We start from the raw sequence: 57,101 nt of genomic DNA on the forward strand, positions 1-57,101 counted from the left end.
GGAGGGGGGCCTGGAGCGTTCCCGCTACACGGACGGGTGGCGGGCGGGCAAGCCGGCGGAGGATCCGGACAAGGTGAAGGGCTGGGGGCTCATCACCGCGCGGCCCAGCGAGTTCCTCATCCACATGCGCCGGGGGCGCGTGCGCGAGGTGAGTGGCCAGGGCGCCAGTTGCTTCAAGCTGCCTGGGGACTCGGTGGCCATCGTGCCCACCAGCATCCAGCGGCTGCAGTTCACCGCGGATCAGGTGACGAGCGAGAAGGTGGGCGTGGCGGTGACGGGGCTCGCGGTGTACCGCATCGCGGATCCGCTGGTGGCCTTCCGGATGCTCAACTTCAGCTACCCGGAGCGGGCGCAGGAGAAGCTGGCGGAGCTGCTGCGGGAGATGTTCGTGGGCGCGGCGCGGCGGCTCGTCGCGAACCTCACCGTGGAGGAGTGCCTCACGCGGCGCAAGGAGGGCATCGCGGAGGAGCTGATGCGGGAGATCGCCCCCGTGCTCTCCGGGCAGGGCCGGCTGCAGGACCGCACCGACACGGGCTGGGGCGTGCTCCTGGACACGATTGAGATCCAGGACGTGCGCGTGCTGTCCGCGTCCGTCTTCGAGCACATGCAGGCCCGCTTCCGCCGCGAACAGGAGCGGCAGGCGCGCGAGGCGGAGCTCGCGAAGGAGCGCTTCGTGCGGCGCGAGGAGACGGAGGGCGAGCGCGTGCTCAACCTCCAGAAGCTCGCCGCGCGGGAGGAGGTGCGCCAGCGCACGCAGGCCACCGAGGAGCAGGCGCGGCTGGAGCAGCTTGCGGTGGAGGCACGCGTCGCCGGCACCCGGCTCGCGCAGGAGCGGCAGGCGCAGCAGGAGCAGACGGCGGTGGAGCGCGAGGTGGCGCTCGCGAAGCTGGCCGCGCAGGAGGAGGTGCGCATGCAGACGCAGGCCGCGGAGGAACAGGCCCGGCTGGAGGCCCTGGCCGCGGAGGCCCGGCTTGCCGAAGCGCAGCTCAACAGTGAGCGGCAGCTCGCGTTCAACCGCGCGCAGGGCGAGCTGGAGCAGCTGCGGCTGGCGCAGGAGGCGGAGGTCGCGAAGGCCCAGGTGGAGCTGGAGCGCCTGACGCGCCAGCAGGAGGCGGAGGCCGCGCGCCATGAAATCCAGTTGGCGGAGGCCCGGCAGGAGGCCGAGCACCTGTCCGCCCGGCTTCAGGTGCTGCTGACGAAGCAGTCCGTCGCGGAGGCGGAGGTCGGCATCGCGGAGCTGGAGCTGCGGCGCACCCGGGCGCAGCAGGGCCTGGAGCTGGAGCGGGCGAGGGCGCTGCGCGACATCGAGAACACGGTGAGCCCGGAGGTCATCCAGATGACGCTGGCGCGGCAGCTCCCCCAGGTGGCGGCGGCCTTCCAGCAGAAGATGGGCGAGGTGCACGTGACGGCGGTGGATGGCGCGAACCCCTTTGGCTACATCGCCGCCGCGGTGGAGGGGGTGATGGGGCTGGCGCGCTCGGCGGGGCTGAAGGTGCCGGTGCCCCCTCATGCGATGCCGGTGGAGTAGCCGCCCCGCCGGGCTCCGCATATAGAAGGGAGCCTCCCGGATCCGGGACGAGCGGGGAGCCAGGCACGCATGAATGGAATGAAGCTGACGGCGGCGGCGGTCGCGGTGGTGGCGGGCCTCGCGGTGGCCGTGGTGCCGTGGGTGCTGCCCACGGGCCCGAGCGCCGGGCTGGACGCGGCCCGGTTCCTGGAGTCCGGCAGTCTCCTCTGGGGCGCCGGGGTGGTGTTCGCGGGAGGGCTGCTCACCGCGCTGACGCCGTGCGTGTACCCGCTCATCCCCATCACCGTGTCGGTGTTCGGCGCGCGGAAGGCGGAAGGGCGGGGCCGTTCGCTGGCGCTGACCTCGTCGTACATCGTGGGCATGGGCGTGGTGTTCAGCGCGCTGGGCATCCTGGCGGCGAAGACGGGGCAGGCGTTCGGCTCCATGCTGGGCAGCCCGGTGGTGGTGACGGTGCTGGCGCTGTTCCTGCTGCTGTTGGCGTCGTCCATGTTCGGCGCGTTCGAACTGGCGCTGCCGTCGTCGCTGCAGACGAAGCTGAGCCACGTGGGCGGCGCGGGCGTGGCGGGCGCGTTCCTGATGGGCAGCGTGTCCGGGTTCCTGGCGGCGCCGTGCACGGGGCCGGTGCTGACGGGCCTGCTGGCGTTCGTGGCGAAGTCCGCGAACACGACGCTGGGCGCGACGCTGCTGTTCATCTACGCGCTGGGCATCGGCGTGCCGTTCTTCCTCATCGGCGTGTTCACGGTGCGGCTGCCGCGCGGCGGTGTGTGGATGGAGTGGGTGAAGAGCGTGCTGGGCATCATGCTGGTGGCGCTCGCGTTCTCGTACCTGAAGGACGCCTTCCCCTGGGCGCGCGACACGGTGAAGACGCTGGGCAACCAGGTGGGGCAGGTGCCCGGGGCGCTCATCGCCGCGGTGCTGACGGCCCTGGGCGTGCTGGCGGGCGCGGTGCACCGCTCCTTCAAGGAAGGCGCGCGCGACTTCGGCTTCAAGGCGCTGGGCGTGGTGCTGGTGGTGGGCGCGCTGGTGGTGCGCGGCGGCGCGCTGGACGCGCGGCCCACGGGGGAGCTGTGGGTGCGCATGGGCCTGGCGCAGCCCCCGAAGGCGCCGTCCTGGCAGTGGCACCACGTGATGCCGCCCAAGCAGACGCCGTTTGATCCGCGCCAGTTCGAACAGGTGCTCGCGACCGCGAAGGCGGAGGGGCGACCGGTGCTCATCGACTTCTTCGCGGACTGGTGCGCGGCCTGCAAGGAGCTGGACCGGGAGACCTACCCGTCGAGCATGGTCATCACCCAGGCGGAGTCCGGGCGCTTCCTCACCATCAAGATCGACGCGACGAACACCGAGGATCACCTGGACGCGCTGATGGAGAAGCTGGGCGTGGAGGGCCTGCCCACGGTGGCCTTCGTGCATCCGGACGGCACGGTGATGAAGAGCCCGCGCGTGACGGGGTTCCTGCCGCCGGAGCCCTTCACGGTGGAGATGCGCAAGGTCGTCGTGCAGTAGGGCTTCCTGCAGGCGCGCGGAAGGAGAACGTCCTTCCGCGCCCTGGGAGAGACGTCAGCCCTGCCAGCGCTGGAGTGAGCCTTCCAGGTACTTCTCACGGCACGCCCGGCGCTGCACCTTGCCGCTGGAGGTCTTGAGGATCTCATCCGCCTGCAACAGCACGAAGTCGTGCAGCTCCACGGAGTGGGCGGCGGCGACGGCCTGCTGGAGCTTGCGTGTGAGCTGCTTCAGCTCCAGGGCGGACTCGCCTCCGGCGGCCGGGGTGTAGCGGCGGTCCACCTCCATCAACACCACCAGCTTCTCCTCGTTGTCGCGCTCGACGGAGAACGCCGCGCAGCTTCCCACGCGGAAGGCCGGGTGCTGCGACTCGACGGTCTGCTCGATGTCGTGGGGATAGTGGTTGCGACCGTCGATGATGATCATGTCCTTGAGCCGCCCGGTGACGAACAGCTCCCCGTCCAGCACGAAGCCCAGGTCGCCCGTGCGCAGGAAGGGGCCTTCGTCGCTGCCGGCGATGCGGGCGCCGAAGGTCTGCGTGTCCGTCTCCGCGCGGCCCCAGTAGCCCTGGGTGACGTGGGGACCCGCGACCCAGATTTCGCCCACCTCGCCGTCCGCTCGGGCCTTGAACGTCTCCGGCTCCACGATGCGCACGCGTGAGTCGCCCCAGCTCCTTCCGCTGCTGACCACCTGCCGTGCGTTCGCCGTGCCCGGCTCGACCGTGACGACGCGGTGCTTCTCCAGCGCGCCCGCGTCCACCGTGCGCGCGGTGAACCCCTTGTCGGGCGTCACGCCCGTGACGAAGAGGGTGGCCTCGGCCAGGCCGTAGCAGGGGTAGAAGGCCTGACGCTGGAAGCCCACCGGGGCGAAGGCCTCCGCGAAGCGGTGCAGCGTGTCCGCGCGCACGGGCTCCGCGCCGTTGAAGGCGACCCGCCAGCCACTGAGGTCCAGCCCCTCCTGCTGTTCGGGCTTCACCTTCCGGGTGCAGAGCGCGTAGGCGAAGTTGGGCGCACCGCTGAGATCCGCACGGTAATGGCTGATGGCGCGCAGCCAGCGCGACGGCCGCTGGAGGAAGGACCACGGCGACATCAGCACCGCGCGCGAGCCGTTGTAGAGCGCCTGCATCACGGTCCCGATGAGACCCATGTCGTGGTAGAGCGGCAGCCAGCTGACGATGGTGGACTGCTCGTCCAGCGCCATGCCGCGCTGGATCATCGCCTGGTTCGACATCAGGTTGCGGTGCAGCACCATGACGCCCTTGGGCGTCGACGTGGATCCGGACGTGTACTGGAGGAACGCCAGATCATCCCCCTTCACGGCGGGCGCCTTCCACGTCTCCTCGATTCCCGCCGGCAGCGCGTCCGTGGCGATCCACTGGATGTCGCCGAGCTGCGGGTAGTCACCCTGGAGGGCCCGCACCGTCTCCAGGATGGCGGCGGTCGTGAGCGCGAAGCGCGGCCGGGCATCCTGGAGGATGGAGAGGATGCGGGAGATGGATTGGAAGTACTGCGGCGGATAGGCCGGCACCGCGATGACGTTCGCGTAGAGGCAGCCGTAGAACGCGCCCAGGTACTCCAGGCCCGGCGGGTAGAGCAGCAGCGCCCGCTCGCCGTTGGCCTTGTACGCCTGGAACTGCGCCGCGACCGCGCGCGATTGCCGGTCCAGCTCCGCGTAGGTCCAGTTCTGCTCCGCGCCGTCACCGTCCGGCAGGAAGGTATAGGCGTAGGACTCCGGATGGCGCTGGGTGCGCCAGCGCAGCAGGTCGGTCAGGGTCTCAACGGGTGCATTGACGGGAGGCATGGTGTGCGGGCTCCGGTGATTCGAAGGTCTTGAAAGAGATCAGGGGCTGCCGGCGACGTCGCTGGCGGCGGAGGCGTCGGGTCCATCGAGTCCACGCAGGGGCCGCGAGAGCGCCGCGAGCACGGTGACGAGCATCGTCAGGAGGCCCGCGAGGACGAACATCACCGCGATGCCCCGTCCTGCGCCCTCGCCGATGAAGCCCCCCACGAGCGCGGCGAGCGCGCCGCCCGGACGCAGGGCCGGTTCGAACACCCGGTCCGCCAGCGGTCCGGAGAGGGTGTAGGCCAGCGGAAGCATCGCGCCGGTGAGCGTTCCGGTGAACGCGAACACGCGCCCGCGCAGCTCCAGGGGGACCTTGCGCTGGAGCAGCGTCTGGCTGGCGCCGTTGACCAGCGGGATGCTGAAGAAGAAGCAGAACGCGATGCCCGTCAGCAGCGGGATGGAAGTGACACAGCCCACCAGGATGAACAGCACCCCGCTGGTGAACTGGACCGCGAGGATGCCGTGGACCATGCGCTTGGGGCTGCCCCAGGCGCTCATCGCCAGACTGCCCACGAGCAGACCGACCCCGCCCGCGGTGGTGAGCGCGGCCAACGCGCTCACGTTGGACAGGGAGAGCACCAGCGGGGTGACCAGCACCTCGACGACGCCCACGAAGAAGTTGCTCGTAGCCAGCAGCGCGATGAGCACCAGCAGGCCCGGCGACGTGCCCAGGTAACGCGCGCCCGCACGCACGGAATCCCCCAGCGACGGGCGTTCCTCTTGGGCCGGCGTCGTCAGGAACCGCTTCGGGATGCGCAACAGCAACAGCGGCAGCGTGCCCAGGACGAACGTCACCGCGTCGATGACCAGGATGCCCTGGAGGTGGATGGTCGCCATCAGCGAGGCGCTCGCCATGGGCGCGATGAGCTGCGAGGCGGCCAGTCCCAACTGGACCATTCCGTTGGCGCGGCCCAGGTGCTGCGGCGGGATGACCGTGGAGACGAGGACGCCGAAGGCCGGTTGCTGGAACGCGCTGGCCGCCGACACGACGGCGGTGGTGACGTACGCATGCCACGGCTGGAGGTGGCCGCTGAACAGCAGCGTCGCGAGCGCCAGTGACATCAGGCCCGCGACGGAGTCACTGAGGATCAACACCCAGCGGCGGTTCCAGCGATCCACCAACGCGCCCGCCACCGGTCCCAACAGGATGGCCGGGAGCGTGGCGGACAGCATGACGAGCGCGAAGCGCGTCACCCCGCCGGTGGTCTCGTACATCCAGACACCCAGCGCGAAGCTGGTCAGTCCGGAGCCTAGCAGCGACACGCACTGGCCGAGCCAGATGAGGACGGCGAACGCGAGGGGGAACGACGGGTGTTCCGTCTCGGTGGCGGTGGTCGTCATCCGGAGACCTCTGCCCGGGCGCGGTCCAGGTGTTCGCGCAGCTTCTCCGCCAGCGGCTCCACATGCGGGGCGACCATCATCGTCATGTGATCGCCCGGGACCTGTTCGACGTGAACGGGACGGTCCGCGTAGCGCTTCCAGCCCCAGGTCGCATCGCCCGCGAAGTCGGTCGGGACGATGCCGTCATCCTCGTGGCGCTCGTGGGCCTGGAAGAGGGTGATGGGCACCGGGACGGTGTCCCGGGGGAGGTAGTCGATCCGATACGCGGTCTTGTAGACCTCGATGAGACCGTGGACGTGCTGGCTGCTCGTGCCGGGCGGCAGGAGGCCCGTCGCCACCAGCCGTCGGGTCAGCTCCGCGCGTCGCTCCTCGGGAGAGAGGGGGCGCAGCTCCTCGGCGGTGAGGATGAGGTCCGCGCCATAGAGGCGGCCCGCGGTGCTGGCCACGCTGGCCATCCAGTCCGCGTCGTCGAACGCGGGGGCTTCCGTGTGCGCGGCGGGCTCCAGCGGAATGGTGGTGTTGAGGACGCCGAGGAAGGCGACGGTCTCTCCCTGCTTGCGCAGCCGCTGCGCCATCTCGAAGGCAATCCAGCTCCCGAAGGAATGGCCCAGCAGGAAGTAGGGCCCGTGTGCCTGCACCTGTCGCAGGGCCTCCACGTAGCACTCGGCCATCTCCTCCACGGACTGGTGCGCGGGCGTGAGCCCATCCAACCCCCGGGCCTGGAGGCCATACACGGTGCGCGTGGAGCCCAGCCGCTTCGCGAGGTCCCGCAGGTAGAGCGTGTTTCCTCCCGCGCCCGGCACGAAGAACAGCGGAGGCTGTCCATGGCCGGAGTGGAGCTCCACCAGCGGCGACCAGGGCCGCGCGGGCGCATCGTCCCGGAGGGCCCGTGCGAGCTGTTCGATGGTGGGTCCCTGGAACAGCGTGGCCAGGGGCAGGGTGCGTCCCAGTTGCTCGCGGATCCGCACCGTCAGCCGCACGGCGAGCAGCGAGTGTCCGCCCAGGTCGAAGAAGCTGTCGTGCACGCCGATGGGCCGCATCGAGAGCAGCTCTTCCCAGACGGCCGTGAGCTGGCGCTCCACCTCGTCGCGCGGGGCGACGAAGTCCTCCTGCTGCGCGCGCTGGAGTCCCTTGGGCGCGGGAAGGGCCTTGCGGTCCACCTTGCCGTTGGGCGTGAGCGGGAACGCCTCCAGGAGGATGAAGGCCGAAGGGATCATGTACGGTGGCAGGTGCTGTTTGAGGTGCTGCCGCAGCTCCTCCGGCCCCACCGCGCCAGGAACGGTCAGGGTGAGGTACGCGACGAGCTGCCGGTTGCCGTCCTCTTCGTGCACGAGCAATTCGATGGCCTGGACCGAGGCGTGCTCCAGCAGCTTCGCCTTGATTTCATCCAGCTCGATGCGGTGGCCACGGATCTTCACCTGCGAGTCGTTGCGGCCGATGAACCCGATGGTCCCGTCCGCCGCGTAGCGCGCCATGTCGCCGGTGCGGTACAGGCGCGCGCCGGGCGTGGTGTCGAAGGGGCTGGGGACGAAACGCTCGGCGGTGAGGCCCGCCTGACCCCAATAGCCCTGCGCCAGTCCGTCGCCTCCCACGTACAGCTCGCCGGGGACGCCGATGGGCAGCGGCTGCATCTGGGCGTCCAGCAGGTACATCCGGCTGTTGGCGAAGGGGCGGCCAATGGGGACGATCTGCTCGCTGGGCGTGGGCGTGGCGTTCTCGAAGAACGTGCTGTCGATGGTCGCCTCGCTGAGCCCGTAGGAGCTCACCAACCGCGTCTGCGGGCCGCACAGGGCGCGGAGCTGGTGGTACTCGCGCATGTCCCAGGTGTCGGAGCCGACGATGACCAGCCGCATGAAGTCCAGGCGCTGGCGCTGCTCCTCCAGGTGGCCCATCAGCAGGCGGACCACCGCGGGCACGAACTCACCGCAGTCTACCTGTTCGCGCAGCATCAGGGTGTGCAGCCGCTCCGGTTCGAGCAGCCACTCGCGGGGACAGAGGACCAGCGTCGCGCCGGAGCCCAGGGCGCGCGTGAAGTCGCCGGAGAAGACGTCGAAGGAGAAGCTCGCCATCTGGAGATGGGCGCGCAGCGTGGGCAGCCGGTAGGCGTCCTCCCAGGCGAAGTACGCATTGGCGAGGCTCCGGTGCGTCACCATGACGCCCTTGGGTCGCCCCGTGGAACCCGACGTGTAGACGACGTAGGCCAGTTGCTCCGGCTCCACGGCCTGCGCGGGGGACGTGACGGGGTGGCTGGCGATGGCGGGCGCGTCGGTATCCAGACACACCGTCGCTGGCAGTGACGCGGGCAGGACGGCGCGCAGCGTGTCGCGCGTGACGAGGACCTGGGGCCGACTGTCCGCGAGCATCAGCGCCGTGCGGTCCTGCGGGTACGACGGATCCAGCGGGACGTATGCGCCACCGGCCTTGAGCACGGCGAGCACCGCGACCACCACCTCCACGGATTTCTCCAGGAAGATGCCCGTGAGTCGCCCCGGTCCGACGCCCAGCGTGCGCAGGTGGTGTGCGAGCTGGTTCGCCTGACGGTCGAGTTCCGCGTAGGTGAGGCGCCGCGTCGGATCCACCACGGCGATGGCGTCGGGCGTGCGCGCCGCGTGCCCTTCGATGAGGTGGTGCAGGCAGACGTGCGCGGGGAACGCGCGCTCCGTCTGGTTCCACTCGCGCAGCAGCCGGTTCCGCTCCGTTTCCGGGAGGAGGGGCAGCTTGCGCAGCCGCTGTTCAGGATGCGCGGCGATGCCGGCGAGCAGCGTCTGGAAGTGGGCGACCATGCGCTCGATGGTCGAGGCGTCGAAGAGGTCGCGGTTGTACTCCCAGATGCCTTCCAGGCCTTCGGCCTCCTCCACGAGCCAGAGGGTCAGGTCGAACTGGGCATGGGGCTCGCCCGCGACGGAGAAGGGCTCCAGGCGCAGGCGGCTGGGCCCGGTCGAGGCTTCGGGGGTGTTCTGCAGGACGAGCATCGTCTGGAAGAAGGGGGAGAAGCTGGTGTCGCGCGTGGGCGTCAGCTCCTCCAGCAGCTTCTCGAACGGCACGTCCTGGTGTGCGTAGGCCCCCAGCGTCACGTCCACCACGCGCCGCAGCAGCTCGCGGAAGGTCGGGTCGCCGGACAGGTCCGTGCGCATGACCAGCGTGTTGAGGAAGAAGCCGATGAGCGGCTCCACCTCCGTCCGGTTCCGGTTGGCGATGTACGTGCCCACGCTGATCCGCGGCTCGCGCGTGTAGCGGAACAGCAGGGCCTGGAGTGACGCCAGCATCACCATGAAGATCGACGCCTTCTCCTGGCCCGCGATTCCCCGGAGCTGTCGCGTCACCGCCGCGTCCACGCGGAAGGACTGCTTGCCACCGGCATGGGTCCGGACCCGGGGACGCGGCCGATCCGTGGGCAGCATCAGCGCGCTGTCACTGCCCTCCAACTGCTTGCGCCAGTAGTCGAGCTGCGAGGTGAGCACGTCCCCGCGCAGGTGTTCCCGCTGCCACACCGCGAAGTCGGCGTACTGCAGCGGAAGTTCGGGGAGCGGTGAGGGTTGCTGCCGACTGAAGGCGTCGTAGAGGGCGGCCAGCTCCCGGACGAGGATGCCCGTGGACCAGCCGTCGGACACGATGTGGTGCACCACGAGCAGCAGGACGTGCTCTTCCGGTGCCAGCCGAACCAGCGTGGTCTGGAGCAGCGGCCCCCGGGCCAGGTCGAAGGACGCTCCGGCCACCTGGAGCGCCAGCGCCTGACAGCGCCCGCCGCGCTCGGCTTCGGGCAGGTGCGACAGGTCCACCACAGGCAGCGGGACGGTCAGGCGGGGGAGGACGGACTGGCGCGGTTCGCCGCCCTCGGAGACGAAGACGGTGCGCAGGCCCTCGTGGCGCCGGATGACTTCGTTGAGGCTTCGCTCCAGCACGTCGGGCTGGAGGGGTCCGAGCAGCCGCGCGAACTCCGGGATGTTGTAGGCAGGCGTGCCGGGTTCGAATTGGTCCAGAAACCACAGGCGGCGCTGCGGGAAGGAGAGCGGCAGAGGCTGATCCCGGGACGCCCGGGGGATGGCGGTGGGACGTGCCACCGACTCGGGCGTCGCGAGCGCGTTCTGCTGGCGCAGCTTGCGCAGGATGAGCTCGCGCTTCTCAGGGGAGAGCCCCGCCAGCTTTTTGGACAGCTCACTCATTGGCGCCCTCCAGCAGCTTCTCCAGCTCCTCTTCCGACAAACCGTCCACCTCGTCCATCGCCTGCGCGAGCGCGACCGAGTCCGCCTGTTCGAGCTGCGCGAGGACGACCTGCTCCGCCAGCTCCGCGATGGTGGGGTACTCGAAGAGGGCGCGCAGGGGCAGCGTCACCTGGAACGCGGTGTTCGCACGGGAGATGATCTGCGTGGCCAGCAGCGAGTGCCCGCCGATGTCGAAGAAGGTGTCCAGCACGCTGATGGACTCCAGCCCCAACACCTCGCGCCAGATGGCGAGCAGGTCCGTCTCCGTGGGCGAACGAGGCGGTACGAACTGGGCTTCCGCGGCGCGCGCGGTGGCATCCGGCGCGGGCAGGGCCCTGCGGTCCACCTTCCCGTTGGGCGTCAGCGGGAGCGCGTCCATCCGGACCATGAGCGCCGGGATCATGTAGTCGGGAAGCCGCTCGCGCAGGAAGTCACGGAGCACGGTGGTGTCCAGCGCCTCCGAGGCGCCGACCACGTAGGCGACGAGGCGCCGGGGGCTCTTGGGGTCTTCCCGCAGGACGACGACCGCGCTCTGGACGGAAGGGTGCCGTCCCAGCGTGGACTCAATCTCTCCCAGCTCCACGCGGAAGCCGCGCAGCTTCACCTGGGTGTCCGCGCGGCCCATGAACTCGATGTTGCCGTCCGGCAGGTAGCGCGCCCGGTCTCCCGTCCGGTACAGCCGTGCGCCGGGGGGGCCGAACGGGTCCGGCACGAAGCGTTCGGCCGTCAGCTCCGGGCGGAGGCGGTAGCCCCGGGCCACGCCCTCACCGCCGATGAACAGCTCTCCCGCGAGGCCCGCGGGCACCGGCTGCTGGTGCGTGTCCAGGACGTAGAGCCGGTTGTTCGCGAAGGGCTTCCCGATGGGCACGAGCTGGTTGCCCTCCGTGCCCAGGCCGTCGCCGTCGAACCACGTGCTGTCGATGGTGGCCTCGGTGACGCCGTAGGAGTTGATCAGCCGCGTGGTGCCGCCGATGACGCCGCGCAGCCGGTGGTACTCGCTGACGAACCACGCATCCGAACCCGCGATGAGCGCGCGCATGAAGTCCAGCCGCTGCCGCGTGTCCTCCAGGTGCTGGAGCAGGCCCCGGAGCACGGCCGGGACGAACTCCGCGCAGTCCACCTGTTCGTCCTTCATGAGGGCATGGAGCTTCGTCGGTTCCAGCAGCCATTCGCGGGGGCAGAGCACCAGCTTGCCGCCAGAGCCCATCGCCCGGGCGAAGTCGCCCGCGAAGACGTCGAAGGAGAAGCTCGCCATCTGCAGGTGGCTGCGGCAGCCCTCCGTCAGCTCATAGCTTCGCTCCCAGCCCAGGTACGCGTTGGCCCAGTTGCGGTGGGAGACCATGACGCCCTTGGGCGTGCCCGTGGAGCCGGACGTGAAGACGACGTAGGCCAGCTCCTCCGGCGAGGAGCGCCAGGGCGGTGCATTCGCGGGGAGCGGGGCCCGCGCGGGGGCTTCCTCCTCCAGCAGGTACAGCTCCACGGCGGGGTTCGACAGCGTCTCCGCGATGTCCCGCTGCGTGAGCAGCAGGGACAGGCGGGCCTCGGAGATCATCCGCGTGAGCCGCTCGGAGGGGTAGGAGGGATCCAGCGGCACGTACGCGCCGCCCGCCTTGAGGATGCCCAGCAGCGCGATGATCAGCTCGGGCGACTTCTCCAGGCAGACGCCCACGAGGTGCTCCGGTCCGACGCCGCGAGCACGCAGATGGTGCGCGAGCCGGTTGGCGCGCTCCTCCAACTGGCCGTAGGTGAGCGGCGCGCTTCCCGGTGAGGCGACGGCGATGGCATCGGGTGTCCGCCGCGCGTGGGCTTCGATGAGCTCGGGGAGGCAGGCCATCTGGCCGGGCTCCACGAGGGTGTCGTTCCACTCCACCAGCACGCGGTGACGTTCGGCCCCCGTGAGCAGGGACAACTGCCACAGGCGCTTGTCCTCCGCTTCGGTCATGCCCTCCAGCACCGTGCCCATCTGTTCGAGCATCCGCTCCACGGCCGCGGCTTCGAGCCTGGGGGATTCAAAGTCGATGTGGAGCAGCAGCTCGCGGTCGGCGTGGGCGGTGAGGGTCAGCGGGTAGTTCGTGCGCTCCTGGGCGACCACGTCCCGGATCTCGAACTGGCTGGCGCCCTGCCGCACCGCCTCCTCGACGGGGTAGTTCTCGAAGACGAAGATGCTCTCGAAGAGCGGCGTGCCACGCGGCACCGGGCTCCATCCCTGGACCTGGACCAGCGGCGCGTATTCGTACGGTGCGCGCTCCACCTGCCAGTCCTGGAAGGCCTTCAGCCAGTCCACCACCTTCTGCTCGGGCGGCAGCTTCACGCGCGTCGGCAGGGTGTTGATGAAGAGGCCCACCATCTGCTCCACGCCCGGCAACTCAGGCGGACGGCCAGCCACGGTGGCGCCGAAGACGACGTCCTCCGCGCCGGCATGTCGCCCGAGCACCAACGCCCAGGCTGCCTGCACCAACGTGTTGAGCGTCACCTGATGGCGGCGCGACAGTGCGCGCAGCCGCTCCGTCACTTCGGCGGACAGGTGCCGCCTGCGCTCGCCCATCACTTGCGGCGCGCTCCGGGCCTGTCCTCCGGACTCACCTGGGAGCGGCGTCGGCTCACCGAAGCCCTTCAGCGCTTCACGCCACCAGCCCTCGGCCTGGGCCGTTCCCTGCTTCACGAGCCACGCGACGTAGTCCCGGTAGAGCGGAGGCTCTTCCATCCGCAGCGGCTGCTGGCGGGTCGCGGCGTCGTAGAACGCCAGCATCTCGTTGAGCACCCGGCCGACGCTCCAGCCGTCCAGGAGCAGGTGGTGGAAGCTCCACACCACGCGCCAACTGCGCTCCGCCAACCGCAGCACGGCCACGCGCATCAACGGGGCCTGCTTCGGGTTGAAGCCGCGCGCCTGATCCGTGGCCATCCAATCGGACTGCCAGCGCTGCTGCACTTCGGGCGGCTTGTCGCGCAGGTCGTGCTCCTCCCACGGGAGGTGGACCTCGCGCTGGACGACCTGGAGCGGCTGGGCCAGTCCCTCCCAAGCGAAGCGGGTGCGCAGGATGGGGTAGCGCGCGATGATCTGCTGCCATGCGCGGCGCAGCGCCGCCACGTCCAGGTCCGCCTCCAGCGTCCAGGCGGCCCGTTCGAAGTACACGCTCTCCCGGGGATCCAGCAGGGCGTGGAAGAGCATGCCCTGCTGCATGGGAGACAGCGGGTACAGGTCCACGATGCCGGGGCTGGTGCGCACCAGCTCGTCCAGCGCGGGCTGCGACAGCGGGGCCAGGGGGAAGTCCCCAGGCGACACGCGCGCCGCGTCCTCGGAGGCCCGCTGCGCCACCAGCGTCCGCAGGGCCTGGAGGTACTCCGCCGCCACCCGCTCCAGCGTGGCCTGCTGGTGCAGTGCCTGGCTGTAGGTGAACGACACTTCCAACCTGCCGCCGAGCACATGGGCGTTCACGTCCAGCACCTGCCGGCGCCGGCCGAGGCTCCCATGCGGCGAGCCGGAGGGCTCATCCGAGGCAGTGAACAGGGACGCGGGCGACAAGGCCGAGTCGAGCTGGCCCAGATAGTTGAAGGACACCTGGGGCTCGGGCTGCGCCTGGATCCGCTGGCCCACGTCGTCCTTGCGCAGGTAGCGCAGCAGGCCGTAGCCAAGGCCCTTGCGCGGCACCTGCTGCAACGCGTCCCGCACCGCCCGGAGTCGGGCCCCGGGCGTGCCACCTTCGGGCAGCTCCAACGTCACCGGATAGGTGGTCGTGAACCAGCCGACCGTGCGGCTCAGGTCCACGTCCTCGAAGATCTCCTCACGGCCATGGCCTTCCAACTGCACGCGCACCCGGGACTGGTTCGTCCAGGAGGAGAGCGCCTGGGCCAGGGCGGCAATCAGCACCTCGTCGATGCGGGCACGCCAGGACTTCGGCACCTCCTGGAGCAGCAGCCGGGTCTCCTCGGTCTCCAGGGAGACCGTCACCGTGCGGGCCGACGCGTGCGTGTTCGCGCCCGTCGCGTCGTCCACGGGCAGGGCCTGCACGTCGCTGGACTGTCCCAGCCAGTACGCGGCCTCCTGCTCCAGCTCCGGTCCCTGCGCGTGGTGCTCCAGTCGCTGGGCCCACGCGAGGAAGGACGTCGTCTTCGGCGGCAGCGACGCCGGGGCATCGCGCAGGAGCTGCTGGCACGCCGACTCCAGGTCCATGAGCAGCACGCGCCAGGACACCGCGTCCATCACCAGGTGGTGGATGGCGAGGAGCAGGCGGGTGCCACGCTGGGCGCCCAGGTCGAACAGGACGGCGGCCATCAACGGGGCCTGCTCCAGACGGAAGCCCGCCTGGGCCCGCTGTGCTTCGACTTCCAGTGCCGCGCGCTGGGGGCCGTCCTCCAGGCCGGAGAGGTCCACCTGACGCAGCGTCACGGTGTTCTCCAGGCCCGTGCCCGTCTGCTTCCATCCCTCGGGCGTCGAATCGAAGCGCAGCCGCAGCACGTCGTGGTGGGCCACCAGGGCGCGCAGCGCCTCCTCCAGCAGGGCGGGTGCGAGCGGCTGACGCAAGCCCAACAGCACGGCCTGGTTGTAGTGGTGGGGCTGGGGGCGCTCCCACTCGAAGAACCAGCGCTGGATGGGCGTGAGCGGGCCGGGGCCCATCACCGCGCCCTGTTCAGCCTGGGGCCGCTGTGCCTGGCCCACCTGCGGCGCCAGCGACGCGATGGTCTTGTGTTGGAAGACCTGTTTCGGGGTGATGTAGAGCCCGGCTTCCGTGGCGCGCGCGATGACCTGGATGCTGACGATGGAGTCGCCACCCAGCTCGAAGAAGTCGTCGTGGATGCCCACGCGCTCGCGCGAAAGCACCGATGCCCAGATGTCCGCCAGCGCCTGCTCCACCGGCGTGCGCGGGGCCACGTAGGTGGACTCGCGCTGCTGCGGGTGTTGCTGCTCCAGCGAGGGCAGGGCCTTGCGGTCCACCTTCCCGTGGGCGGTCAGCGGCAGGGCCTGGAGCAGGACGAAGGCCGAGGGCACCATGTACTCGGGCAGCCGTGCGGCCAGCCCGTCGCGCAGCGCCCTGGGCTCCGGGTTCATGCCCTCTTCGGGGACGACGTAGGCGACGAGCTGCTTGCGGCCCGGCGCCTCCTCGCGCAGCGCGACCGCGACCGCGCTGACCTCCGGACGCTCCGCCAGCGCGGCTTCAATCTCTTCCAGTTCGATGCGGAAGCCGCGCAGCTTCACCTGCTGATCCAGGCGGCCCAGGAACTCCAGCGACCCATCCGCGCGCAGCCGCACGCGGTCCCCCGAGCGGTACATCCGCGCGCCCGGCACCGTGCCGAAGGGCTCCGGCACGAAGCGTTCGGCCGTCAGCTCCGGACGGTCCAGGTAGCCGCGCGCCACGCCCACGCCCGCGATGTACAGCTCGCCGGGCACGCCCACGGGCAGGGGCTGCATCCGCGCATCCAGCACGTACAGCCGCACGTTGGGCCAGGCCTTGCCGATGCCGGGTCGCTCCGGATCCACGTGGTCCTCCAGCGACGCGCAGACCGTCACCTCCGTGGGGCCGTACGCGTTGATGAAGTGGCAGGCGCCCACCCACCGGCGCGCCAGCTCCGGCGTGCACGTCTCGCCCGCGGAGATGAGCGTCTCCAGCGCCGGCAGCCCCGTGGGCTCCAGCCGCGCGAGCACCGACGGCGTCAGCGTCACGGTGGTGATGGCCTGCGAGGCCAGCAGCGCCTGCAACGGAGGCCCGGGCATGATGTCGTCGCGCGACGCCAGACACAGCCGCGCGCCCGCCAGGAGCGTGGAGAAGACCTCACACACCGATGCGTCGAAGCCGAAGGCCGCGAATTGCAGCACGCGGCTCGCGGGGTGGAGCCGGTGGCCACGACCGGCCGCCAGCGCCGTGTTGCACAGGCCCCGGTGCGACAGCAGCGTGCCCTTGGGCCGTCCCGTCGAACCGGAGGTGAAGATGATGTACGCCAGATTGTCGGGCGACAGCTCCACGCCCGGCGGCGTCACGGGCTTCCGGGCAATCTGTGGCCATTCGGAATCCAGGCACACCAGCAGCCCCAGCGAGGGCAGCTCCTCCGCCAGATGCTCCTGCGTGACGAGCACCGGGATGGACGCGTCCTGCATCATCAGGCCCAGGCGCTCCACCGGATAGGTGGGATCCAACGGCAGCCACGCGCCCCCGGCCTTGAGGATGCCGAGGATGCCCACCACCATGTCCAGCGAGCGCTCCACGCACAGGCCCACCCGCGACTCGGGCCCCACGCCGCGCTCCTTCAAGTACCAGGCGAGCTGGTTGGCGCGGGCGTCCAGCTCCCGGTAGGTGAGCTGCTTCTCCTCGAAGGAGACGGCCACCGCATCGGGCGTGCGCGCCGCCTGCGCCTCGAAGAGCTGGTGGGCGAGGAGGACTTCGGGAAGGGGCGACGCCGTGTCGTTCCACGCGCCCAGGACTTGATGGCGCTCCTGCGCGGACAGCAGCGGCAGTCGGGAGATGCGCTCCTCGGGCCGGGCCAGCGCGCCCAGCAGCACTTCGCGCAGGTGGCCCATCATCCGGTCGATGGTGGCCTGCGTGTAGAGGTCGGTGCTGTATTCGCACAGGCATTCCAGACCGCGCGCCGTGTCGGTCACCACCCACGTCATGTCGAACTTGGCGGCGCCGGTGCTGCTGCTCTCCTCGCGCAACGTCAGCCCGGGCAGCTCCAGGTCGGAGGAGGGCGCGTTCTGGAGGATGAGCTTCACCTGGAACAGCGGCGAGTACGCGAGGTCGCGCTCGGGGTTGAGTGCCTTCACCAGGTCCTCGAAGGGCAGGTCCTGGTGGGCATACGCCGCCAGCGCTTCCCGCCGCGCCTGGGCGAGCAGCGCGCGGAAGGACGGGTCTCCACCCAGGTCGCCCCGCATGACGAGCTGGTTGACGAAGAAGCCGATGAGGCCCTCCGTCCCGGAGTGATTGCGATTGGCGATGTCCGTGCCGAAGACGATGTCCGTCTCGCCGGTGGAGCGGTGCAGCAGCACCTGGAAGGCCGCCATCAGCGCCATGAAGGGCGTGACACTCTCGCGGCGGCAGAGGTCCCGCAGCTTCGCGGCCGCGTCCTCGGGCAGCAGCAACCCCTGGTGCGTGGCGCCGAGGAAGCGCTGCACGGGAGGACGCGGGAAGTCCGTGGGCAGGTCCAGGAAGGCCGGAGCCCCCGCCAGTCGCTGCTTCCAGTAGTCCCGCTGGCGCTCCAGCACCGGGCCCGACAACCACTCGCGCTGCCAGCGCGCATAGTCGCCGTATTGCACCGGCAGGCGAGGCAGCAGCGAGGGCTGATTCGCGGAGAAGGCGCGGTACAGCTCCGCCACCTCCTGCACGAGCACGGACAGGGACCAGCCGTCCGCGACGATGTGGTGCAGCGTCAGCAGGAGCAGGTGCTCGTCCTCACCCAGCCGGATGAGCGCGCCCCGGAAGAGCGGGCCGGTGGACAGCGTGAAGGGCCGCTGAGCCTCTTCCGTGGCCAGCCGCCGGGCCTCTTCCTCGCGGCGCTCGGCCGGAAGTGCTCGCAGGTCGATGAATTCCAGCGCCGGGGTCGCCTCCGGAGCGATGCGCTGCACCGGGGCCTGTCCGCTCATCTGGAACGTCGTGCGGAGGATTTCGTGGCGGCGCAGCAGCTCTTCCAGACAGCGGCGCACGGTCTCCGGCACGAGCGTGCCCGTCAGCCGGAGGACGGCGGGCATGTTGTAGAAGGCGCTGCCGGACTGCATCTGATCCAGGAACCACAGGCGCTGCTGCGCGAAGGACAGCGGCAGTGCTTCCTCGCGGGGGTAGGCCGTGAGCGGCGGCGGGGGCGCCTCGCCGGCTCCGTGGGCGCGCAGGGCCTGGAGGTGCTCGGCCAGCGTGGCCACCGTGGGCGCCTCGAAGAGCGCGGAGATGGGCAACTCCAGACCGAAGGCTTCACGCACGCGCGACACCACCTGCGTGGCCAACAGGGAGTGTCCGCCCAGGTCGAAGAAGTGGTCGTGGATGCCGAACCGGTCCGTGCGCAGCACGTCCGCCCAGATGCTGGCGACCAGCGACTCGGTGTCGTTGCGCGGGCCCACGACCGTGTCGATGGCCCGCAGCGTGGGCGAGGAGAGCCCCTTGCGGTTCACCTTGCCGTTGGAGGTGAGGGGCAGCTCCTCCATCGCCACGAAGGCGGAGGGAATCATGTAGCCGGGCAGCCGCTGCAGCAGATGGGTGCGCAGGCTGATGGCCTCCACCTGCCGCTCCGGGCTGGGCACGACGTAGGCGACCAGCTTCGGGTCGCCGGGCTCGTCCTCGCGCACCAGCACCACGGCGTCGTGCACGGAGGTGTGCATGCGCAGCGCGGCTTCAATCTCTCCCAGCTCGATGCGGTAGCCGCGCAGCTTCACCTGGCCATCGCGGCGGCCGATGAAGTCGAGCGTCCCATCCGGCAGGAAGCGCGCGAGGTCGCCCGTGCGGTAGAGGCGCTGACCGGGCCGGCCGCTGAAGGGGTCCGGCACGAAGCGCTCCGCGGTGAGCGAGGGACGCATCAGGTAGCCGCGCGCCACGCCCGCGCCGCCGATGTACAGCTCGCCCGCCACGGCGACCGGCACGGGCTGCATCCGCTCATCGAGGATGTACAGCTCCGTGTTGGAGATGGGCCGGCCAATGGGCACGATGCCCTCGCGCAGGCCGTCTCTGGTGACGTCATGGATGGAGCAGCCGACGACGGTCTCCGTGGGACCGTACTCGTTGATCAACCGGACGCCCGGCGCGTGCTCCCGCCAGAACTCCGCCGTGGCCGGGGCCAGGGCCTCACCGCCCACGACGAAGGTGCTGTCCAGCCGGGCCAGCGCGGCCGGCGGTATCAGATGGGAGAGCGCCTGGAGGTGCGCGGGCGTGAGCTTGACCAGCTCGTGCCCCCGCTCCTCCTGCAACACCCGCGCGAGTGTCTCCAGCTCGTTGCCGGCGGGCAGCATGCGCACCGTCGCGCCGCGCAGCAGCGGCGTGAGGAGGCTGGTGACGGTGGCATCGAAGGCGATGGAGGTGTGCACCAGGGCGCTCTGCCCGGCTTCCACCTGATACGTCCTGGCGGCCCAGGTGAGGTACTGGACCAGACCGCCCTGGGTGATCATCGCGCCCTTGGGCAGGCCCGTGGAGCCGGACGTGTAGATGACATACGCCAGGGATTCGCTGCCCGCGCTGGAGGGCAGGGCCAGCGGGGACGCCGGGCCAATGAACTCCAAGGCATCCAGGAAGACGCGCTTGACGTACGACGACGCGAACGTCGCATCGAGCGCCTTCGTGGTCAGCAGGATCGCCGCGCGGGAGTCGGTCAGCATGTACGCCAGCCGCTCGGCGGGGTACGTGGCGTCCAGCGGCAGGTACGCGGCGCCCGCCTTGAGCGCGCCCAGCAGACCCACGAGCAGTTCAATGGAGCGCTCCAGCCCGAGCGCCACCACGTGCTCCGGGCCGACGCCCCGCGAGCGCAGGTGGTGCGCGAGCTTGTTGGCGCGCGCATCCAGGGCGCGGTAGCTGAGCGAGCGCGAGCCGTCCACGACCGCCACCGCGTCCGGCGTCATCCTGGCCTGGGCTTCGAAGAGCTCCTGGAACGTCGTCGTCCGGGGGAACGGGACGGAGGTGGCGTTCCACTCCACCAGCATCCGCTGCTGCTCGTCAGGCGGCAGCGCGGAGGACAGGTGGTGCGCCTCCTCCGCGTGGAAGGCCAGGGCGTTCAGCACGCGTGCGTAGGAGGCGCCAATGCGCTCCACCTGCTCGTGCTCCAGCTCGACGGCGTTGTAGTCCAGCTCGAGCGTCAACTCCTGGGTGTGCGGCTCGGTCTGGAAGTGCACCGCCAGCGTGACGTTGGTGCCCTCGGAGCGGATGACGCCCAGCGTCTCCACCGAGGCCAGCGTGCCGGACAGGTCGTGCAGCACGTGGAAGTGCATGTAGTTGAACATGACTTCGTAGAGCGCTTCACGGCCCCACTGCCGCTGGATCTCCGCCATGGGGTAGCGGCGGAAGGGATAGAGCGTGCGCTCGCTCTCGAAGGCGGCGTGGACCAGCGAAGTCCAGCTTCCAGGCGCGAGCTTCAGGCGGAAGGGTAGGGTGTTGAGGAAGATGCCCCGGAGCTTGGAGCCGTCGCCTTCCTCCGGCCGGCTGTTGACGCCCATGCCGGTGATGACGTCCTCGCGGCCGCTGAGCAGGCTCATGACCTTGAGGTGCGCGGCCACCAGGATGCTCTTGAAGGGCACCGACGCGGTCCGGGTCAGCGCCTTCAGCCCTGCGTGGATCTCCTGGGAGATGGGCACCTTGACGGTGGCGATCCTCGGCTCGCCCTCCGGCAGCGCACGCCGCCAGCGCGGCAGCCGCATGACGGAGCCGCCCGCGAGCTGGTCGCGCCAGTAGCGCTGATGCTCCTCCGACGCCAGCGCGCGCTGCTCCAGCGCCACGAAGTCGCGGTAGGTGAGGCCCGTCTGCTCCGCCGGGGGCGGCGTCTGTCCGCCCTGCAGCGCGTGGTAGTGGTTGAACATCTCCACCAGCGTGGAGTGCAGGCTCCAGCCGTCGATGATGGCGTGGCACTCGGTGAGCGTGAACTGGAAGGACCCCTCCGCCCGCTGGTGGATGAAGAAGCGCAGCAGCGGCGGCCGTGACAGTTCGAAGTGCCGCTGCTTCTCCAGCTCCAGCAGCTTGTGGATCTCCGCGTCCTGCTCCGCGTCCGACAGGTGGCGCAGGTCCACGAATTCGATGGAGAGGTGCGCGCTACGGTGCACCAACTGCAACGGCTGGCTGTACGTCGTCATGTCGAACGCCGTGCGCAGCACGGGTTGACGCGCGACGATGGCCTGCACCGCTTCCTCGAAGCGCACCGGATCCAACGGGACGCGCAGCCGCAAATGGAAGCTGTCGGTGTTGTGGTAGATGTTGGAGTTTGGCGCCAACGCCATGTGGTACAGCATTCCCGCCTGGATGCGGGCCAGCGGGTAGGCGTCCTCGACGTCGGCGGGCAGCCGGGCGCGGTCCTCCGGCGTGATGAGGCTGAACGGCTCGGTGCGCGGCAGCTCCTCCGTCGTGGCCGCGCGGACCTCCGCGGCCTGGAGCAGGGTCGCCACCGTCTGGTGTTGGAAGAGCTGCTGGAGCGAGAAGCGGATGCCCTCGCGCTGCGCCAGCGTCAGCACCTGGATGCTGAGGATGGAGTCGCCGCCCAGCGCGAAGAAGTTGTCGTGGATGCCCACGCGCTCCACGTCCAGCACCTCGGCCCAGATGGCGCAGAGGACCTCCTCCGGACGCGTGCGGGGGGCGACGTACTGCGTGCCCAGGTCGGGACGGGACTGATCCGGCGTGGGCAGGGCCTTGCGGTCCACCTTGCCGTTCGCGGTCAGCGGGAACTGCTCCAGCATCACGAAGGCGCCCGGCACCATGTAGTCCGGGAGCTTCCCGAGCAGGTACTGCCGCAAGTCATTGATGCTGGGCGTGCTCTCCTTCGGCGCGGCCACGTAGGCCACCAGCGACTTGTTGCCGGGCACGTCCTCGCGCACCAGCACCAGGGCTTCGCGCACCGCCGGGTGCAGGCTGAGGACGATTTGGATTTCGCTCAGCTCGATGCGGAACCCGCGGATCTTCACCTGATGGTCGATGCGCCCCAGGTACTCCAGCTGTCCGTCCTTCGTGAAGCGCGCCAGGTCGCCGGTGCGGTAGAGCGCGGCACCGGGCGTGCGGCTGTACGGGTGGGGGATGAAGCGCTCCGCGGTGAGCGCGGGCCGGCCCAGGTAGCCGCGCGCGAGCCCCGCGCCGCCCACGAAGATCTCCCCCGCGACGCCCACGGGCACGGGCTCCAGGCGCGCATCCAGCACGTAGAGCTGGAGGTCCGGGATGGCCACGCCGATGGGGCTCTGCTGCGTGCGCTCCGCCTCCGTCATGCTCATCGGACGGTAGGTGACGTGCACCGTCGTCTCGGTGATGCCGTACATGTTGATGAGCCGGGGCTGCGTGTCGCCGTGCCTGCGGAACCAGGGCACGAGGCTCGCGGGCTCCAGCGCTTCGCCGCCGAAGATGACGTAGCGCAGGGCGAGCGGACGCGGGCCGGACTCGCTGCGCTCCTCGGCCTGGATGAGCTGGCGGAAGGCCGCGGGCGTCTGGTTCAGCACCGTGACGCGCTCCTGGCTCAGCAGCTCGTAGAAGGCATCCGGCGAGCGCGAGACGAGGTACGGGACGATGACCAGCCGGCCGCCGTGCAGCAGCGCGCCCCACAATTCCCAGACGGAGAAGTCGAACGCGTAGGAGTGGAACAGCGTCCAGACGTCCTTCTCGTCGAAGTGGAACCACTCTTCCGTCGCCTCGAAGAGCCGGGTGACGTTGCGGTGCGGCAGCAGCGAACCCTTGGGCAGGCCCGTCGAACCGGAGGTGTAGATGACGTAGGCCAGGTGGTCGCTGTCGAGCGCGAGGCCCGGCGCCCGGGTGGGTTGCCCCGCGAGCAGCTCCGAGGCCTCCTCCAGCACGAACAGCTCCGTGCCGCTCGCCGGCAGGCGTTCGACCAGGGCGCGCTGCGTGATGACCAGCGGCATCCGGCTGTCTTCGACCATGAAGGCCAGCCGGTCCGCGGGGTACGTCGGGTCGAGCGGCACGTAGGCGCCGCCTGCCTTCAGGATGCCCAGGATGCCCACCACCGTGGCCAGCGAGCGCTCCACGCACAGGCCCACCAGGGTTTCAGGTGCGAGTCCACGCGCCAGCAGCGCATGGGCAAGCTGGTTGGCGCGGGCGTCCAGCTCCGCGTAGGTCAGGCGCTCGCCGTCGCCCACCACGGCGATGGCGTCAGGGCGTCTGCGGACCTGGGCCTCGAAGCGCTGGTGCAGACAGTCCCGGCCGGAGAAGTCCTTGAGGACGGGCCAGACGTCGAGCAGTTGGTGGCGCTCGGGCTGCGTCAGCAGGGGCAGGGACTCCAGCCGCGCATCCGGCTGCGCGACGATGCCTTCGAGCAGCGTCTGGAAGTGCCCGCGCATCCGCTCCATCGTGGAGGGCTCGAACAGGTCGCGGTTGTATTCGAAGAAGCCGCGCAGCCCGTCCGCGCTCTCCTGGAGGTCCAGCGTCAGGTCGAACTTCGCGGTGCCTGTCTCCACCTCGATGGGGACAATCTTCGCGCCGGGGAGGACCAGCGCCTGCGGCGCCTGGGCCTGGAGGTTGAACGCGACCTGGAACAGCGGGGTGTAGGCCAGGTTTCGCTCCGGCTGCACCTCGTCCACCAGCCGCTCGAAGGGGATGTCCTGGTGAGAGTAGGCCGCCAGCGTCGTCTCGCGGGTGCGCTGGAGCAGCTCGCGGAAGGTGGGGTTGCCGGACAGGTCGCCGCGAAGGACCAGCGTGTTGACGAACAGGCCGATGAGTCCTTCGGTCTGAACGCGGCCCCGGCTGTTCTGCGGCGCGCCCACGAGGATGTCGTGCTGATGGGTGTACCGCGACAGCAGGGCCTGGAATGACGCCAGCAGCGTCATGAACAGCGTGGCCCGCTCGCGCTGGCTCAGCCGCTGCAACTCCGCCACGAGCCTGGACGGCAGGTGCAGGGGCAGCAGCGCGCCGCGCTGGGTCTGGATGGCCGGGCGCGGGTGGTCGGTGGGCAGTTGCAGCAGGGACGCGCCCGCGAGCTGCTTCTTCCAATAGGCCACGTGCTCGGTGAGCACGCCTTCGGTGCTCAGCCACTCGCGCTGCCACTGGGCATAGTCCGCGTACTGGATGGGCAGGGGCTCCAGCTCCGGCTCACGGCCCGAGGAGAAGGCCGCGTAGAGCTGCGCTACCTCCTGGATGAGGATGCCCAGCGAGCCACCATCCGAGATGATGTGGTGCATCGTCATCACGAGGACGTGGTCCGTCGTGGTGAGGCGGAACAGGTGCGCGCGCAGCAGGGGGCCGCGCATCAGGTCGAAGGGACGGCGCGTCTCCTCCGTGGTGCCCTGGCGGGCCGCCTCTTCACGCTCGGCTTCGGGGAGCGCTTGCAGGTCCACGAGCACGACGGGCGCGGTGCCCTCCGTCGCGACGACCTGGACGGGATGTCCCGCCTCCTGCGCGAACGTGGTGCGCAGCGATTCATGCCGCTCCACCATCGCGTCGAAGGTCCGCTGGAGCGCGCCGACGTCGAGCACACCCTGGAGCCGCACGGCCCCCGCGATGTTGTAGCTCGGGTTGTCCGGCTGCATCAGGTGCAGGAACCACAGCCGCTGCTGGGCGAACGAGACGGGGAAGACGAAGGTTTCAGCGTTCATGGGCGTGATCGGAAATCAGGTAGGGCCCCGTGAGGGCGCGAGGACTGGCCTTGCGCGCCACACCGGCGGGGCCCGTGAAGAAGGAAGGGCTGCCTTCAGTCCCCTTTGTTGGGGGACTCGGGCAGGTTGAGGTCGGCGCGGGAGGTGGCCTGGACGCGGCGGGCCTGTCGGGGGCGCGCGACGAGCGGAGGCGGTGTCACGGAAGGCGTGCCCTGCTGCCGCGCCTCCAGGTGCTTCGCCATGGCTTCCAGGGTGGGCCGTTCGAAGAGGACGCGCAGGGACACGTCCACGCTCCAGGCCTCCTGCACGCGGGCGAGGATCTGCACGGCCTTCATCGAATGACCGCCAAGTTCAAAGAAGTCCTCGTGCAGGCCGACGCGCTCCACGCCCAGCACCTCGCGCCAGATCTCCGCGAGGCGGATCTCCAGAGGCGTGCGCGGCGGCTCGAACGCGGCGGTCGCGCGCTGGGACGGCGTGGGCGAGGGCAGGGCCTTGCGGTCGAGCTTGCCGTTCGCCGTGCGAGGGAAGGACTCCAGCGCCACGAAGTGCGACGGAATCATGTAGGCCGGCAGATGCGAGCGCAGGTGCTCCCGGAGCGCCTGGGCCTCCGGAGCGTCGCCAGTGCCGGGCTGGAAATAGGCCACCAGCTCCGAGCTGCCCGCGAGTTCCCACACCCGCACCGCCACCTCGTGGACGCCGGGGTGCAGGCTCAGCCGCGCTTCAATCTCTCCCAGCTCGATGCGGTGGCCGCGCAGCTTGATCTGCCCGTCCTCGCGGCCCACGTAGGCCAGGGCGCCATCCGGCAGGACGCGCACGCCGTCACCCGTGCAGTACAGCCGGGCTCCGGGCTCACGGCTGAAGGGATCCGGCACGAAGCGCTCAGCGGTCAGGTCCGGACGGTGGAGGTAGCCCTGGGCCACCCCGAGTCCGCCGATGTACAGCATGCCCACCACGCCCACGGGAACGGGCTGGAGCCACGCGTCGAGCACGTACACCCGCGTGTTGTCGATGGGTCGGCCGATCGTGAGCCGGGCCTGCTCCTCCACGCGCGACACGGTGGACCAGATGGTGGTCTCCGTGGGGCCGTACATGTTCCACAGCGATGCACCCCGGGCCCGCAGCGGCGCAATCAGCTCCGGGGGAAGGGCCTCGCCACCGCACAGCATCTTGAGCCGCGAGTCCCCGGCCCAGCCCAGCGCGAGCATCATCCGCCACGTGGAGGGCGTGGCCTGCATCACGGTGGCGCCGCTGGCCGCGAGCGCGGGAAGCAGTCGCGTGCCATCCACGGCCGTCTCCCGGCTGGCGATGACCACGCGCGCGCCGACGCTCAGGGGCAGGAACAGCTCCAGCACGGAGATGTCGAAGGCGATGGTCGTCACCGCGAAGAGCGTGTCGGCGTCGGTGATGCCGGGCTCGCGCTGCATCGACGCCATGAAGTTGGTGACCGCGCGGTGGGGCACCGCCACGCCCTTGGGTTTCCCGGTGGAGCCCGACGTGTAGAGCACATAGGCCAGGTGCTCACCGGACAGCGACAGGTGCAGCGGATCCGAAGAGGCCTGTTCCGCGTCCGCCAGCAGGACCGTCCGGACCTGGTGCGTCGGGGCTTGCGCGGCCAGTGCTGGCTCGGTCACGAGCAGCGCCACGCCACTGTCCTCCAGGATGTGGGCCCGACGCTCTTCGGGGTAGAGCGGATCCAGCGGCACGTACGCCGCGCCGGCCTTGAGGATGCCGAGCAGTCCCACGAGCAGCTCCAGGGAACGCTCCATGAAGATGCCGACCCGCTGTCCCGGCTCGACGCCCAGGGAGCGCAGGTGGTGCGCCAGTCGGTTGGAGCGCGCCTCCAGCTCACCGTAGCTCAGCGCCTGCGCTTCGAAGCGGGCGGCGATGGCGTCCGGGCGTCGTGCGGCCTGGACTTCAAACAGGCCGTGCAGGCCCTGCGAAGGTGCCACCTCGCGGGACGTGGCGTTCCAGTCGCGCAGCAGGAGCGTCCGCTCGGGCTCGGTGAGCAGGGGCATCCGGGAGACGGGCTGCGCGGGGTTGTCCGCCACGGCGGTGAGCAGGGACAGGAAGTGTCCCGTCATCCGTTCGAGGGTCGCGGCGTCGAACAGGTCGGTGTCGAAGGTCAGGTCGCTGACGAGCCCGTGCGGCGTCTCGTTCATGGAGAGCGAGAGGTCGAACTGCGACGTGCCGCTTTCGATCTCCAGCTGTTCAATCGCGAGCCCGGGCAGGGTCAGCGGCTCGGTGGGCGTGTTCTGGAGTGTGAACAGCACCTGGAAGAGCGGCGAGTGGCTCAGCGCGCGGGTCGGCTGGAGCGCTTCGACCAACTGCTCGAAGGGCAGCGCTTGATGGACGGAGGCCGCGAGCGTGGTGCGGCGCACCTGTCCCAGCAGCTCCGAGAACGAGGGTTCCCCGTCCAGCTTGAGGCGAAGGGGCAGCGTGTTGACGAACAGGCCGATGAGCGGCTCCGTCTGCGGCAGCCGGTTGGCGATGGGGAAGCCCACCACCAGGTCCTTCTGCCGGCTGTGGCGCGACAGCAGCACGCCGAAGGTCGCCAGCAGCGTCATGAACAGCGTGGACTCCGCCTCACGTCCGCGTGCCTTGAGCCGCGCGACGAGTTCCGCGGGCACGGTGAAGCGCCGCGTGGCGCCCTGGAAGCGCTGCGCGGCGGGACGGGGACGGTCGGTGGGCAGCTCCAGCAGGCCCGGAGCGCCGGCCAGATGCTCCTTCCAGAACGTGAGCTGCGGCTGCATGGCGCCGCCCGTGGCGCGCTCCTGCTGCCAGTGCGCGAAGTCCGCGTAGCGGAGCGACAGCTCGGGCAGTGACGGCGCCGTGCCGGTGGTGAAGGCCCGGTAGAGCTCCGCCAGCTCGCGGACCAGCACCCCGATGGACCAACCGTCCGAAGCGATGTGGTGCAGCGTGAGCAGCAGCACGTGTTCGCGGGCATCGAGCTGGAGCAGGCACAACCGCAGCGGCAGGTCGCGCGACAGCTCGAAGGCCTTGCGCGCCTCCTCCGCCGCGAGCCGCCGGACCTCCGCGCTCCTCATGTCCGCAGGCAGTGCCTGGAGGTCCACGCGTGGCAGCGGCACGGGCGCGACAGGCTGGATGCGCTGCACGGGACGTCCCTGCGCCTGGGCGTAGGTCGTCCGGAGGATGTCGTGACGACGGACGATCTCCTCCAGGCTCCGGCGAAGCGCGTCCACATCGAGCACGCCCTCAAGGCGCAGGGCCGCGGGCATGTTGTACGCGCCGCTCGGTCCCTGGAGCTGTTCCAGGAACCACAGGCGCTGCTGTCCGGAAGACAGCGGCACGTCCCCTTCGCGCGGCCCCGTCGGGATGAGCTCCGCGGCGGCCTGGAGTGACTGTCCCGCCTGGCGCAGGAACGCGGTGATCTCCTCCTTGCGCTCCTTCATCCGCCCCGTCAGCTCCGGGGTCATCACGCCCGGAGGCGCGCTGAAGCGCAGGCGTTCGCCTTCCATCCACAGCCGCACGTCCTGCTTGCGGAGCTGCGTCAGCAGTTCATCCAGGCCGCTCACAGCTCGCCCTCCTCACGGTTCGCTTCCGAAGCGGACACGGGTGGTATGGCCTTCGCGGCCCAGGTCAGGGTGTCCAGGTACTCGGCGAGGCCCGCGATGGTGGGGGCCTGGAACATGCGCTCCAGGGAGAGATCCAACCGCAGCGACTCGCGGATGCGCGAGGCCACCTGCGTCGCGAGCAGCGAGTCGCCGCCCAGTTCGAAGAAGTCGTCGTGGACGCCCACGCGTTGCAGCCGCAGCGCCTTCATCCACACCTCCGACAGCGCCTGCTCCGTCGGGCTGCGCGGCGCGACGAACGGCTTCGTGGGCGCGCTGGTGGCCGGGTCGGGCGCGGGGAGTGAGCGCCGGTCCAGCTTGCCGCTCGCGGTGAGCGGCATGGCCGTCAGCAGGACGAAGAAGGCCGGGATCATGTAGTCCGGCAGCTTCTCCTGGAGGAACTGGCGCAGCGCGGTGGGCGTCACGGCGTCGGGCGCCGTGGGAACGACGTACGCGACCAGCCGCTTGTCGTGCCCCGCCGCGTCCACGTCCTTCTCCTCGCGCACGGTGACGATGACCTCCTGGACGGAGGGGTGCCGGCTCAGGGCCGCTTCAATCTCCCCCAGCTCGATGCGGAAGCCGCGCACCTTCACCTGGTGGTCGGTCCGCCCCAGGAAGTCGAGCGTGCCGTCGGGCAGGTAGCGCGCCAGGTCGCCCGTCTTGTAGAGCCGCGCGCCGGGCTTGTCGCTGAACGGATCCGGAATGAAGCGCTGCGCCGTCAGCTCCGGGCGGTGCAGGTAGCCCTGGGCCAGCAGCTCGCCGCCGATGTGGAGTTCTCCCGCTACGCCCAGGGGCACCGGCTCGCCGTACTTGTCCAACATGTAGAAGGTGCGGTTGGAGCGCGGACGGCCAATGGGAACGCGTGCGCTCGCCTGGGACGGAGTCGTGGCCGAGGGCACCTCGAAGGTGGTCGCGGTGATGACCGCCTCCGTGGGGCCATATGCATTGAGCAGCCGCACCGAGCCCAGGGGCCCGCGCTGCCACAGCTCCAGCACCTTGGGGAGGATGGTGTCCCCGCCAATGATGATCAGTCGCACGCGGTGGCCGCCCAGCTCCTGCGGCGACTCGCTCCAGCGCTGCGTCACCTGCTGCCAGTAGGCCGTCGGGAAGTTCAGCACCGTGAGCTGCTGCTCGACGATGCGGCGCGGCAGCTCCTCGGCGGTCCAGACCTCCGGGCCCCGCAGCACCACCGTGGCGCCGACCATGAAGAGCGGAAGGATCTGCTCCAGCGACGCATCGAAGTTGAACGACGCGAACTGCAACATCTTGTCGTTCGCGGAGTGCCGGTAGTGGTCGCGCACGTCCTGGCAGTGGACCACCAGCGCGCCATGACCCACGGACACGCCCTTGGGTTCACCCGTGGAGCCGGAGGTGTAGATGACGTAGGCGGGCGAGTCCGGTGACGCGAGGTTCTCCAGGTCCGTGACCGGCCAGGCCGCGAGCACGGGCGCATCCTGATCCAGGCAGAGGACCTTCGCGTCGTGTACGGGCAGCAGCTCCAGCAGCGCTCCTTGCGTCACCACCACCGCGACGCGCGAGTCCTCCAGCAGGTACTTCAGCCGCTCCAGGGGCAGCCCCGGATCCAGCGGCACGAAGGCGCCGCCTGCCTTGAGAATGGCCATCAGGGTGACGAGCACCTCGGGCGAGCGCTCCAGGAACGAGCCCACGAGCACACCGGGCCCGACTCCCAGCTCGCGCAGGTGGTACGCCAGCCGGTTCGCCTGCCCGTTGAGGTCGGCATACGTCAGGAGCTGACCGTCGAACTCCACCGCGACCTTGTCCGGGCGCGCGGCGGCCTTCTTCTCGATGATTTCGTGGACCAGCAGGTCCTTGCGATAGGGCGCCCGGGTCTGGTTCCACGCGGTGAGCAGGTGGTGGCGCTCGGCGGGGGAGAGCAGGGGCAGGTCCGCCAGCCGGCGTCGCGGGTCTGCGACCAGTCCCTCCAGCAGCGTGTAGAAGCCGCGCGTCCAGCGCTGGAGCGTCCCGGCATCGAACAGGTCGGTGTTGTATTCGAAGTCCAGAACGAGCCCGTCCTCGACCTCGATGGCGTTGAGGCTCAGGTCGAAGGCCGCGAAGCGGATGGGCTGGGAATGGAAGTCCGTGCGCAGTCCGCTCATCTTCGCGGCGGCCAGGGGGCGCTCCAGGTTGAACGTCACGTTGACCAGCGGGTTGTGGCTGGTGCTGCGCGGCAGGTTCAGCCGGTGGAGCAACCGGGCGAAGGGATACGACTGGTGCTCATAGGCGCTCCACAGCGTCTGCTTGAGACCCTGGAGGTACTTCGGGAAGGACTGCTCCCCCCTCGCGTGGCTGACGATGGGCAGCAGGTGCGCGCAGTAGGCGACCAGATGCTCGCTGTCCTCCAGCTCCCGACCGCCGGTGGGGATGCCCACCAGCAGCTCGTCCTGGCCCGTCAGCCGGTGCAGGAAGGTGGTGTACGCGGAGAGCAGCAGGATGAAGAGGGTGGATTGCTGCTGTTGCGCCAGCTCCCGCACGGAGCGGGTGAGGGACGACGACAGTCGCACCGTTTCGCGCGCGCCCCGGTAGCTGCGCAGGGCAGGACGGCCGTGGTCGGTGGGCAGCTCCAGGGTGGGCACCGCGTCCACGCGCTGCTCCAGCCAGTAACGCTCGTGCGCGGCCATCTCCGGCGTCTGGGCCTGCCGCCGCATCCAGCGGACATGGTCGCTGAACTGGAGAGGCCGGGGACGGATGGCGCTGCGGCCCTCGTGGATCGCTGAATAGTGCTGGGCGATCTCCTGCACGAGGATGCCCAGGGACCAGCCATCCACCACCACGTGGTGGGCCGTCAGGACGAACAGGTGATCATGCGGGCTCAGCTTGAGCAGGTGCGCGCGGACCAGCGGCCCCCGGTGCAGGTCGAACGGGGACTGGGCTTCCGTTTCGTACCAAGCCGTAAGCTGGGTGGACTGCTCGTCCGGAGACAGCGCGGACAGGTCGTGCAGTGGCAGGCCCACGGTGAGCTGCGGGAGGATGCGCTGCTGCTCTCCGGTCTCCTCCAACTGGATGCGCAGCGCCTCGTGGCGATCCACGACGTACTGGAGTGAGCGCTGGAGCAGCTCCACCTGGAGGACTCCCGACAGGCGCAGGCTGAGCGAAAGGTTGTAGGCGCTGGAGCCGCCCGCGTTCATCTGCGAGAGGATCCACAGTTGCTGCTGGGCCTCCGTGGTCGGCAGCACGTTCGCGGGAAGCGCGGGCTCCTCCGGCGTGCTCTCGGCCGGGCGGGGGGCCTCCGGGGTGTGGGTCCGGGGCCAGAAGCCGCCTTCGCGCAGCTCGGCCACGCTCTGGGCCACCACGCGCACGAGGGTGTCGAGGTCCGCGTCGGTGTGCGCGGTGGAGAGCATGCACGTGCGGCCCTCCCAGATGTAGATGCCCCGGTCGATGAGCTGGCTGAAGAACAGGTCCATCTCCAGCGGCTGGTAGAGGTAGCTGGAGTTGCCGGCCGAGGTGAAGCGGAGCACCGACCCGCCGTGCACCATCGTGATGGGGACCTGCTCGCGCTCGAAGACAGCGTTGATCCGCTCCGCGAGCTTCGCGGCCCGCTGGTTCAGGCGCTCCTGGAGGCCGGGGCCTTCGCGCTTCAGGTGCCGGAGGGTGGCGAGCGTCGCCGCCATCGTCAGTGGGTGCTTGCAGAAGGTGCCCGCAGCGAAGGTCGTTCCCTGGACGGGATGGGACGCGTCTCCATAGCGCCAGTCGCCCCCGTCGATGCGGTCCACGAAGCCGCCGCGATCCGCCACGACGCCCAGGGGCATGCCTCCGCCCAGAATCTTCCCGTACGTCGTGATGTCGGCCTCGATGCCGTACCACGCCTGCGCGCCGCCCGGATGGAGCCGGAAGCCGGTGATGATCTCATCGAAGATGAGGGGCACGTGCGCCTCGCGGGTCAGCTCCCGGAGGGTCTTCAGGAAGGCGCGGGGCTGCACCTGGGGGCGGCGGCTCTGCACCGGCTCCACGAGCACGGCGGCCAGTTCGTGCAGGTGTTCGCGGATGAGCTCCAGCGTCCGCTCCTCGCCATAGGGCAGCACGAGCACGTCGTCCGCGATGTGCTGGGCGACGCCGGAGGCCATGGGAAGCGACTGCGGCTTGCCGCCGACCATGCGGCCCACGACCAGCGTCCCGTCGGAGTGGCCATGGTAGGACGACGTGAACATCACGATCTTCGAGCGCCCGGTCGCCGCGCGGGCCACGCGCAGCGCCGTCATCACCGCCTCCGTCCCGGAGTTGCAGAAGGTGACGCGCTTCATGCCGGTCAGTTCGCAGATGAGCTCCGCCGCCTCGCCCGCGAGATCCGACTGCGTGCCCAGCTCCATGCCCTGGGCCAGCCGCTGCTGCATCGCCTCGATGATGAACGGCGGGTTGTGCCCGAACAGGTGCACGCCGAAGCCCATGGACAGGTCGATGAACTCGTTGCCGTCCACGTCCCAGACGCGCGACCCGTGCGAGCGGGTGCTGACGATGGGGTAGCAGAGCTCCTTCACCTCCGGCCGGAAGTTCATCTGCCAGCGCACGTCGCTCCACCGGCCGCGATGGCGGATCGCGTTCTGCTTCGAGCCCTGCGTGCGGCGCGTGTAGCGCGCGATGAAGGACTCCAGGAAGCGCTGCTGCTGGGGAGGCAGCTCCCGTACGGGCTCAGCGTCCGCCGTGCCCACGGAAAAGGCCGCGGGACCGGTCGGCGCTGACGCGGGCCGCACGGTCACGACGGGGGCCACGGGTGCGGTCTCGGGACGCGAGAGGGCCTCCACGCTGGGAACCGCCGCGCCCTTCGCGCCGAGCAGCGCCAGTTGCTGCTTCATCAACTGAAGCTGCACCTGGATGATCTGCTCCAGGGAGCCTTCCGGTGCCTCGGTGGAAGCGGCCTGGGGCGCGGCGGCCTGGGGCTCCACATGGGCGGTGCGCGCGGGCGCGGCGGGCTCCGCGATGGTGAAGCTGTCGGGCAGGGTCTGGTCCAGGTGGCCGGCCATGGCGTCCAGCGTGGTCAGCTCCTCGAAGACCTGGCGGATGGACAGCTTGAGGCCGAAGAGCTTCTCCACGTTGCGGATGGCGTCCATCAGCACGATGGAGTCCGCGCCCAGCTCCAGGAAGGGTGTGTCCGGGCCCATCCGCTCCGGGGGCATTTGCAGCAGGCGGGCCACCATCGAACGGAGTGCGTCCTGGATCCGCGCGCGGCGGGACAGGGCGGGAGCGGTCGACGGGAGGGTCTTCTGCGGCGGGGCCACGGGATCCACGGAACGGTTCTCCAGCCAGCACCGCTGGCGCTCGAAGGGATAGGTCGGGAGCGGCACGCGCTGGCGCGCGGAGGCGCGGTCCACCTGCTTCAGGTCGACGGAGACGCCCCGGACGAACAGCGCGCCCAGGCTCCCCAGCAGCGTCCGCCCATCGTCCTGGTGCTTCTTGAGGCTGGGCAGCCAGAGGTTCGCGCCCTCGGACAGGCAGCGCTTCGCCATGCCGAGCAGCGTGTCGTTGGGGCCCAGCTCGATGAACACCGCCGGGCCCGCGTGGGCCGCGTGTTCGATGCTCTTGAGGAACTGGACCGGTTCGCGCACGTGGCGCCGCCAGTAGCCCGCGTCCGGTGCCGTCTTCAGCACGGTGCCGGTGAGGTTGGAGATGAGCGGCAGGGACGGGGCCTGGAACGCGATGGCGCGCGCCGCCTGCTCGAACTCCGCGAGCATGGGGTCCATCCGCGCCGAGTGGAACGCATGCGAGACGGTGAGCGGACGCGAGTCGATGCTCCGGGCCTGCAGGCCCTCCACGACCCGCTGCACCGCGGGCCGCGCTCCGGAGATGACGACGTGGCGCGGGCCATTGATGGCGGCGATCTCCACGTCCCGTTCATCTGTCAGCGCGGCGCGCACCGTGGCCTCGTCGGCCAGCACCGCGGCCATGGTGCCGTCCTGGGGCAGGGCCTGGATGAGGCGGCTGCGCGTCGCGAGGAGGCGCAAGGCGTCCTCCAGCCCGAGCACTCCCGCGACATGGGCCGCGACGTACTCGCCCACGCTGTGTCCCATCACGGCGTCCGGCTTCACGCCCCAGGAGCGCCAGAGCTCCGACAGCGCGTAGCCGAGCGCGAACAGGGCCGGTTGGCAGTAGCGCGTCTGGTGGATCCGTTCGGCGTCTTCGCCAGGGGCCGGATACAGAACGGACAACAGGGGCACATCGAGGTGCGGACGCAGCAGCGCATCACACCGCTCCAGCGCTTCACGGAAGACGGGCTCGCTGTCGAAGAGCTGGCGCCCCATGCCCGCGTACTGCGCGCCCTGACCCGGGAAGAGGAAGACCACCCGTGGCTGGGCGCTCCGCTGGACCTCGCCCTGGTGCTGGCCGGGGAGGGGGCGGCTGTTCAGGAACGCATCGAGCTGCGCGGACAGCTCCGGGAGGAAGCCCGCCGTGGTGCTGAAGCGGTGGGCCCAGGCGTCGCGTCCGGTGTTGGCCGTGAAGCAGACGTCCGCCAGTGCTGGCGCGTCCGGTGCGGAGAGCCGGGACTGATAGCGCTGGACCAGCTCGCGCAGGGCCGGCGCGGTCCGGGCCGACAGCGTCAGCAGGTGGTGCGCGCGCTCGGGAGCGGCCGTGGCGGTGGAGGCCCGGCGCGGGGCCTCGCCCACGATGACGTGCGCGTTGGCGCCGCCGAAACCGAATGAGCTGAGCCCCGCGAAGCGCGCCCCTGTCTCCGACGTCCACGGCTCGCGGCGGGTCGGGATGTGGAACGCAGCCGGATCCAGCGAGACGTGCGGGTTGAGCGTGCGGAAGTGCACCTGCGGAGGGATCTCCGAGTGCTGGAGCGCGAGGACGATCTTCACCAGCCCCGCGATGCCCGCCGCCGACTCCAGGTGCCCGATGTTCGCCTTCACCGAACCGACGAGGCAGCGCTGTTCGGCGCGTCCCCCGGGCCGAAGCGCGGCCTTGAGCGCCTCCAGCTCGATGGGGTCTCCCAGCGTCGTGCCGGTGCCATGTGCCTCGACGTAGCTGATATCTCCGGCGGACAGCCCGGCCTGTCGCAGCGCCTGCTGGATGACCTCCTGCTGCGCGAAGCCGTTGGGCGCGGTGAGCCCGTTGCTGGGCCCGTCATGGTTGACCGCCGAGCCGTGGACGACCGCGAGGATGGCGTCCCCCGCGGCCTGCGCGTCCGCCAGCCGCTTGAGCACGACGACGCCGCAGCCCTCGGAGCGCACGTAGCCATCCGCCGCCGCGTCGAAGGTCTTGCAGCGCCCGTCCGGCGCCATCATCCCCGCCCGCGTAAAGGCGATGTTGAGATCCGGGTTGAGGATGAGGTTCACGCCGCCCGCGAGCGCCAGGTCGCACTCGCCGACGCGCAGGCTCTGGCAGGCGAGGTGGAGGCCCACCAGCGAGGAGGAGCACGCGGTGTCCACCGCCATGCTCGGGCCCCTCAGGCCCAACAGGTACGACAGCCGGTTGGCCGCGATGCTGTGCGCGTTGCCCGTGCCCGCGTACGCGTCCAGCAGTGACGGGTCTCCGAACTGTCGCTGCGCGTAGTCGCTGCTGCTGATGCCCACGAACACGCCCGTGCGGCTGCCCCGGAGCGCGTGCGGCGCCTGCCCTCCGCGCTCCAGCGCCTCCCAGGCCACCTCCAGCAGCAACCGCTGCTGCGGATCCATCCGCGCCGCCTCATGGGGCGAGATGCCGAAGAACAGCGGATCAAACCCGTCCACCTGCTCCAGGAACCCGCCCCAGCGCGTGTTCATCGTCCCGGGGTGCGTCGGGTCCGGGTGGTAGTAGCGCTGCGTGTCCCACCGGTCCGCGGGGACTTCGGTGATGGCATCGCCGCCGCGCTGAAGCAGGCTCCAGAACGCCTCAGGCGTGGGCGCCCCCGGGAAGCGGCACCCCAGCGACACGATGGCGATGGCGCCCTCCGAAACCGCCGCCGGAAGCACCTTCGCCGCCGGGCGCTCCGGCTCCGGAGCGCACCCCAGGTGCAGGCTCACGGCGGTGATGGTCGGGTGCTGCCAGACGAGGGTGGGGGACACGTCCCGCCCCAGCCATTCGCCCAATTCCCCGGAGAGGAAGACCGCGTCCTTCGACGTCAGCCCGTAGTCGACGAAGGGCGTGTCCGCGTCGATGGCCTCCACGGCCAGGTCCGTGCTCCGGGCCACGTAGTCCCGCAGCCACGCGACAAGTTCTTCCCGGGAGCGGACGGCGGACGGTGTCGAGGGCTTCATGTAGGTCAGGATGGACAGGTCGAAATTCCGCTACTGTTGGAATAAAAGACAAATCTAGTAATTGTCGTTTAGCATGGAGGACACTTCTAGGTGAACTGTCGGTGGAATCCTTGAGTTCCAAAAGGATTCGGGGCTGGGCGCTGCGGACCCACGGGTGGTTGCGGATGACGTTGACTGGAATCGAGTGCTGGTCGGAGTCGGCACAGCTGGAGTGCGTCGCGGTGTGCCGCCCGGCGACGCTCGAGGTCGCGACCGCGCTGGAGGCCTCCGCGGTGGGGTTCCTCGGCGCTGTCTCCCGTCAGGAGGCGGAGGACGCCTCCGGCCGGCTGTGCGAGGCGCTGACCCGCTTCGGGTGCCGGCTCTTCGACCTGGGGGACTTCCTTCCGGAGTCCGCGCGCGCGGTGAGCGACGCCTCGGTGAACCGGGTGTTCGTGCGGGACACGGCCGCGGTCGTGGGCCGTCAGTTGGTGACGGGCACCGCGGCCTTCGCCGCGCGCATCGCCGAGTTCGACGCGACGCATGCGGCGCTGGCGGAGCTGATCCACGGCGGTCCACGCGAAGCGGCTTCGGCGGAGCGAGCCGGGGCCGGCCTGGAGTTCGGGGACGTCTTCCTGCTCGACGAGGCGCGGATCCTCGTCAACCTGGGGCTGCGCAGCGACGCGCGCGCCCTCCAGGGGTTCGTGGACACGGCCTGGAGCGCGGGCTTCCAGGAGGTGGGGGCCGTCAGCATCCCCGAGCACCTGGGCATCATCCACCTGGACCTGGCCTTCAACGTGCTCGGGCCCCGGGCGGTGGTGGCCCGCTCGTTCCTGAAGCACCTGCCCGTGCGCGTGCTCACGCCAGCGCAGGCACCGCAGTGGGAGTCCTTCGAGGGCTTCTTCGCGCGGCGGGGACGCAAGGTCCTCCCGCTGCCCGCCTCCGAACCCCCGTGCTTCATCTCCAACTACATCTTCCTGGGCCCCCAGCTGCTGCTGGCCTCGCAGAGCGCCGCGCCGCGACTCAAGCCGCTGGTGAAGGAGCTGGGCATCGAGGTGGAGGGCGTGGACATCGCGGCGCTTGAACGGGGCAACGGCAGCGTCCGGTGCCTCACGCTGCCTCTCAAGCGCCGCGCGACCGCCTCCTGAGCGGGCCGCCTGGAGCGGACCTCAGAGGTAGTCCACCCAGCCCAGCCGCCCGCGGCTCGCGAGCACGCGTTCGATCATCAGCTCGTGCAGCGCGAGGAGCGGCTTCGCCACGTCCTCGCCCTCCAGCCGCGCGAGCGCGCCGGCCATGGCCTCCAGCGTGGACATCCCATCCGGGTGCGGCGGACGGCGCAGGCGGCGGGAGTCCGGAGACGGCGGGGGCAGCCGCATCCCCGGCAGGCGCCGCAGGCCGGGGACGCGCTGCACCATGCGCCGGGCCTGCGCCCAGCTTCCGTCGATGATCACGAGCCGCCGGGGCAAGGGCCCTTCGGCCTCCGGCGCGTCGGGGAACAGCAGCCACGTGTCCGAGCCGTCCCCCAGCACCGACGCATCGAAGGGCTGACCGGGCGCGCCATAGGACACGATGCTGCAGCGGGGCAGGGCCAGCGCCGCGATGCGCGCGGTGTTGGTGCTCTTCTCCGCCTCCTTGTTGTGGCGGATGACGAGCAGCTCCGTGCGCGTGGGCACGACGGGGACCTGCGCGCACAGACACCACGCCGCGGGCAGGTAGCACCGCGCACAGCGACCCGCGAGGTCCTCCGGGGTCCGGGACCTCATTTCGCCGTGCGGTAGCGCTCCATCAGTGTCCGCGCCTCCCGCAGCTTCTCCTCGACGAAGCGGTCATCCGCGTCCGGTTCGTACTCCGCGTCCGGCGGATCCAACTGGAACAGGGCGGACAGGCTCGCGGGGGCGACCTCCAGCCACTCGGAGGTGCGGTTGAGCGCGGCCTGCCGGCGTCCGGCGAAGGTCTCCGGCCCGTCCTCCGGGCCACAGCGACAGATGCGCGCCGAGTCCCCCGACACGTCCACGTAGAGGCCCAGCACCTCCGCGTCCACCTCCGCCGCCAGCGCGCAGGTGGCCTCGCTGACGTAGGCGGCCATGGCCTGCGCCGCCGAGCGCTCCGTGAGCGAGCGCACCAGGTACACCTGCCACCCGGCCTCCGTGAGCGCGCCGGCCTCGGTGAGAGGGGCCAGCTCCGCGGGGGGGGCCTGGATGCGCGACAACAGCCGACGCACCGGGACCTCCAGCCGCTCGAGCCGGGCGTTCGACGCGGGGCAGAAGAAGACCACGCGGTACTCTCGGCTGTCGGCGGCGGTTTCCATGGGCATACGGCTGTGCCCAAGAGGACCAAAGGACTCCCCACGCACGCAAGGGGGAGTTTGGGCCCGGGGCGCTTCTCTTCCTCCCCGCCGCCCTTGAAGGCCCGGCGCCCGGGCCCGCGGGCGTCCGCCCCGATGCGGCGAAACAGGAATTCCAGGGGGACCGTTCCAGCCGACCTGACAGGCCGTGCCACGGCGCGTGACGCACCAGGAGGGTCGCTCCGTGACGTGTCACGGCATCCCATCCGCGGCGGCGAAATTCGGCCGGAACCCGCGAGGGGCTGGTGCATGCTGGAGCCCGTTCCCGCTTCGGGCGGGGCGTGGAATACCCGGAGGCATGGCGCACCCATGGAGAGGAATTGATCCGGGAACTCATGGATGTCTGTCTATTTCATGCAAGGAATTGGCGTCTGGTTGAAGTGTTCCAGCCGCACTGCCACCTGCGTTGCCAGAAGAAGCGTCCTGGCGCTTGTCGCATCCGTGAGAAAAAAAGAATCCGACCCTCGGCGTTCTCTGAGGGAAGGGAGGCGGTCGCATGGTGCCAGGGAGGGAGGAGCCCCCTGTCCGGGAGGGCTCTGGAGGGGAATTCGCCGCTTTCGCGATCCGCCATCAGCCGGTGCTGGTCGCCATCGCGCGCAACGTCTGTGGGCGCAATGCCAGTGATTGTGACGACCTGGTGCAGGACGTGCTGTTGCGGGCGCTCCTGCAATGGGAGCGTCTCAAGCGCTGGCCGGAGCCGGCGCGGCGGGCGTGGCTGGTGCGCGTGCTGCACAACCGGTTCCTGGATCAGTGCCGGCGGCAGGGCGCTGAGACGGACCGGAGGGTGGATCTGCACAACGTCCACATGCTCTTCGAGGATCCGGAGGACGCGCCGGAGCCCGAACAGTGGGAGTGCGTCACGGAGGATGAGTTGCGCCAGGCGGTCGCCCGGCTCAATGAGAAGCTGCGTCAGGCGTTCGAACTGCATGCGCGCGGCCTGCGCCATGCGGAGATCGCCCGTCGGATGAACACCCCCAGCGCGGGAACGGTGGGCACGTGGCTCTTCCACGCCCGCCGCCGCCTCAAGGCCATGCTCCACGACACGGCGGAACGCCGCCGCCAGGAGAGGGAACGATGAGCACCGCGTGTGAGGACCTGCGGCCCCTTTTGGATGGGGAGCTGGCCCCGGAGGACCAACGCCGCGTTCGCGGTCACCTGGCGGGTTGCGAGGCGTGCGCCGCGCGCTTCCATGACCTGCTGCAACTGGAGGTGCTGGCGAGGCTGGCGCTGGAGGACGCCGCGGAGAGCGAGCGCTGGGTGTCCGCCCGGCGGGTGCGCGAGGACGTGCCGGGCTCCTGGGACGAGGACGTGCCGGCGAACTGGCCCGGTGACGCCCTCGCGGCCGACGCGCCCCCACCGCCCGAGCACCTGGAAGGACGCGCCTGGCACCAGGGCGCGCGCCGCTTCCGTCGCCGCTGCCCGGGCTGCGCCTCCTGCTGCCCGTGGTTCGCGGAAGGCGAGAAGGTGGAGGCCCTGAGCGCTCCCCGGTGGCCCTGCCCGCGCGCCAGCCGCGCCGGTGGGACGCTGCTGCGCCCCCGTCCGCGCCGCTGACCCGTTTCCCCCCGCACCGCCTGCGCTTCCCGGGCACCTCACGGGCAGAGCAGGCGGGCGGGCACAGCGCATTTTTCTTGTGCGAACGGCACCAAGGATTCCCCCCGCTCGCGTTTCGAGAGTGACGGGAGGCGGCAACCCGACCACGGGCTGCGACGCGCGATGGACCTCTGGTGCAAGAAGCTCTACCGGTTCCTGGATGGCGAGCTCGAGTCGGGTGACGAGGAGCGCTTCCGGCTCCATCTGGCCCTCTGCCGCGCCTGCGCCAGCGGTCTGCATGATGCGATGCAACTGGAGATGCTCAGCGTCCAGGCCCTCTGTGGCGCGGTGGCCCACAACGACGCCCCCGCGCCTCCGGAGGAGTCCCGGTCCACGGTCCGCTTCGCCAGTCTCCGGGGCTGGAAGGGTCAGGTGCTGGGGGCGTTCGTGGCCATGGGCCTGGGTGCGCTCTGTGCGTTCCTGTCCACGGCGGGCCTGTCGTGGGGGGATACGTGGCATGCCGACGCGTCCGCGCGGGGGATGGAGGCGCGCATCGCCTATCCGGCCGCGGACCGCTACCTGCCCTATGTCCCCGCCAGGACGGGCACCCCGGAGAAGGCGGCCCTGCTGACGGAGCCCCCCGTGTCCCTGCGGACACTGGCGGAGATGGAGGATCAGGGCGACCTGCACGGCATCGCGGCGGCCTACCTCGTGCGTGGCGAGCTGCGTCAGGCCGCGGACTTCCTGTCGCGCAGCGCGCCCTCGGTGGACCGGGACTGCGACTGGGCGGTGCTGGCGATGGCGGCGGGCAACCTGGAGGGCGCGCTGCACATCCTGGAGGGCGTGCTGCGTGAGGTTCCGGACCATCCCCAGGCCCAGTGGAACCGGGCGTTGGTGCTCCGGGCGCTGGGCCACCCGCTCCAGGCGGCGGAGGCCTTCGAAGCCGTGGCGCGTCAGGGGGAGCCGGGGTGGAGCGAAGAGGCCGGAATCCGGGCCCGCGCCCTGCGGGCCGGCGCGCACCCTCCGAATTGAATGGGGAGCAACCCAAGGATTTTGCCGATCGGCGTCTAATTATCGAGGCACGGTGAGCGGCGGCGACGGTGGAAATGCAACACCGCACCCAGGGGGGACGCGATGTATCGCATCGAAGCGTGGAGCCAGGGGGACGGCGCGATGTGGGCGCTCGGTACCAACGGGGGCGCGGAAGTGCGGACGGAGGGCGAGGCCCGGGGATTCCAGGGGCCTGGGGCCAACGCCGAGGGGGATGAGAACGTGTCGACCTTCGATTTCGAGGAAAGCGACCTGGAGCTGGTCGCCAGCTACTGACGTCACGGCGCGCGCGGTTTGGGTGTCCGCGCTCCACGGCGGCCTTCGGGGGAGGGCCGCCCACTTCTAGAGGATCCGCCAGCCCGTACGATCTGGGCGGATCCGGGTGTCCCGGACCGGGGGGGACGGGACCCGGAAGTGCGAGGGAGCGGGGAAGCCCGAGCGGGTGAGCAAGCAGGCTGCGCCCCAGGTCCTTCGCTCCCGGAGCCTTGAGGGTTCCGGGGGCGGAGGACTTCGGTTGAGCGCGCTACGCTCCAGGCCCTCATCCCGACCCGGAGTTCCCGACATGAAGTGCCCACGTGTGGCCCTGTGGCCCTTGCTGGGGTGTTGGATGGCCTGCGCCACCGCGCCCGTCCGAGCCCCCGTTTCCGAACCGCCGGCCCTGGTCCCGACACCGTCGCGGGCGCTGGCCCTGCGCGAGTCCTGGCTGACCGAGCGCCACGGGCTGCTGCTCGACATGATGCGCCGTCACGGCGTGGGCATGTGGGTGGTCGTCAACGAGGAGTTCCACGACGATCCCCTCACGGGCTGGGTGGCCCCGCCGCTGCCCTACGCGGGCAACCGCGACGTGTTCGTCTTCGTGGACGCGGGCGACGCGGGCCTGAAGCGGATCGCGCTGACGGGCTACGCCACGGAGGTCGTGAACCGCTTCTTCGAGCGGCCCGACGAAGCACGCAAGCCGCAGGAGGTGCTCGCGGAACTGGAGGCGAAGTACCACCCGCGCACCATCGCGCTGGGCATGGGCGGCAAGCGCGGGGTGACGCGCAGCCTGACGCATGACTCCTACCAGTGGCTGGCGGAGGCGTTGGGCCCCCAGGCGCAAGCGCGCTTCGTGAGCGCGGCGCCGCTCATCGAGGAGTACCTGGACACGCGGCTGCCCGGGGAGTTCGCGCCGTACCGCGACCTGGTGGTGCTGACGGAGTCGCTGGTGAAGCGGGCGCTCTCCAACGAGGTGGTGGTGCCCGGCAAGACGACGGTGGGCGAGGTGCGCCGCTGGCTGTACGACGCGCTGTGGCAGGCGCGCGTCACCACGTGGTTCGAGCCGGACCTGCGCGTGCAGCGGCAGGGGATGAAGGACGGCTTCTCCCGCGGGTTCCTGGCGGTGGCGGACGAGGCGGTGGTCATCCAGCGCGGGGACCTGGTGCACGTGGACTTCGGCGTCACGGCGCTGGGGCTGAACACGGACTGGCAGAAGATGGCCTACGTGCTGCGGGACGGAGAGCGGGACGTGCCGGAGGGGCTCAAGCGCGCGCTGGCGAACACGCACGCGCTCCAGGACGCGTTGATGCTGCGCGCGTCGCGGCCGGGGCGCTCGTCCGCGGACGTCTACGACGCGACGATGGCGGAGATGAAGCAGAAGGGCATCGAGGCCAAGGTGTACAGCCACCCGCTGGGAGCGCAGGGCCATGCGTTGGGCGCCTCCATCGACTTCCGCGCGGCCTCGCGCCAGGACGCGCCCCGGGTGTTGCGCAAGGGGTCATACCTGGCGGTGGAGCTCAACACCGTCACCGCCGTGCCAGAGTGGGGTGGGCAACAGGTGGCGGTGATGCAGGAAGATCCGGCGTACCTGACGGACGAAGGATGGAAGTTCTTCGTACCCCGGCAGGACGCCTTCTATCTCATCCATTGACGACACGAAGGGAGCGGACGTGATGCGCGCAGGCAGGCCATGGACGACATTCGGACGGAAGGGCCGGACGCGCTTCGCGCTGGCGCTCCTGAGCGGCGCGGTGGGGTGTGCTTCTCCCGTGGGAGACGACGCACCGCCTGAGACTTCCGCGCGACAGGAGCGCCCCCTGGTGGCGGAAGAAACGCTCCGGCCGCCGCACGCGGTGGACAGCCTGTTGAGCCTGCTCGACCAGACGGCCGCGGTGGTGGAGGGGGACGTCATGGACCTGCGCTCCGAGTACTCCCCACGCACGGGCCCGTGGACGGTGGTGACGCTGGGGGACGTGCGGACGCATCTGGGGGAGGCGCCCGGGGAGCTCCGGCTCAAGCAGGTGGGCGGGTTGCTGCCGGACGGCCGTCAGCTCGTGGTGAGCCACGTGCCCCGCTTCGTCCGGGGCGCGCGCTACGTGGTGTTCCTGCGCAACACCGGATGGAGCCTGTCGCCGGTGCTCGACGAACAGGCCTTCCGCGTGGAGTCGGTGGGCGGGCGCGAGGTGCTGGTGGGCGCCGAGGGCGGACTCGTGTCCGGCCTGGGGTCCTCGGGCGTGCGGCAGACGGCGCCGGTGTTCGAGACGGTGGACCTGACGGGCGCGCGTCCGGCCCTGCGTGCGGGCGTGGAGGCCGCGGTTCCGGAGGCGCTGGGTCGTGAGGCGTTCGTGTCCCTGCTGCAGAACCATCTGCGCGCGCGGGGACTCCGCGTGACGGGGGCGTTCCGCGAGGAGCCGGTCGCCACCGCGTCGGCGCTGTCCGTGTCGGTGACGCCCGCGTCCGGGCAGGTTCCGGCGAAGGGCTTCACTCCCTCCCAGCCCGAGCGGGACATCCCGCCCGGTCGGCCTTGAGGTCCACCATGAAGACACTTGCCTTGAAGAACATGGGACTCGCGGGCTTCGTCGCGGTGCTGGCGCTGGTGGGGCTGGAGGCGCGGGCCGCCGCCTGGGACACGTGCAATGGCTCGCCGGTGAAGTGGTACTCCGGGCCGGTCGTGTACCGGAACCGGTGCAGCATCCCGGACTCCGGCAACGTGAACACGGCGTACTGGAACGGGCTGCGGCAGTGGGACGACCTGTCGCACATCGTCAGTGGCTTCAACGTGAATCCGGCGACGGACTGCGCGTTGGACCACAGCGACGGTCAGAACGAGCTTGGCCTGTGCGACCGGGCAGCCATCGACGGGAACAACGGGGTGACGTACTCCACGGTGGGCGTGTGCTTCATCGGGAGCAACGGCATCGACGAGGCGGACGTCTGCATCGCCAGCGACCTGGACTTCACGCCGCGCACCGGGAACGCGTTCGGCACGTCGGGACGGAGCACGTTCGTGCACGAGGCGGGGCACTTCTTCGGCTTCAAGCACGAAGGAGGGCACAGCATCCTGCGCACGTCGCCGCCTCACCTGGTGACAGGGGGCTATGAGTCCTCCACGCTGTGGCCGACGAACGCGCAGGGCATGCGCGACCTGTATGGCTATTCGCTGACGAAGCCCAACCTGTTGCCCGCCGCGATGGGCGTGGTGGGGGATGTGGCGCAGACGTTGGATCCCGCGCTCACGCGTTCTGTGTGCCGCAACACGGCGACGACGGTGAAGTTCTACGTGGGCAACCTGGGCAACGCGGCGACGGGGACGTATTCGATGCGCATGCGCCTGAGCCCGACGGCGCCGCCGCTCGGGTACAGCGAGTCCTCGAACGTCGTGGCCACGTTCAGCCACTCGATGGGGGCCTTCGCGGAGGGCACCTATTCGCTGGGCTTCACGGTGCCGGCCGCTCTGCCCTTCAACACGTACTACGTCTACCTGGACCTGGATCCGGCCGGCGCGGTGGACGAGCTGCGGGAGAACGACAACACCACCGTCAGCGCGATGCTCCTGCGGGTGGAGTGCTGAGCGTGCGGACAGGGACCCTGATGGCGCTGTTGCTCGTCGGGGCCTGCGCGAAGCCGAAGGAGGAACGGGCGCGACCGGTGGAGACGCTCACCGCCGAGTCGGTGTCCCCCGCGAAGTCCGCGGCCCTGAAGGCGCCCGAGCGTCCCCAACCGCCGGGCGCCGTCTCGGTGAGGACGGACGCGGGCACCTTCGAGGCCCCCTCCGTGCGGCTCATCGCCACGTTCACGGAAGGGGCCGCGCCTCCGACGTTGGAGGTCGCGCTGAGTGCACAAGCGGGGGACGGGCGTCAGTGGGCGGTGCTGGTGCCTGTAGAGCCGACGTTCCCGGAGAAGAAGCACGCCATGGCGCGGCTGACGACGAAGCCCCTGCGGGTGGGGATGGCTTCCGCGGAGGTCCGCACGCCGTCCGGTTCTCTGCTGCTCGCGAATGATGGGACGGTTGAGCTGGCTGTCACCGGACGCGAGGCGCGCGGCACGGTGCGGACGGCGGACGCGGGTCTGTCCGCCACGTTCCAGGGGCCACTCTCCATTGAGTGCATGGTGCCCGCCGCGTGGTTGCAGCAGGCGGATGGAAAGGAAGCACCTGGGGTGCCCGTGCCGGTGGCCGCGCCGTCCGCGAAGGTTTCGGCGGTCGTGCCCGACGAAGCCCAGAGCACGGCGCGGTGTCGTGACTTGAAGGCGCACTTCCGCTGAGCGTGCGTCAATCCGCGTCCTGACCCGCCCGCCCGCTCACGTCCGCCCAGGTGAGTCCGAAGCGGGTCAGGTACTTCCGCAGCCGGTCCGCGTCATTGACGCTCTTCTTCTGCGCGCGCGACTGCGCGAACAACGCCCGGCCCGCGTCCGACAGCGAGCGCGCCGAGCGACACACGCCCACCACGTCCGCCAGTTGCACGCGGTCGAACCGATCCAACTCCGCCGCGCGCACCGGGCCCAGCACCTCCGCCAGCACATCCTCCGTGCCCGCCGTCGCGGCCCCCGCCGGCCGCCACTGCGTGCGCAGCCGCTCCAGCTCCTCCTCCACCACCTCGCGCGTCATCCGTCCCCCGTTGGCCAGGGTGGACATGCGCAGCACGGCCGCGTTGAGGTCGCGGAAGTTGCCGTTCCACCGTCCCTCTGGCGACGTGGCGAAGCGCAGGAAGTGCTCCTGGGCCTCCTTGCTCATCGTCACCCGCGTCCCCAGCGCCTGCGAGGCCTGATCCAATTCGAAGAGCAGGTTGGGCGCGATGTCCTCCGGGCGCTCGCGCAGCGCGGGCAGTCGGAACGTCCACAGGTTGATGCGCGCGAGCAGGTCCTCGCGGAAGCGGCCCCGCTCCACATCCAACTGGAGGTCGCGGTTGGTCCCGGCGATGAGCTGGAAGTCGCTCTCCACCTCCTTGTCCGCGCCCACGGGCAGGAACCGCTTGTCCTCCAACGCGCGCAGCAGCATGGCCTGCTCGTCCGCGCCCAGCTCTCCAATCTCATCCAGGAACAGCACGCCCCCGTGCGCCTGTCGCATCAACCCAGGCCGGTCGCCCACCGCGCCCGTGAAGGACCCCTTCACATGGCCGAAGAGCGTGGACATCGCGCCATCGCCGCGCAGCGTGGCGCAGTTCAGGTCCACGAACGGGCCCGCCACCTGGTTGCGCGCCTTCTTCAGCGCGTAGATGCGCCGGGCGAGCTGCGACTTGCCCGCCCCCGTGGGCCCCGTCAGCAGGAGCGGCGCGCGGGACTGCACCGCCACCTGCTCGATGCGCTCGATGAGCCGGTTGAACGCGGCGTTGTGCGTGTCGATGCCGGACTTGAGGAAGGACAGACCTTCGCGCTGCTGCTGACGGAAGCGCGCGGCCAGCGTGTCGTAGTTTGACAGGTCCAGGTCGATGATGGCGTGCGAGCCCGTCGCCGAGCGCTTCCCCGCGTTTCCCGGCGACGTCTGCACCAGCCGCCCCGGAATCAGCCGGCTCTCCACCAACAGGAACATGCAGATCTGCGCGATGTGCGTGCCCGTGGTGATGTGCACCAGGTAGTCCTCTTCCTCCGGATGGAAGGGGTGCGCGCGCACGTGATCCAACAGCGCGCCGTACGTCTCCTCCAGGTTCCACGGGTCGCGGATGGGCAGGGACGTCAGCCGCACCTCCGTCTCCGGTGACACCTGGGCGATGTCCTCCTGAATCCCCGTGGCCATGGACGCGGCCCGGGGTGGGTGCAGCAGCTCCAGCCGGTGCACCACCAGGTCCTCCTGCTGGCACAGCGCCACCGTGGGCCGCCAGCGCGTCCACCGCTGCGTCCCCGACCCCGTGTCCAGCGTCGTCCCCAGCATCCCGAACACGACCGTCCGGCGCACCTTCGCTTTTTGAGCCATCAGGATAGGTATTTATCCCATGGGATAGGGATTTCCACCCCCGACCAGGAGCCCTACCCGGAAACAGCGTTGGCACGGCGGCTGCTCTAGCTCCCCCAAGTGACCGGGACGAAAGAGCCCGGGCGAACGACCGAAAGGTGCAGGCCATGAACCGCGAGAACACGAACTACGAAGTGCTGTCGGACGAAGCGGGTCGCCCCATCAAGGCGTGGACGGTGGGTGTGCCGTTCGAGGACGAGGCGAAGCAGCAGCTTCGCAACCTCCGGGGCCTGCCCTTCATCCACAAGTGGGTCGCGGTGATGCCGGACGTGCACCGCGGTTACGGCGCGACGGTCGGGAGCGTGGTGCCCACGGTGGGTGCGGTGGTGCCGGCGGCGGTGGGCGTGGACATCGGATGCGGGATGATCGCCGTGCGCACGACGCTGCGCGCGGAGCAGCTGCCGGACTCGCTGCGCGGGGTGCGCTCGGCCATCGAGGCGGCGGTTCCCCACGGCCGTACGGACAACGGCGGCCGTAACGACCGTGGCGCCTGGAAGGATGCTCCCGCGACGCATACGGCCGCGTGGGCGTCGCTCGTGACGGGGTACGAGCAGATTGTCGCGAAGCACAAGCACATCGGCCGTGGGCCGCAGCTGGGTCACCTGGGAACGCTGGGAACCGGGAACCACTTCATCGAGCTGTGCCTCGATGAGTCGGATGGCGTGTGGCTGATGTTGCACTCCGGGTCGCGCGGGGTGGGTAACCGCATCGGGAGCTACTTCATCGAGTTGGCGAAGAAGGACATGAGCCGCTACCACATCCACCTGCCGGACGCGGACCTGGCGTACCTGCCGGAGGGGACGGAGCACTTCGACGACTATGTGTTCGCGGTGAGCTGGGCGCAGGACTTCGCGGCGATGAACCGCGAGCTCATGATGCGCTCGACGGTGGAGGCGCTGAAGACGAGCGGTGAGTTGCCTCCGTTCGAACTGGCCGAGTCGGCGGTGAACTGCCACCACAACTACATCTCGCGCGAGCACCACTTCGGAAAGAACTGCTTCGTGACCCGCAAGGGCGCGGTGCGGGCGCGTGAAGGCGACATGGGAATCATCCCCGGCAGCATGGGGGCGCGTTCGTACATCGTCCGTGGAAAGGGGAACGCGGATGCCTTCCACTCGTGCAGCCACGGCGCGGGCCGCGTGATGTCGCGCACCGAGGCGAAGAAGCGCTTCTCGCTGGATGACCACGCGAAGGCGACCGAAGGCGTGGAGTGCCGCAAGGACGTGGACGTGATTGACGAGACGCCGGCCGCGTACAAGCCCATCGATGCCGTGATGGCGGCGCAGGCGGACCTGGTGGAGGTCGTCCACACGCTCAAGCAGGTGGTGTGCGTGAAGGGATAGCCGACGCAGTCCTTCCCACCCGCCGTCCAGCCGAGGTCCCCATGCCGGGATGACGATGCCGAGGCGCCCGTTCCCCCCAAGAGGTCCCGCAAGGGCCGTTAGGGTGGGGGAGCGGGCGCCGCTATTTTTTATCAGGGATGGGATGCTGCATCCGTCCGCGAGCGCCACGAAGGAGCACGACGCACATGGTTCGCATCGATGGTTCACAGGGTGAGGGGGGCGGCCAGGTGCTGCGCACCGCGCTGGCGTTGTCGCTGGTGACGGGGACTCCGTTCGAGATGATCAACGTGCGCGCTGGCCGCGACAAGCCGGGCCTGCTGCGCCAGCACCTCACCGCCCTCAAGGCCGCGGAGGCCGTGGGCGCCGCGGAGGTGACGGGCGCGGAGCTGCGCTCGACGCGGCTGTCCTTCCACCCGCGCGCGCTGACGGCGGGCAACTACCACTTCGCGGTGGGCTCGGCGGGCAGCGCGACGCTGGTGCTCCAGACGGTGCTGCCCGCGCTCCTGCACGCGGAAGGTCCGTCCACGCTGATGCTGGAGGGCGGGACGCACAACCCGGCGGCGCCGCCGTTCGACTTCCTGGAGAAGACGTACCTGCCGCTGCTCAACCGCATGGGGCCGCGCGTGGAGGTGACGCTGGAACGCCCCGGCTTCTATCCGGCCGGCGGCGGGAAGTTCCGCGTGAACATCCAGCCGGCGAAGTTGCAGCCGCTGCACCTGATGGAGCGCGGCCGGGTGCTGCGGCGCGAGGCGGTGGCCCAGGTGGCGGCCATCCCCTTCGACGTGGCCCGGCGCGAGCTGGAGACCGTGGCGGGCGTGCTGAAGCTGCGGGAGGACCAGCAGCGGCCGGAGGAGCTCAAGCGCGCCTTCGGTCCGGGCAACGTGCTGCGCGTGGAGGTGGAGAGCGAGCACGTGACGGAGGTGTTCACCGGCTTCGGTGAGCGCGGCAAGCGGGCGGAGCTGGTGGGCGAGCAGGTCGCCGCCGAGGTGAAGCGCTACCTGGACGCTGAAGTCCCCGTGGGCGAGCACCTGTGCGACCAGCTGCTGTTGCTGCTCGCGCTGGCGAAGGGCGGCAGCTTCCGCACCCTGGCACTGGATGGCCATGCGTTCACGCAGCGCGAGACGATGGCCCACTTCCTGGACGTGAAGATCGACGTCCGCGAGGTGGCGCGCGACGTGTGCGACGTGACGGTGCGCGGCTGATTCATGACAGGGCCTCGTCCGGCCGGCTGCCTGGCGGACGAGGTGTCCTCCCGAGCGGGGGACAACCCGTGACGTTACCTGGAGTCCTTCCTACGTTGGTGACTCGTGGGGGAGGATTCACGCGTGGCGGAAGTCCCTGAGGTCGAAATCATCGTCCGCGATTTGAAGCAGGCCGTGGTGGGCCGCCGCTTCGTGGATGCGCAGGTGCTGGTGCCCACGGCGGTGCGCTTCGCCTCGCCGGAGGACTTCATCCAGAACCTGCGGGGCAGGCGGGTGCTCTCAGCGGACCGCCGCGCCAAGTTCATGCTGCTGACGCTGGATGACGGGCAGACGTTGGCGTTGCACTTCATGCTGTGGGGCGAGCTGGCGCTCCGGCCCGTGGGAAGTGAGCGGCCCCCGGCGACGCTGGTCGTCCTCACGCTGGAGGGCAATGAAGAGCTGCAGCTCACCGACACGCTGGGTTACGCGCGCGTGGCGTTGGGCCCGACCCAACTGCTGGCCTCCCAGTTGAAGCTGGCGGAGCTGGGGCCGGAGGCGCTCGACGACACCTTCACCCCGGAGCTGCTGGCCCAACTGCTGCGCCGTCGCCGCAGTCCGCTCAAGACGGTGCTCCTGAATCAGCGCGTGCTCGCGGGGCTGGGCAACCGTGACGCGGACGAGAGCCTGTGGGCGGCGGGCATCGATCCCAGGCGGCTGGCCTCGTCGCTGTCGCCCGCGGAAATCCTCAAACTGCACCGGGGCATCAGCGACGTGCTGGAAGAAGGACTGCGCCTGCGCGGTACGCAGCGCGACCTGTTCGGCGTGCAGGGCAAGGCGCTGCACCGGCGCAACATCTTCGGCAAGACGGGAGCACCGTGTCCTCGCTGCACCACGCCGGTGTCGCACCTGCGCATCGGCGGCCGCAACACGCACTGGTGCGCGCACTGCCAGCCCGCGGACGGCCCCGCGCCCGAAGCTCCCGCCCAGACGTCGCTGCTCTGAACGCGGCGTCCGCGCGGACCTCATCGCTGCGAACAGCCGCCCTGCCAGGCCCGGACGTGCGAGCCCCGCGAGGCGCTGGTATGAAACGGGCGTGTCCGACGTTCCCGCCGCCACGCCCCTGCCCCTCGACGAAGCGCTGCTGCGCGCGAGCGAGGAGAACGCGCTCCCCAGCTACTACCAGTCCAGCGTGCGCCCGCTGCTGCGCGACCCGGAAGGGCGCTGGCCTTCGTGCTGTGGCGGAGGCTGCGAGCCGTGCGCGCAGACGCTCACCCGGGTCGCCGTGCGCGCGTTGGAGCTGATGGGCACGCCCCGCCAGAGCCCGCTGCCCGACTTCTAGGCCTGGGAGCCGACTCCCCGGGTCGTCAGAACAACCGGGTGCCCAATCCCACGCGCGCGTTGAAACCCAGCCGCGTATGCCCCGCGCCGGCGCGCTCCTGGAACGTCTCCACGCCCAACTGCCCCGCCGCGAGCAGCGACAGGCCGCTGCCCAGGTACACCTCCACGCCCGCGCCGCCCAAGGCCTGGAAGCGCCGCTGCTTGTCGCCCGTGAGTCCCAGGTCGATGGGCAGGTCCACCAATCCCAGCAGCGCCACGGTGTCCGCCACCCGGTAGCTCGCGACGAGCCCCGGCAGGATGCGCACCAGCACGCCGGAGAAGTTGTCCGCGTCCATGTACGTGGCGCCCGAGTTGAGCACCAGGCCCACGCCCAGCGTCGGCGCCAGCTGCAACGCTCCCCGCCGCAGCACCTCCTTGCGGCCCAGCACCTCCAGCGACGCGCCCAGCTTGAACCAGTCAAAGCGCCCGCGCGCCTCCATCTCGAAGCCGCCAATGCCCTGACGGAACCCCACGCCCACCTCCGGCGCGCCCGTGTAGCCATAGAGTGCCGTGGCGCCCGCGGGCAGCATCACCGGCGCCACCACCGAGCCCAACGGGTCCTCACTGGAGAACGCGAGCCCGGAGTCCTGGGCGGAGGACACGGCGGGCACGACGAGGAAGGTCAGCAGCAGGACGAGGCGCGTCATGGGCGCGCACCCTAGCGTGAGAAACACGATGGCCAAAACCCAACGATTCCAGGGACTTGGGGGCAGGTTGTGCATTCGGCTCGGTTCCCTGGAAGAATGGGGAATCCATGGTTGCCTACCTCCACTCCGCGCCCTCCACCGCAGCGTCCACGCCCTCCGGAGGTCGCTCCGCACTCGACCTGTCGGGTGAGGTGGCAGGAGGCTCCGTGCTGGTGGTGGGCGAGGTGTCGCGTCCGGAGGTGACGGAGGCGCTCCGCGCGGAGGGCTTCGAGCCCGTGCACGTGGAGGGCATGCGCGACGCGTTGGCGCGACTGGCCTCCCCGGAGGCGTTGCCCCGGCTGGTGGTCATCGACGCGGAGCTGCCGGACGGCGATGGCTTCAGCCTCTGCGGGTTGCTCCGGGCGGACGCGAAGGTGGAGCACCTCCCGGTGTTGCTGGTGGCGCGTCAGCAGGAGGAGTTCCACCGCGACCTGGCCGCGGGCGTGGGCGCGGACGAATACCTGGTGGAGCCGGTGGACGCCCGGGACGTGGCGGTGCTCGCGCGGCTCAAGGCGGGACGGCGCGGCGAGCAGGACGTCTACGATGCGCACACCGGGAGGCTGCCGCTGGTGCACCTGGTGCGCGCGCTCCTGTCCGGCGTGCGCTCGGGGCGGGTGACGCTGTCGGAAGACACGGGCGCCTTCACCTTCCGCCACGGCCTGCTGGTGGACGCGTCCTTCCACGGCGAGCGCGGCAGCCTCGCGTTCCGGCGCCTGCTGTGTTTCGGCGCGGGCGGCTACACGGTGACGTTCGGGCCGGAGCTGCACCGGGGCTCCTTCTCCATGGACCGCGCGTACCTGTGCGAGCAGGTGGTGCCGGACCTGGAGCGCTTCGAGGTGCTGCGCGTCCGGGGCCTGCCCCTGGCGGCGCGGCTCACGGTGGACTTCAACCGGCTGGCGCGCGAGCTGCCCACGCTGCCGGAGGACGTGGAGCAGGTGGTGCGGCTCTTCGACGGCCGGCGCACCGTGCGCGCGATGCTGCTGGAGTGCCGCTTCCCGGAGGCGCTGGCCTACGAGGCGGCCACCCGGCTGTTCATGCTGGGCGTGCTGGTGCCCGCCATCCTCGTGGAGGAGCGCGAGCGCGCCCGGGAGTCCGCCGGCCCGCCGCGCCTGTTCGAGCCCGCCCCGCTGACGGGGGATGCGCCGGCTTCCGAGCCCGAGCCCACGGCGTCGTGAGCGTTTGACTCGGGCGGCCTGCTCGGGGCACAAGGCCGGGGACGTGGGCCCTCACGGGGCCCATCCTTCTTCCGAGCCGAAGTGAGCCGAAGCCGCCGCCATGTCCGGTCACAACCGATGGTCGAAGATCAAGCGCCAGAAGGCCGCGATGGGTGCGACCAAGGGCAAGCTCTACTCCAAGCTCATCAAGGAGCTGACCGTCGCCGCGCGTCTGGGCGGCGGTGACCCCTCCGGCAATGCCCGGCTGCGCGTGTCCATGGGCCAGGCGCGCGAGGCGAACATCCCCCGCGACAGCATCGACCGCGCCATCAAGAAGGGCACCGGCGAGTTGGAGGGGGCCTCGTACGAGGAGGTGACGTACGAGGGCTACGGCCCCGGCGGCGTCGCGCTCATCATCGAGTGCCTCACCGACAACCGGAACCGCTCCGCCAGCGACGTGCGCAACCTCCTGAGCAACCACGGTGGAAACCTGGGCGCGGAGGGCGCGGTGGGCTGGATGTTCCACAAGAAGGGCGTCATCGTGGTGAAGCCCGGCCCCAGCGAGGACCAGGTGATGGAGCAGGCCCTGGAGGCGGGCGCCGAGGACGTCGTCGACCAGGGCCCGGACGGCTTCGAGGTGCGCACCGTGCCGGCGGACCTGCACGCGGTGGGCTCGAAGCTGGAGGCCGCGGGCCTGCCCCTGGGCGAGCAGAAGTGGACCTTCGTGCCGCAGAACACCGTGAAGGTGGAAGGCGACAACGCGAAGCGCATGTTGAAGCTGATGGACGCGCTCGACGACAACGACGACGTGCAGCAGGTGCACGCGAACTTCGAAATCGACGAGTCCCTGATGGAGTCGCTGTCCGCGTAAGGCCCCTCTTGGGCGCGTGGGAAAGGAACGGGCCGGTGCGCGTGCTCGGCGTGGACCCTGGCAGCCGCTTCATGGGCTTCGGGGTGGTGGAGGAGAAGAAGGGGAAGCTTTTGCACCTGGGCCACGGCGTCATCAAGGTGCCGGAAGGCGCGCCCCTGGCCGAGCGCCTGAAGGAGCTGCACGCCGCGCTGTGCGCCGCGCTCGCGCGCTATCAGCCGGAGGCCGTGGCGGTGGAAGGGCTCTTCACGCACCGCAACGCGCGCAGCGCCCTGGTGCTGGGCCATGCGCGCGGCGTGGCGCTGCTCGCGGCGGCGCAGGCGGGCCTGACGGTGCACGAGTACGCGCCCGCCAGCGTGAAGAAGTCGGTGGGCGCCAGCGGCGCGGGCGGCAAGGACGCGGTGTCCCGCATGGTGCGCACGCTGCTGGGCGTGGATGAAGCGACGTTGGAGCGCGCGGATGCCAGCGACGCGCTCGCCGTGGCGCTGTGCCACCTCAACCATTTCCGCGTGGGCCTGCCCCGCGCGTCGGCGCCCGCGAACGGCAAGCGCAAGGGGGCCGCGTCGGTGCTCGCGGACCGGCTGTCGTCCGCGTACAAGCGCCCGGAGGCCCGATGATCGCTCGGCTGCGTGGCAACGTGTTGGAGAAGGGAGCAGAGGACGCCGTCATCGACGTGCAGGGCGTGGGCTACCGCGTGAACCTCTCCTCCCTCGCGCTGGGCAAGCTGCCCGCGGAGGGCCAGCCGGTGGACGTGCGCATCCGCACCGTGGTGCGCGAGGACGCCTTCGACCTGTTCGGCTTCCTCTCCGTGCCGGAGGAGGAGCTCTTCCTGCTGCTCAACAGCGTGTCGCGCATCGGCCCGCGCATGGCCCTGGGCGTGCTGTCCGGCATGGAGGTGGGGGAGCTCATCGCGGCGCTGTCGCGCGGTGAGGTGAACCGGCTCGCGAAGATTCACGGCGTGGGCAAGAAGACCGCCGAGCGGCTCGTCCTGGAGCTCAAGGACAAGGTGAAGAACATCCACGCCGAGGCCGTGGCGCGCGGCACCGCCGCACCGGTGCCCGCCGCTCCCACTGGCACCAAGGCCGACCTCATCTCCGCCCTGCTCAACCTGGGCTACAAGCAGCCCCAGGCGGAGAAGGCTGCGGACGTCGTCACCGAACGGCTGGGCCCGGACGCCACCTTCCAGGTGCTCTTCCGCGAGTCCCTCAAGGTCCTGCGCTCCACCCCCTGAACAGCGCGTCACCCCCCAGGGCAAGACGCGGTGCATCTTGGGACACGAAGTCCTTGGAAAATCCGCGCAAGTCTTATTCCCCTACGAAGTCGCGGACGTCGCCCGCCCGACGGCCTGCGCGTTCGTTGGATGCCATCCGCGATCCACGAAGCCCGGCTCACGACAAACCCAAGCGATGACGGCGTCTGGGGCGCTGGCCCGTTTCATTAAAAATATCAATTTACAGCAGGGGTGCGGGGGTCCGCGGAGGATCGCACTGCGCCTGAGGAGGCGTGTGTGATGGAGGCGTGGCGTGGTGTGTCGCTCTTCGTGCTGATGCTCTCCGGTGGGTTCGGAGTGGGGTGCGGTCCGGAGGCAGGGTGGGAAGCGGAAGTGCCGGGTGGAACGTCGGTGGCGGTGCAGGAGGCGTCCCTGGGGAGTGGTGGGGCCCAGCCCTGTGGTCGCTCACCGCTTTCAGTGGGTGACCTTCAGCCGGGCATGGAGGGGTCGAGTCCGGAGTCGCTGGTGCCGGTGGGCGTGCAGCTCTTCTACGCCGCGGATGACGGAGCCTCCGGGCGCGAGCTGTGGGTGACGGACGGGAACGAGCGCGACTCCCGGCGGGTGACGGACCTGCGGCCCGGGCCCGCGGGCAGCACCCCGCGCTTCCTCACGCGGGTGGGCGGGCGGCTCTTCTTCGTCGCGGACGACGGGGCGCACGGGCCGGAGCTGTGGCGCACGGACGGCACGTCGCAGGGCACGGTGCTGGTGGCGGACATCCGGCCGGGAGCGGCGGGCAGCGCGCCGGACAACCTGACGGTGGTGGGCGCTCGGCTGTACTTCACCGCGGATGACGGCGTGCATGGCCGCGAGCTGTGGAGCACGGACGGCACCGCGAAGGGCACGCAGCTGACGCAGGAGTTCGCGCCCGGGCCCGCGTCGCTCTTCCTGGACGACCTGACGGAGTGGAACGGGCGGCTGGCGCTGGTGGCGTACGGGGACACGTCCGTGACGCTGTGGGTGACGGAGGGCGGCACCGGCACCGCGAAGGTGTTCTTCCGGGGCCCGGCGCAGACGGTGCTCTTCGCGCTGACGCCGGTGGGCCTCGACCGCCTCTTCTTCCTCGTGGACGGGGGCCTGGGCGAAGCGGACCTCTGGGTGTCGTGGGGCCTGCCCCTCCTCACCTTCCCGCTGCGGCACTTCCCGGGGGACTACCCGTCGGAGCTCACGCCCATGGGCAACGCCGTGTACTTCATGGCCGGCGCGGAGGGCTTCTTCGGCGAGCCCGGTGACCACCGCTTCGGCGGCGAGCTGTGGAAGAGCGACGGCACGCTCCTGGGCACCCGGCGGGTGAAGGACGTGAATCCGGGGCCGGCGGGCTCGCTCCCGTCGGGGCTGACGGCGTTGGACGGGCGGCTGTACTTCGCGGCGGATGACGGCGTGCACGGCCGCGAGCTGTGGAGCACGGACGGCACGTCGCAGGGCACGGTGCTGGTGCAGGACCTGGAGCCCGGGCCCGTGGGCAGCACCCCCACCGCGCTGGCGGCGACGGACGGCTGGCTCTTCCTCTCCGCGGCGACGGCGGAGCGGGGCCGCGAGGCCTGGTACTCGGACGGCACCCCGGGCCGCGTGCAGTCCCTGCGCGACATCGCGCCCGCCGAACTGGGCTCCAACCCCCGGGGCTTCGTGCGCTCCGGAGGCTACGTCTTCTTCGTCGCCACCCACCCGGACCAGGGCGAGGAGCCCTGGGCGCTGCCCTTCCTCCTCATGGGCCGCTGTGGCCAGGGGGCGGGCTGAGGCTCACGCCGCGCGCCGCACCGCGGG

At 70.4% G+C, this 57,101-nt stretch carries 30 protein-coding genes; 20 read left to right on the top strand and 10 right to left on the bottom strand.

The features are described from left to right. A partial coding sequence (locus tag D7Y13_RS03595) for an SPFH domain-containing protein (RefSeq protein WP_244222311.1) occupies positions 1 to 1,528 on the top strand: 1,528 nt, incomplete at its 5' end. Between the two features lie 69 nt (positions 1,529 to 1,597). Beyond that, entirely contained in the window at positions 1,598 to 3,031 is a 1,434-nt protein-coding gene (locus D7Y13_RS03600; protein WP_120533516.1) for a protein-disulfide reductase DsbD family protein, read from the top strand. A gap of 54 nt (positions 3,032 to 3,085) precedes the next feature. Here the strand turns inward: D7Y13_RS03600 and D7Y13_RS03605 are convergent, their stop codons facing one another. From D7Y13_RS03605 to D7Y13_RS03630, 6 genes are all read right to left on the bottom strand, one after another. Further along, entirely contained in the window at positions 3,086 to 4,828 is a 1,743-nt protein-coding gene (locus D7Y13_RS03605) for a fatty acyl-AMP ligase (RefSeq protein ID WP_120582357.1), read from the bottom strand. Between the two features lie 39 nt (positions 4,829 to 4,867). Continuing rightward, positions 4,868 to 6,211: an MFS transporter gene (locus D7Y13_RS03610; RefSeq protein WP_120582358.1), complete on the bottom strand. Its 1,344-nt coding sequence runs from the start codon at positions 6,209 to 6,211 to the stop codon at positions 4,868 to 4,870. Further along, on the bottom strand, positions 6,208 to 10,374 hold the full coding sequence (locus tag D7Y13_RS03615; protein WP_120582359.1) for a non-ribosomal peptide synthetase: 4,167 nt from the start codon (positions 10,372 to 10,374) through the stop codon (positions 6,208 to 6,210). Before D7Y13_RS03615 ends, D7Y13_RS03610 begins: the two co-directional genes overlap by 4 nt. Continuing rightward, positions 10,367 to 24,604, bottom strand: coding sequence for a non-ribosomal peptide synthetase (locus D7Y13_RS03620; RefSeq protein WP_120582360.1), 14,238 nt, complete (start codon positions 24,602 to 24,604; stop codon positions 10,367 to 10,369). Before D7Y13_RS03620 ends, D7Y13_RS03615 begins: the two co-directional genes overlap by 8 nt. Positions 24,605 to 24,699: 95 nt before the next feature. Then, positions 24,700 to 28,137 carry a non-ribosomal peptide synthetase gene (locus tag D7Y13_RS03625; protein WP_120582361.1) on the bottom strand — a complete coding sequence of 1,146 codons (3,438 nt, stop codon included), beginning with the start codon at positions 28,135 to 28,137 and terminating at the stop codon, positions 24,700 to 24,702. After that, complete coding sequence (locus D7Y13_RS03630) at positions 28,134 to 36,359, bottom strand: non-ribosomal peptide synthetase/type I polyketide synthase (protein WP_120582362.1); 8,226 nt, start codon at positions 36,357 to 36,359, stop codon at positions 28,134 to 28,136. The genes D7Y13_RS03625 and D7Y13_RS03630 overlap by 4 nt, the downstream gene beginning before the upstream one ends. A 164-nt stretch (positions 36,360 to 36,523) precedes the next feature. On the opposite strand from D7Y13_RS03630, the gene D7Y13_RS03635 reads away from it, so the two are divergent. Further along, positions 36,524 to 37,483 carry an arginine deiminase family protein gene (locus D7Y13_RS03635; protein WP_120582363.1) on the top strand — a complete coding sequence of 320 codons (960 nt, stop codon included), beginning with the start codon at positions 36,524 to 36,526 and terminating at the stop codon, positions 37,481 to 37,483. A gap of 21 nt (positions 37,484 to 37,504) precedes the next feature. On the opposite strand, the gene D7Y13_RS03640 is transcribed toward D7Y13_RS03635, so the two are convergent. Both D7Y13_RS03640 and D7Y13_RS03645 read right to left on the bottom strand, forming a co-directional pair. Then, complete coding sequence (locus D7Y13_RS03640) at positions 37,505 to 38,098, bottom strand: tRNA-uridine aminocarboxypropyltransferase (RefSeq protein ID WP_120582364.1); 594 nt, start codon at positions 38,096 to 38,098, stop codon at positions 37,505 to 37,507. Further along, on the bottom strand, positions 38,095 to 38,643 hold the full coding sequence (locus D7Y13_RS03645; RefSeq protein WP_120534506.1) for a hypothetical protein: 549 nt from the start codon (positions 38,641 to 38,643) through the stop codon (positions 38,095 to 38,097). Before D7Y13_RS03645 ends, D7Y13_RS03640 begins: the two co-directional genes overlap by 4 nt. 532 nt (positions 38,644 to 39,175) lie before the next feature. On the opposite strand from D7Y13_RS03645, the gene D7Y13_RS03650 reads away from it, so the two are divergent. The 8 genes from D7Y13_RS03650 to D7Y13_RS03685 all read left to right on the top strand — a co-directional run bounded on the left by D7Y13_RS03650 (position 39,176) and on the right by D7Y13_RS03685 (position 45,777). Further along, on the top strand, positions 39,176 to 39,757 hold the full coding sequence (locus D7Y13_RS03650; protein ID WP_120534502.1) for an RNA polymerase sigma factor: 582 nt from the start codon (positions 39,176 to 39,178) through the stop codon (positions 39,755 to 39,757). Then, on the top strand, positions 39,754 to 40,230 hold the full coding sequence (locus D7Y13_RS03655) for an anti-sigma factor family protein (RefSeq protein WP_120534501.1): 477 nt from the start codon (positions 39,754 to 39,756) through the stop codon (positions 40,228 to 40,230). Before D7Y13_RS03650 ends, D7Y13_RS03655 begins: the two co-directional genes overlap by 4 nt. 162 nt (positions 40,231 to 40,392) lie before the next feature. Then, entirely contained in the window at positions 40,393 to 41,241 is an 849-nt protein-coding gene (locus D7Y13_RS03660; RefSeq protein ID WP_120582389.1) for a zf-HC2 domain-containing protein, read from the top strand. A 102-nt stretch (positions 41,242 to 41,343) separates the two neighbouring features. Then, complete coding sequence (locus D7Y13_RS03665; protein WP_120582365.1) at positions 41,344 to 41,535, top strand: hypothetical protein; 192 nt, start codon at positions 41,344 to 41,346, stop codon at positions 41,533 to 41,535. A 286-nt stretch (positions 41,536 to 41,821) separates the two neighbouring features. Beyond that, positions 41,822 to 43,165 (top strand): M24 family metallopeptidase, encoded by a 1,344-nt coding sequence (locus D7Y13_RS03670; RefSeq protein ID WP_120582366.1) that lies wholly within the window; start codon positions 41,822 to 41,824, stop codon positions 43,163 to 43,165. Between the two features lie 169 nt (positions 43,166 to 43,334). Further along, the gene (locus D7Y13_RS03675) at positions 43,335 to 44,042 is read left to right on the top strand and encodes a hypothetical protein (protein ID WP_120582367.1); all 708 of its coding nucleotides are present in this window, start codon (positions 43,335 to 43,337) and stop codon (positions 44,040 to 44,042) included. An 8-nt stretch (positions 44,043 to 44,050) separates the two neighbouring features. After that, positions 44,051 to 45,085, top strand: a complete 1,035-nt coding sequence (locus tag D7Y13_RS03680; protein WP_147444179.1) for a hypothetical protein — start codon at positions 44,051 to 44,053, stop codon at positions 45,083 to 45,085. A 2-nt stretch (positions 45,086 to 45,087) separates the two neighbouring features. Continuing rightward, positions 45,088 to 45,777 (top strand): hypothetical protein, encoded by a 690-nt coding sequence (locus tag D7Y13_RS03685; RefSeq protein WP_147444180.1) that lies wholly within the window; start codon positions 45,088 to 45,090, stop codon positions 45,775 to 45,777. A 7-nt stretch (positions 45,778 to 45,784) separates the two neighbouring features. Here the strand turns inward: D7Y13_RS03685 and rtcR are convergent, their stop codons facing one another. Then, entirely contained in the window at positions 45,785 to 47,422 is a 1,638-nt protein-coding gene (rtcR, locus tag D7Y13_RS03690; protein WP_120534494.1) for an RNA repair transcriptional activator RtcR, read from the bottom strand. A 146-nt stretch (positions 47,423 to 47,568) separates the two neighbouring features. On the opposite strand from rtcR, the gene D7Y13_RS03695 reads away from it, so the two are divergent. The 4 genes from D7Y13_RS03695 to D7Y13_RS03710 all read left to right on the top strand — a co-directional run bounded on the left by D7Y13_RS03695 (position 47,569) and on the right by D7Y13_RS03710 (position 51,324). Next, the gene (locus D7Y13_RS03695; protein ID WP_120582370.1) at positions 47,569 to 48,804 is read left to right on the top strand and encodes an RtcB family protein; all 1,236 of its coding nucleotides are present in this window, start codon (positions 47,569 to 47,571) and stop codon (positions 48,802 to 48,804) included. A 185-nt stretch (positions 48,805 to 48,989) separates the two neighbouring features. Beyond that, on the top strand, positions 48,990 to 50,006 hold the full coding sequence (rtcA, locus tag D7Y13_RS03700) for an RNA 3'-terminal phosphate cyclase (RefSeq protein WP_120582371.1): 1,017 nt from the start codon (positions 48,990 to 48,992) through the stop codon (positions 50,004 to 50,006). Between the two features lie 123 nt (positions 50,007 to 50,129). Then, on the top strand, positions 50,130 to 50,987 hold the full coding sequence (gene mutM / locus D7Y13_RS03705) for a DNA-formamidopyrimidine glycosylase (RefSeq protein ID WP_120582390.1): 858 nt from the start codon (positions 50,130 to 50,132) through the stop codon (positions 50,985 to 50,987). Positions 50,988 to 51,078: 91 nt separating this feature from the next. Beyond that, positions 51,079 to 51,324: a hypothetical protein gene (locus tag D7Y13_RS03710; RefSeq protein WP_120534491.1), complete on the top strand. Its 246-nt coding sequence runs from the start codon at positions 51,079 to 51,081 to the stop codon at positions 51,322 to 51,324. A gap of 25 nt (positions 51,325 to 51,349) precedes the next feature. On the opposite strand, the gene D7Y13_RS03715 is transcribed toward D7Y13_RS03710, so the two are convergent. Then, a complete protein-coding gene (locus D7Y13_RS03715) occupies positions 51,350 to 52,009 on the bottom strand; it encodes a hypothetical protein (RefSeq protein WP_120582372.1) in 660 nt (219 codons plus the stop codon). Between the two features lie 107 nt (positions 52,010 to 52,116). Between D7Y13_RS03715 and D7Y13_RS03720 the strand changes: the two genes are divergently transcribed. The 5 genes from D7Y13_RS03720 (at position 52,117) to D7Y13_RS03740 (ending at position 57,074) form a co-directional block, all read left to right on the top strand. After that, positions 52,117 to 53,223 carry a response regulator gene (locus D7Y13_RS03720; protein WP_120582373.1) on the top strand — a complete coding sequence of 369 codons (1,107 nt, stop codon included), beginning with the start codon at positions 52,117 to 52,119 and terminating at the stop codon, positions 53,221 to 53,223. 100 nt (positions 53,224 to 53,323) lie between these two features. Continuing rightward, on the top strand, positions 53,324 to 54,073 hold the full coding sequence (locus D7Y13_RS03725) for a YebC/PmpR family DNA-binding transcriptional regulator (RefSeq protein WP_120534488.1): 750 nt from the start codon (positions 53,324 to 53,326) through the stop codon (positions 54,071 to 54,073). A gap of 35 nt (positions 54,074 to 54,108) precedes the next feature. Beyond that, entirely contained in the window at positions 54,109 to 54,687 is a 579-nt protein-coding gene (ruvC, locus tag D7Y13_RS03730) for a crossover junction endodeoxyribonuclease RuvC (RefSeq protein ID WP_120534487.1), read from the top strand. Further along, on the top strand, positions 54,684 to 55,301 hold the full coding sequence (gene ruvA, locus D7Y13_RS03735) for a Holliday junction branch migration protein RuvA (protein WP_120534486.1): 618 nt from the start codon (positions 54,684 to 54,686) through the stop codon (positions 55,299 to 55,301). Before ruvC ends, ruvA begins: the two co-directional genes overlap by 4 nt. A gap of 279 nt (positions 55,302 to 55,580) precedes the next feature. Beyond that, positions 55,581 to 57,074 (top strand): ELWxxDGT repeat protein, encoded by a 1,494-nt coding sequence (locus D7Y13_RS03740; protein ID WP_120582374.1) that lies wholly within the window; start codon positions 55,581 to 55,583, stop codon positions 57,072 to 57,074. The last annotated feature ends 27 nt before the right edge of the window (positions 57,075 to 57,101 follow it).

Source organism: Corallococcus praedator (genome assembly GCF_003612125.1).
GTDB classification, from domain to species: Bacteria; Myxococcota; Myxococcia; order Myxococcales; family Myxococcaceae; genus Corallococcus; species Corallococcus praedator.

What these genes read in the sequence shown, in the direction of transcription:
- D7Y13_RS03655 (WP_120534501.1), top strand. Translation starts at nt 39,754, where the DNA reads ATGAGCACCGCGTGTGAGGACCTGCGGCCCCTTTTGGATGGGGAGCTG.
- D7Y13_RS03740 (WP_120582374.1), top strand. Translation starts at nt 55,581, where the DNA reads ATGGAGGCGTGGCGTGGTGTGTCGCTCTTCGTGCTGATGCTCTCCGGT.
- D7Y13_RS03640 (WP_120582364.1), bottom strand. Translation starts at nt 38,098, where the DNA reads ATGAGGTCCCGGACCCCGGAGGACCTCGCGGGTCGCTGTGCGCGGTGC.
- D7Y13_RS03605 (WP_120582357.1), bottom strand. Translation starts at nt 4,828, where the DNA reads ATGCCTCCCGTCAATGCACCCGTTGAGACCCTGACCGACCTGCTGCGC.
- D7Y13_RS03600 (WP_120533516.1), top strand. Translation starts at nt 1,598, where the DNA reads ATGAATGGAATGAAGCTGACGGCGGCGGCGGTCGCGGTGGTGGCGGGC.
- D7Y13_RS03650 (WP_120534502.1), top strand. Translation starts at nt 39,176, where the DNA reads ATGGTGCCAGGGAGGGAGGAGCCCCCTGTCCGGGAGGGCTCTGGAGGG.
- D7Y13_RS03645 (WP_120534506.1), bottom strand. Translation starts at nt 38,643, where the DNA reads ATGGAAACCGCCGCCGACAGCCGAGAGTACCGCGTGGTCTTCTTCTGC.
- D7Y13_RS03635 (WP_120582363.1), top strand. Translation starts at nt 36,524, where the DNA reads ATGACGTTGACTGGAATCGAGTGCTGGTCGGAGTCGGCACAGCTGGAG.
- D7Y13_RS03610 (WP_120582358.1), bottom strand. Translation starts at nt 6,211, where the DNA reads ATGACGACCACCGCCACCGAGACGGAACACCCGTCGTTCCCCCTCGCG.
- ruvA (WP_120534486.1), top strand. Translation starts at nt 54,684, where the DNA reads ATGATCGCTCGGCTGCGTGGCAACGTGTTGGAGAAGGGAGCAGAGGAC.
- D7Y13_RS03630 (WP_120582362.1), bottom strand. Translation starts at nt 36,359, where the DNA reads ATGAAGCCCTCGACACCGTCCGCCGTCCGCTCCCGGGAAGAACTTGTC.
- D7Y13_RS03615 (WP_120582359.1), bottom strand. Translation starts at nt 10,374, where the DNA reads ATGAGTGAGCTGTCCAAAAAGCTGGCGGGGCTCTCCCCTGAGAAGCGC.
- D7Y13_RS03665 (WP_120582365.1), top strand. Translation starts at nt 41,344, where the DNA reads ATGTATCGCATCGAAGCGTGGAGCCAGGGGGACGGCGCGATGTGGGCG.
- D7Y13_RS03715 (WP_120582372.1), bottom strand. Translation starts at nt 52,009, where the DNA reads ATGACGCGCCTCGTCCTGCTGCTGACCTTCCTCGTCGTGCCCGCCGTG.
- D7Y13_RS03695 (WP_120582370.1), top strand. Translation starts at nt 47,569, where the DNA reads ATGAACCGCGAGAACACGAACTACGAAGTGCTGTCGGACGAAGCGGGT.
- D7Y13_RS03680 (WP_147444179.1), top strand. Translation starts at nt 44,051, where the DNA reads ATGAAGACACTTGCCTTGAAGAACATGGGACTCGCGGGCTTCGTCGCG.
- rtcA (WP_120582371.1), top strand. Translation starts at nt 48,990, where the DNA reads ATGGTTCGCATCGATGGTTCACAGGGTGAGGGGGGCGGCCAGGTGCTG.
- D7Y13_RS03720 (WP_120582373.1), top strand. Translation starts at nt 52,117, where the DNA reads ATGGTTGCCTACCTCCACTCCGCGCCCTCCACCGCAGCGTCCACGCCC.
- D7Y13_RS03725 (WP_120534488.1), top strand. Translation starts at nt 53,324, where the DNA reads ATGTCCGGTCACAACCGATGGTCGAAGATCAAGCGCCAGAAGGCCGCG.
- rtcR (WP_120534494.1), bottom strand. Translation starts at nt 47,422, where the DNA reads ATGGCTCAAAAAGCGAAGGTGCGCCGGACGGTCGTGTTCGGGATGCTG.
- D7Y13_RS03660 (WP_120582389.1), top strand. Translation starts at nt 40,393, where the DNA reads ATGGACCTCTGGTGCAAGAAGCTCTACCGGTTCCTGGATGGCGAGCTC.
- D7Y13_RS03620 (WP_120582360.1), bottom strand. Translation starts at nt 24,604, where the DNA reads ATGAACGCTGAAACCTTCGTCTTCCCCGTCTCGTTCGCCCAGCAGCGG.
- D7Y13_RS03670 (WP_120582366.1), top strand. Translation starts at nt 41,822, where the DNA reads ATGAAGTGCCCACGTGTGGCCCTGTGGCCCTTGCTGGGGTGTTGGATG.